Annotated in this window: 44 protein-coding genes and 1 pseudogene (1 of these 45 running past the window's edge); 26 read left to right on the top strand and 19 right to left on the bottom strand. The window is 71.9% G+C overall.

Annotated features, from left to right (window positions below; genetic code table 11):
- Positions 1-529: the 5' end (the start) of a glycoside hydrolase family 18 protein gene (locus tag ACYSUO_RS02960; RefSeq protein ID WP_461774416.1), read on the bottom strand. It extends 713 nt beyond the left edge of the window; only the first 529 of its 1,242 coding nucleotides appear in the window; its start codon is at positions 527-529; the stop codon falls past the left edge of the window.
- A gap of 308 nt (positions 530-837) precedes the next feature.
- Between ACYSUO_RS02960 and ACYSUO_RS02955 the strand changes: the two genes are divergently transcribed.
- Complete coding sequence (locus ACYSUO_RS02955; RefSeq protein ID WP_461774415.1) at positions 838-2,007, top strand: acyl-CoA dehydrogenase family protein; 1,170 nt, start codon at positions 838-840, stop codon at positions 2,005-2,007.
- 20 nt (positions 2,008-2,027) lie between these two features.
- Here the strand turns inward: ACYSUO_RS02955 and ACYSUO_RS02950 are convergent, their stop codons facing one another.
- Entirely contained in the window at positions 2,028-2,153 is a 126-nt protein-coding gene (locus tag ACYSUO_RS02950) for a hypothetical protein (protein ID WP_461774414.1), read from the bottom strand.
- A 631-nt stretch (positions 2,154-2,784) separates the two neighbouring features.
- On the opposite strand from ACYSUO_RS02950, the gene ACYSUO_RS02945 reads away from it, so the two are divergent.
- Together ACYSUO_RS02945 and ACYSUO_RS02940 are read left to right on the top strand one after the other, a co-directional pair.
- On the top strand, positions 2,785-3,858 hold the full coding sequence (locus ACYSUO_RS02945) for a hypothetical protein (RefSeq protein ID WP_461774754.1): 1,074 nt from the start codon (positions 2,785-2,787) through the stop codon (positions 3,856-3,858).
- Between the two features lie 45 nt (positions 3,859-3,903).
- Positions 3,904-5,022 carry a phosphotransferase family protein gene (locus tag ACYSUO_RS02940; protein ID WP_461774413.1) on the top strand — a complete coding sequence of 373 codons (1,119 nt, stop codon included), beginning with the start codon at positions 3,904-3,906 and terminating at the stop codon, positions 5,020-5,022.
- Between the two features lie 4 nt (positions 5,023-5,026).
- Here the strand turns inward: ACYSUO_RS02940 and ACYSUO_RS02935 are convergent, their stop codons facing one another.
- The gene (locus tag ACYSUO_RS02935) at positions 5,027-5,479 is read right to left on the bottom strand and encodes a hypothetical protein (protein WP_461774412.1); all 453 of its coding nucleotides are present in this window, start codon (positions 5,477-5,479) and stop codon (positions 5,027-5,029) included.
- 233 nt (positions 5,480-5,712) lie between these two features.
- Between ACYSUO_RS02935 and ACYSUO_RS02930 the strand changes: the two genes are divergently transcribed.
- From ACYSUO_RS02930 to fxsA, 4 genes are all read left to right on the top strand, one after another.
- Positions 5,713-6,153: an Lrp/AsnC family transcriptional regulator gene (locus tag ACYSUO_RS02930; protein WP_327664359.1), complete on the top strand. Its 441-nt coding sequence runs from the start codon at positions 5,713-5,715 to the stop codon at positions 6,151-6,153.
- Positions 6,154-7,125: 972 nt separating this feature from the next.
- A complete protein-coding gene (locus tag ACYSUO_RS02925) occupies positions 7,126-8,748 on the top strand; it encodes an amidohydrolase (protein WP_461774411.1) in 1,623 nt (540 codons plus the stop codon).
- Between the two features lie 532 nt (positions 8,749-9,280).
- Positions 9,281-10,054 carry a polyprenol monophosphomannose synthase gene (locus tag ACYSUO_RS02920; protein ID WP_461774410.1) on the top strand — a complete coding sequence of 258 codons (774 nt, stop codon included), beginning with the start codon at positions 9,281-9,283 and terminating at the stop codon, positions 10,052-10,054.
- Positions 10,055-10,112: 58 nt separating this feature from the next.
- On the top strand, positions 10,113-10,709 hold the full coding sequence (gene fxsA, locus ACYSUO_RS02915) for an FxsA family membrane protein (RefSeq protein ID WP_461774409.1): 597 nt from the start codon (positions 10,113-10,115) through the stop codon (positions 10,707-10,709).
- A 94-nt stretch (positions 10,710-10,803) separates the two neighbouring features.
- Here fxsA and ACYSUO_RS02910 read toward each other — a convergent pair whose 3' ends face one another.
- The 4 genes from ACYSUO_RS02910 to yczE form a co-directional block, all read right to left on the bottom strand.
- Positions 10,804-11,184: an RNA polymerase-binding protein RbpA gene (locus tag ACYSUO_RS02910; RefSeq protein WP_266721963.1), complete on the bottom strand. Its 381-nt coding sequence runs from the start codon at positions 11,182-11,184 to the stop codon at positions 10,804-10,806.
- Positions 11,185-11,440: 256 nt separating this feature from the next.
- Positions 11,441-12,790, bottom strand: a complete 1,350-nt coding sequence (locus tag ACYSUO_RS02905; protein ID WP_461774408.1) for an MFS transporter — start codon at positions 12,788-12,790, stop codon at positions 11,441-11,443.
- Positions 12,791-12,836: 46 nt separating this feature from the next.
- Positions 12,837-13,604, bottom strand: a complete 768-nt coding sequence (locus tag ACYSUO_RS02900; protein ID WP_461774407.1) for a glycerophosphodiester phosphodiesterase — start codon at positions 13,602-13,604, stop codon at positions 12,837-12,839.
- Positions 13,601-14,311, bottom strand: a complete 711-nt coding sequence (gene yczE, locus ACYSUO_RS02895; RefSeq protein WP_461774406.1) for a membrane protein YczE — start codon at positions 14,309-14,311, stop codon at positions 13,601-13,603. Before yczE ends, ACYSUO_RS02900 begins: the two co-directional genes overlap by 4 nt.
- A 64-nt stretch (positions 14,312-14,375) precedes the next feature.
- Here yczE and ACYSUO_RS02890 point away from each other — a divergent pair, with 64 nt between their 5' ends.
- Positions 14,376-15,887 (top strand): SCO1417 family PLP biosynthesis transcription factor, encoded by a 1,512-nt coding sequence (locus ACYSUO_RS02890; protein WP_461774405.1) that lies wholly within the window; start codon positions 14,376-14,378, stop codon positions 15,885-15,887.
- A gap of 42 nt (positions 15,888-15,929) precedes the next feature.
- On the opposite strand, the gene ACYSUO_RS02885 is transcribed toward ACYSUO_RS02890, so the two are convergent.
- Both ACYSUO_RS02885 and ACYSUO_RS02880 read right to left on the bottom strand, forming a co-directional pair.
- Positions 15,930-17,510 (bottom strand): hypothetical protein, encoded by a 1,581-nt coding sequence (locus ACYSUO_RS02885; protein WP_461774404.1) that lies wholly within the window; start codon positions 17,508-17,510, stop codon positions 15,930-15,932.
- 37 nt (positions 17,511-17,547) lie between these two features.
- A complete protein-coding gene (locus ACYSUO_RS02880) occupies positions 17,548-17,742 on the bottom strand; it encodes a hypothetical protein (protein ID WP_266598445.1) in 195 nt (64 codons plus the stop codon).
- 281 nt (positions 17,743-18,023) lie between these two features.
- Here ACYSUO_RS02880 and ACYSUO_RS02875 point away from each other — a divergent pair, with 281 nt between their 5' ends.
- The 10 genes from ACYSUO_RS02875 to ACYSUO_RS02830 all read left to right on the top strand — a co-directional run bounded on the left by ACYSUO_RS02875 (position 18,024) and on the right by ACYSUO_RS02830 (position 32,825).
- A complete protein-coding gene (locus tag ACYSUO_RS02875) occupies positions 18,024-18,416 on the top strand; it encodes an ankyrin repeat domain-containing protein (protein WP_461774403.1) in 393 nt (130 codons plus the stop codon).
- A gap of 279 nt (positions 18,417-18,695) precedes the next feature.
- Positions 18,696-20,108 carry a HEAT repeat domain-containing protein gene (locus ACYSUO_RS02870; protein ID WP_461774402.1) on the top strand — a complete coding sequence of 471 codons (1,413 nt, stop codon included), beginning with the start codon at positions 18,696-18,698 and terminating at the stop codon, positions 20,106-20,108.
- A gap of 152 nt (positions 20,109-20,260) precedes the next feature.
- Positions 20,261-21,397 (top strand): glycosyltransferase family 4 protein, encoded by a 1,137-nt coding sequence (locus ACYSUO_RS02865; protein ID WP_461774401.1) that lies wholly within the window; start codon positions 20,261-20,263, stop codon positions 21,395-21,397.
- Positions 21,394-22,545, top strand: coding sequence for a glycosyltransferase (locus ACYSUO_RS02860; protein WP_461774400.1), 1,152 nt, complete (start codon positions 21,394-21,396; stop codon positions 22,543-22,545). Before ACYSUO_RS02865 ends, ACYSUO_RS02860 begins: the two co-directional genes overlap by 4 nt.
- Complete coding sequence (locus tag ACYSUO_RS02855) at positions 22,542-23,486, top strand: SGNH/GDSL hydrolase family protein (protein ID WP_461774399.1); 945 nt, start codon at positions 22,542-22,544, stop codon at positions 23,484-23,486. Before ACYSUO_RS02860 ends, ACYSUO_RS02855 begins: the two co-directional genes overlap by 4 nt.
- Positions 23,487-23,530: 44 nt before the next feature.
- Complete coding sequence (locus ACYSUO_RS02850) at positions 23,531-24,733, top strand: cysteine desulfurase-like protein (RefSeq protein ID WP_461774398.1); 1,203 nt, start codon at positions 23,531-23,533, stop codon at positions 24,731-24,733.
- A gap of 103 nt (positions 24,734-24,836) precedes the next feature.
- The gene (locus tag ACYSUO_RS02845) at positions 24,837-25,529 is read left to right on the top strand and encodes a GntR family transcriptional regulator (protein ID WP_461774753.1); all 693 of its coding nucleotides are present in this window, start codon (positions 24,837-24,839) and stop codon (positions 25,527-25,529) included.
- Between the two features lie 92 nt (positions 25,530-25,621).
- A complete protein-coding gene (locus tag ACYSUO_RS02840; protein WP_461774397.1) occupies positions 25,622-27,148 on the top strand; it encodes a hypothetical protein in 1,527 nt (508 codons plus the stop codon).
- Between the two features lie 118 nt (positions 27,149-27,266).
- Positions 27,267-28,160, top strand: a complete 894-nt coding sequence (locus tag ACYSUO_RS02835; protein ID WP_461774396.1) for a hypothetical protein — start codon at positions 27,267-27,269, stop codon at positions 28,158-28,160.
- Between the two features lie 36 nt (positions 28,161-28,196).
- Positions 28,197-32,825: a coiled-coil domain-containing protein gene (locus ACYSUO_RS02830; RefSeq protein WP_461774395.1), complete on the top strand. Its 4,629-nt coding sequence runs from the start codon at positions 28,197-28,199 to the stop codon at positions 32,823-32,825.
- A gap of 27 nt (positions 32,826-32,852) precedes the next feature.
- Here ACYSUO_RS02830 and ACYSUO_RS02825 read toward each other — a convergent pair whose 3' ends face one another.
- A complete protein-coding gene (locus ACYSUO_RS02825) occupies positions 32,853-33,329 on the bottom strand; it encodes a hypothetical protein (protein ID WP_461774394.1) in 477 nt (158 codons plus the stop codon).
- Between the two features lie 365 nt (positions 33,330-33,694).
- Here ACYSUO_RS02825 and ACYSUO_RS02820 point away from each other — a divergent pair, with 365 nt between their 5' ends.
- The 5 genes and pseudogenes from ACYSUO_RS02820 (at position 33,695) to ACYSUO_RS02800 (ending at position 41,648) form a co-directional block, all read left to right on the top strand.
- The gene (locus ACYSUO_RS02820; protein ID WP_461774393.1) at positions 33,695-36,505 is read left to right on the top strand and encodes a nitrate- and nitrite sensing domain-containing protein; all 2,811 of its coding nucleotides are present in this window, start codon (positions 33,695-33,697) and stop codon (positions 36,503-36,505) included.
- Positions 36,502-36,939 carry a roadblock/LC7 domain-containing protein gene (locus ACYSUO_RS02815; protein WP_461774392.1) on the top strand — a complete coding sequence of 146 codons (438 nt, stop codon included), beginning with the start codon at positions 36,502-36,504 and terminating at the stop codon, positions 36,937-36,939. Before ACYSUO_RS02820 ends, ACYSUO_RS02815 begins: the two co-directional genes overlap by 4 nt.
- Before the next feature lie 9 nt (positions 36,940-36,948).
- A complete protein-coding gene (locus ACYSUO_RS02810) occupies positions 36,949-37,344 on the top strand; it encodes a DUF742 domain-containing protein (RefSeq protein ID WP_461774391.1) in 396 nt (131 codons plus the stop codon).
- A 54-nt stretch (positions 37,345-37,398) separates the two neighbouring features.
- Positions 37,399-41,065: pseudogene (locus tag ACYSUO_RS02805) on the top strand (hydantoinase B/oxoprolinase family protein).
- The gene (locus ACYSUO_RS02800) at positions 41,046-41,648 is read left to right on the top strand and encodes a GTP-binding protein (protein ID WP_461774390.1); all 603 of its coding nucleotides are present in this window, start codon (positions 41,046-41,048) and stop codon (positions 41,646-41,648) included. Before ACYSUO_RS02805 ends, ACYSUO_RS02800 begins: the two are co-directional and overlap by 20 nt.
- 100 nt (positions 41,649-41,748) lie before the next feature.
- Here ACYSUO_RS02800 and glpK read toward each other — a convergent pair whose 3' ends face one another.
- From glpK to ACYSUO_RS02770, 6 genes are all read right to left on the bottom strand, one after another.
- Complete coding sequence (gene glpK / locus ACYSUO_RS02795) at positions 41,749-43,272, bottom strand: glycerol kinase GlpK (protein ID WP_461774389.1); 1,524 nt, start codon at positions 43,270-43,272, stop codon at positions 41,749-41,751.
- A 60-nt stretch (positions 43,273-43,332) separates the two neighbouring features.
- Entirely contained in the window at positions 43,333-44,076 is a 744-nt protein-coding gene (locus tag ACYSUO_RS02790; RefSeq protein ID WP_461774388.1) for an MIP/aquaporin family protein, read from the bottom strand.
- A 314-nt stretch (positions 44,077-44,390) separates the two neighbouring features.
- Entirely contained in the window at positions 44,391-46,040 is a 1,650-nt protein-coding gene (locus tag ACYSUO_RS02785) for an EAL domain-containing protein (protein ID WP_461774387.1), read from the bottom strand.
- Between the two features lie 96 nt (positions 46,041-46,136).
- Complete coding sequence (locus ACYSUO_RS02780; RefSeq protein WP_461774752.1) at positions 46,137-47,327, bottom strand: lipid-transfer protein; 1,191 nt, start codon at positions 47,325-47,327, stop codon at positions 46,137-46,139.
- Positions 47,324-47,782, bottom strand: a complete 459-nt coding sequence (locus ACYSUO_RS02775; protein ID WP_461774386.1) for a Zn-ribbon domain-containing OB-fold protein — start codon at positions 47,780-47,782, stop codon at positions 47,324-47,326. The genes ACYSUO_RS02780 and ACYSUO_RS02775 overlap by 4 nt, the downstream gene beginning before the upstream one ends.
- Positions 47,783-47,959: 177 nt before the next feature.
- Positions 47,960-48,769 carry a M15 family metallopeptidase gene (locus ACYSUO_RS02770; protein ID WP_461774385.1) on the bottom strand — a complete coding sequence of 270 codons (810 nt, stop codon included), beginning with the start codon at positions 48,767-48,769 and terminating at the stop codon, positions 47,960-47,962.
- Between the two features lie 71 nt (positions 48,770-48,840).
- On the opposite strand from ACYSUO_RS02770, the gene ACYSUO_RS02765 reads away from it, so the two are divergent.
- Positions 48,841-49,377 carry an NUDIX domain-containing protein gene (locus tag ACYSUO_RS02765; RefSeq protein WP_461774384.1) on the top strand — a complete coding sequence of 179 codons (537 nt, stop codon included), beginning with the start codon at positions 48,841-48,843 and terminating at the stop codon, positions 49,375-49,377.
- 48 nt (positions 49,378-49,425) lie between these two features.
- On the opposite strand, the gene ACYSUO_RS02760 is transcribed toward ACYSUO_RS02765, so the two are convergent.
- On the bottom strand, positions 49,426-51,783 hold the full coding sequence (locus ACYSUO_RS02760) for a glycoside hydrolase family 31 protein (RefSeq protein WP_461774383.1): 2,358 nt from the start codon (positions 51,781-51,783) through the stop codon (positions 49,426-49,428).
- Positions 51,784-52,000: 217 nt separating this feature from the next.
- On the opposite strand from ACYSUO_RS02760, the gene ACYSUO_RS02755 reads away from it, so the two are divergent.
- Positions 52,001-53,974, top strand: coding sequence for an acetoacetate--CoA ligase (locus ACYSUO_RS02755; RefSeq protein WP_461774382.1), 1,974 nt, complete (start codon positions 52,001-52,003; stop codon positions 53,972-53,974).
- A 101-nt stretch (positions 53,975-54,075) separates the two neighbouring features.
- Positions 54,076-54,978: a hypothetical protein gene (locus ACYSUO_RS02750; protein ID WP_461774381.1), complete on the top strand. Its 903-nt coding sequence runs from the start codon at positions 54,076-54,078 to the stop codon at positions 54,976-54,978.
- Between the two features lie 100 nt (positions 54,979-55,078).
- Here ACYSUO_RS02750 and ptsP read toward each other — a convergent pair whose 3' ends face one another.
- Complete coding sequence (ptsP, locus tag ACYSUO_RS02745) at positions 55,079-56,749, bottom strand: phosphoenolpyruvate--protein phosphotransferase (protein ID WP_461774380.1); 1,671 nt, start codon at positions 56,747-56,749, stop codon at positions 55,079-55,081.
- A gap of 74 nt (positions 56,750-56,823) precedes the next feature.
- Positions 56,824-57,273: a PTS sugar transporter subunit IIA gene (locus tag ACYSUO_RS02740; RefSeq protein ID WP_461774379.1), complete on the bottom strand. Its 450-nt coding sequence runs from the start codon at positions 57,271-57,273 to the stop codon at positions 56,824-56,826.
- Positions 57,274-57,671: the final 398 nt, after the last annotated feature.

Here is a 57,671-nt window from a genome sequence, read left to right as displayed (position 1 = left end):
AGTTCTCGACCAGGTCGTAGCAGGACTGGGCGAACGCGGCCGGGTCCTTGGTCGCCTCGCCGAACCCGCCGGACCAGGTCCAACCGCCGAAGGACCACAGGATCTTGAGGTCCGGGTGCTTCTTCTTCAGCTTCAGGAGCTGGTTGAAGTTGCCGCGCAGCGGCTGGTCCCAGGTGTCGGCGACCCCGTCCACGGACTGATCGGCCGTGTACGCCTTGTCGGTCGCGGCGTAGGCGTCGCCCATCGCGCACTTGCCGCCCTGGACGTTGCCGAAGGAGTAGTTGATGTGCGTGAGCCTGTCGGCGGAGCCCGACGTCTCGATGTTCTTGACGTGGTAGTTCCGGTCGTAGACACCCCACTCGGTGAAGTATCCGACGACCTTCGAGACGGCCGCTTTCGGCTCGGTGTCGGTCTGCTGTTGCGCGGCGGCGCTGCCGGCTCCGGCGAGCAGCCCCGCGCCGAGGGCGACGCAACACGCGGCGGAGAGGAGGGCCTTGAGGCCCCTACGGGGGAGGTGCGGTCTGAGCATCGTGTCTCCTCGTGGGGGAGGGGAGCGTGGGGGATTGTGCTGTGGACCTGCGCGCCGCACCTTAGAAGGACTAGACCAGTGGGGTCAATGGTACGAACCAATTCCGGCGCCGCGGAAAAACTTGGAGTAAGCGCTCGTTAACTGGTGACGGGGCGCTCCGGATCGGGAATACTCAACACGCCGCGGCCGCTTGGTCTGCGCTTTCCGTGATCCGGAAGGGCAGCATCGGCCCGGCAGTGACCATCCGGCGACGCCCGCCCACCCGGCGGTCGTCGCCGCAGCGCCCGCCCAGGGAGGAGAGCGTCGCCATGCCGGAGCCAGGAGTCGAGCGTCAGCTGCCGACGGACGAAGCTCAGGATCTGCTGCGGCTGGTCCGCGACATCGCGCAGCGGGAGATCGCCCCGCGCGCGGCCGAGGACGAGGAGGCGGGCCGCTTCCCGCGCGAGATCTTCAAGCTCCTCTCCGAGTCGGGACTGCTCGGACTGCCGTACGACGCCGAGTTCGGCGGCGGCGAGCAGCCCTACGAGGTCTATCTCCAGGTCCTGGAGGAGCTCGCGGCCGCCCGCCTCACGGTCGGCCTCGGCGTCAGCGTGCACTCGCTGTCCTGCCACGCCCTCGCGAACTTCGGCACGAAGCAGCAGCGCACCGAGCACCTGCCCGACATGCTGGGCGGCGGCCTGCTCGGCGCCTACTGCCTCTCCGAGCCGTCCTCGGGTTCCGACGCGGCGTCCCTGCGCACCAAGGCGGTCCGCGAGGGCGACGACTGGGTGCTCACGGGGACGAAGGCCTGGATCACCCACGGCGGCGTGGCCGATTTCTACACGGTCCTGGCCCGCACCGGCGGCGAGGGCGCGCACGGCATCACGGCGTTCCTGGTGCCCGGGGACGCGGCGGGGCTGAGCGCGGCGGTGCCCGAGAAGAAGATGGGCATGAAGGGCTCGCCCACCGCCCAGATCCACCTGGACGGGGTGCGGGTGAGCGACGCGCGCCGCATCGGGGACGAAGGGCAGGGCTTCCAGATCGCCCTCTCGGCGCTCGACTCGGGTCGCCTCGGGATCGCGGCCTGCGCGGTCGGCGTCGCGCAGGCCGCTCTCGACGCGGCGGTGGAGTACGCGAAGGGGCGGGCCCAGTTCGGCCGGCCCATCGCGGACTTCCAGGGATTGCGCTTCATGCTCGCGGACATGGCCACGCAGATAGAGGCGGGCCGCGCCCTGTATCTGTCGGCGGCCCGACTGCGGGACGCGGGCAGGCCCTTCTCCAAGCAGGCCGCCATGGCGAAGCTGCTGTGCACGGACGCCGCGATGAAGGTCACCACGGACGCGGTGCAGGTCCTCGGGGGGTACGGCTACACGGCCGACTTCCCCGTGGAGCGCATGATGCGCGAGGCGAAGGTGCTCCAGATCGTCGAGGGCACCAATCAGATCCAGCGCATGGTCATCGCCCGTCACCTCGCCGGTCCTGAGAGGGGCCGGCAGTAGGTCCCGCGACGCCGCGGGACCTACTGCCGGGTGCTCTGCATCGCGCTGAACTGCCCGGTGCGCACGGTGGGCGCGATCAGCCGCGCCCACTCCGGGTCCTCGCAGCCCGGCAGCGTCCTGCCGCGCTCGGTCCAGGCCGTGACCATCGCCTGGTAGATCGGCGGGTTGTGCAGGCGCGGCTGGGGCGGCTGCGGGTGCGGCGGCCGGGCCTGCTGCGGCCGGGGGAGCGGCTGCGGTCCCGCGGGCTGGAGAGCGGGCGGCCCCGGGGGCCCTACGGCCGGGGGCGTCGAGGGCCGCGGGGACTGGGCGGCCCGGGGGGTGCGCTGAACCTGTGACGTTGGCTGGGACTGCTGTTCCTGTGGCACCTGCTGGCCTTGGGGGAGCGGGTGGGACGTAGGGGACGTGGGGGACTGGCGGCCCTGGTGAACCGATTCTGCGGTAACCGGCACGAGGATGCGCCTGCGTCGTCCCGTGGGCGCAGGTGCCGAGGTCTGCGTCGAGGTCATGCCGGGTCAACGAAAGAGGGATCCGCGAGGTCACTGGTTGACGAATTCGAGCGTCAGTTCACGACATACCCGTACGCGTGGCATCGGCCGGTCGAACGTCTGGCCAGCACTGCCGGGCTGACGTACCGTCAACTCCGCCGCCGGGCAGGCCGCACCCCTCCGGGCGACGTCAACCGCCGTGCTCCCAGGGAGGTTTGCCGTGTCCGCAAACGAGGCCGTTGACCGCCCCGTCGCCTTCGACGAGTGGCCCGTCCACCAGGTCCCGCTGTCGATGAAGCACGTCGCCACCAGCGACCGCAACGCCTACGACCGCTGCATCTTCCATGTCTTCGACCCCACAGGGCAGTTCCTGCTCATCCTCGGCCTCGGCGTCTACCCGAACCTCGGTGTGATCGACGCCTACGCCACCCTGCGCGTCGGCGACACCCTGCACGCGGTCCGCGCCTCCGACGCCCTGGGCGAGGACACGCGGATGAGTATGCGCGTCGGACCGCTGCACATCATGGTCGAGCGCCCGCTCAAGGACTTCATCCTGTCCTGCGCCGCCGACCCGGACGACCCCGACGGACTCTCGTACGAGATCAACTGGAGCGCCGACTTCCCGGCCCTGTGGGAGCCGCACCACACCCAGCGCAAGGGTGCGCGGCTCACTCTGGAGGGCAAGCGGTTCGTGCAGGCCGGGCAGTGCGACGGTTGGCTGCGGATCGACGGCCGGGAGATCCGGGTGGGTGGCTGGACCGGGACCCGGGACCGGAGTTGGGGCGTGCGGCCGGTGCCGGGGGAGGAGGGCGGCCGGCTCGCGCAGGAGTACCCCACCGAGGGCTTCCACTGGATCTGGGCGCCGATCCGCTTCGACGACCGCTTCCTCATGGTGATCACCCAGGAGGACGCCGACGGCTACCGCACCCTGAACGAGGCCATGGTCGTCCGCGAGGGCCACCGCGACCGCCAACTCGGCTGGCCCCAGACCGACATCACCTACCGCCCCGGCACCCGCCACCCCGAGCGCGCGGTCATCCACCTCATGGACCCGGTCGACCGCAAACCGCTCGACGTGGGCGTCGAGATCCTCGCCTCCTCCCCGCTCGCCGTCGGCGCGGGCTACCCGCCGGCCGACGCCTGGCAGCACGGGACCTGGCGCGGCCACGACTGGTGCGACCGGCGGACGTACGACCTGGCGGACCCGGCGGCCCACCCCCTGGCCGCGTACGGGGTCATCGACCACGCGGCCCGCTTCACCCTCGACGGGCAGGTCGGGCACGGCATCTTCGAGCACGGTTCCTTCGGGCGCCACGACCCGAGCGGCTTCACGGGCTTCGACTCGGTGGCCCCGGAGCGTTCGTGACCACTGCGCGTTCGTAACCACCCTTCACGGAGAGGGAGTTCGGCGATGGCGACAACACCCCGACAGCCCAGGCCCCGCACATCCACCCGTGAACCCGAGGAGGTGTCCCGGCGCCTCACCGCCTGGCTGGGGCGCCGGCTGCCGGGAGCGAAGGCGGTGAACGTCACCGTCCCCGAGTCCAACGGCATGTCGAGCGAGACCCTGCTCTTCGACATCGAGCACCCCGAACCACCCCTACGGGCCTGCGCGTTGCGGCTGGCCGCGGACCCGTCCGCGTACACGATCTTCCCGGTGTACGACATGCCGCGCCAGTACCGGACCATGCGGCTCGCGGCCGAACGCACCGGGCTTCCGGTGCCGCGCGTGCTGTGGCTGGAGGAGGACGAGGGGCCGCTCGGCGCCCCGTTCTTCGTCATGGAACGGGTGGCGGGCCGTGTGCCGCCCGACGTCATGCCCTATACGTACGAGGGGAATTGGCTGCACGAGGCGACCGACGACGAGCGGGAACGCCTGGAGGACGCGAGCGTCCAGGTGCTGGCGCGATTGCACGACTGCGCGCCGGCGGCCGAGGCGTCCTTCCTGGAACTGCCCGGCGAGGGAAGTCCGCTGCGCCGGCACGTGGACGCCCAACGCGCCTACTACGCCTGGGTGGTGGAGGGCCGCAGCCCCTCGCCCCTCATAGAGAGCGCCTTCGCACGCCTGGAGGAGATGTGGCCGCGGGAGCCGGGCCCCGCGGTCCTCAACTGGGGCGACGCCCGCATCGGCAACATCATCTACGAGCAGGACGGGTTCGCGCCCGCCGCCGTCCTCGACTGGGAGATGGCCTCGCTCGCCCCGCGCGAGGTCGACCTCGGCTGGACGGTGTATCTGCACCGCTTCTTCCAGGATCTGACCGAGGCCTTCGGGCAGCACGGCCTGCCGGACTTCCTGCGCCGCGACCGCGTCGAGGCGCGCTACGCCCGGCTCACTGGCCACACCCCGCGCGACATGGAGTTCTACACGCTGTACGCGGCCCTGCGGCACGCGTGCGTGATGCTCCGCGTCGCCTACCGGCAGATCCACTTCGGCGAGGCCACCGAGCCCGCCGACCCGGACACACTGATCCTGCACCACGACAGCTTGCGGGCCATGGTGCGGGGCAGTTACTGGGCCGACCGGGCGTAGCGGGTCAGGCGGCGGCTCGGCGGTAGGGCTGGTCGGGCACCCGGATGGGGCGCGAGCCGGGGCCACCGGCGTGCGAGAAGGGCTGTGTACGCCAGTCGAGTCCCTGAGGGAGCGTCAACAGAAGGGCGGCGTCCTGCTCTTGGGCGCCCACCAGGTCGTCCGTGGGCAGCGCCTCCGCGACGGTCCTGCCGCTGCCGACGCAGACGGTGAGCCCGAACGGGTCCCACGGCGACGTCACATGGGCGTGCTCCGGCAGTACGTCCTCCTCCGCGAGGAGGGCGATGGCCTTGCCACAGTCGGGGCAGGCCACCCGGTACATCTCGAACGTCTCGTACCCGTCCCCCTCGTCCCCTGCCGCGTCGAAGGCGTCGGGTTCGACGCCCTCCGGCTGGGGCTCGGCGATCGCCTGCTGGCGGCCGCGCGCGCCAGGACGTCCGGAACGCTTCACACTCTGCATGGGATTCTCCCCCTCGGGTGGGCCGGCCGCGGATGTCCATGAGTGGCGGCCTCGGCCACAGCAAGCATTTCCCGGCTGTTCGTCGAGGTAATCACTCCATGCCGGTGGACACGGCCCGAGTCCTGTGGTGTTCGTCACATGTCGAATGGACTTGCCCGCCCGGCGGTAGACGTATCGCCCATCTCGTTCTTTCAGGTATCCGTGAGGATCAAGGGACCGGTAGGTTCAGCGGCATGGAGGAGCTCGACCGACAGATTGTGCAGCTGCTCGTCAAGGACGGGCGGATGAGCTACACCGACCTGGGCAAGGCCACGGGCCTGTCCACGTCCGCGGTGCACCAGCGGGTGCGTCGCCTCGAACAGCGCGGCGTGATCCGGGGCTACGCCGCGGTCGTCGACCCGGAGTCGGTCGGCCTGCCGCTCACCGCGTTCATCTCGGTCAAACCGTTCGACCCGAGCGCCCCCGACGACATCGCGGAACGCCTCGCGGGTGTCCCCGAGATCGAGGCGTGCCACAGCGTGGCCGGCGACGAGAACTACATCCTCAAGGTCCGGGTCGAGACCCCCCACGAACTGGAAAACCTCCTGGCCCGAGTCCGCTCCCTGGCCGGCGTCTCCACCCGCACGACGGTGGTCCTCTCCACGCCGTACGAGGCGAGGCCGCCGAGGGTTTAGGGGGCGGGCCTGGGCGGTTTGGCGGGGCCGGATGGGCCACGCGTGGCCGGATGGGCTCGGCGGGGCCGGGCCCCGGGCGAAACGGGTCCGGTGGGGCCGGGCCGGTGGGGTGAGACGGGTCCGGTGGAGGGGGGGGTACCGGGGCTGTGCGGCACTGGACTGCCGTCGGCCCCCGTTCCAGCGTCTCCCCGCCCCTCTCCCACCCACCCGCCCCCTCCAGGGGCGTCGGCCCGACGGGGTGTGCTGTGCTGCCTGCGGCACGGTCATCCGCCCGGCCTGTTGCGGCCGATCGTCCCCCGCCACGGGGCTCTGCCCCGGACCCCGCTGCTCAATCGCCGCATGGGCTGAAAATGCCCACTCGCCACGAGACTCGAATTGTCCCACCCGCAGGCAATCGCCCGGCTCCCGCCCATCTCCCACCCACCCGCCCCCTCCGGGGGCGTCGGCGGACGGGGTGCTGTCTCCGGCACGGTCCTCCGTCCGGCCTCTTGCGTCCGGTCGCCCCACGCCACGGGGCTCTGCGGCCCCCGCGAGTCTCGTCCCAGAGCGGGGCTTGATTTGCCCGACTCGACCGCCACAGCACGGTGCGCCGCCCCCGCCTCGGGCAACCTCCGCCAACCCCGGCTCCCCACCCCAACGGTCGGCCGCCACCGCCTTGGGCAATCTGCCGCCTGGGGCGGCAGGGTGGGCAAGGCGGCCCCCGGTGCCGCGTGGCGATGGCGGAAGGCGTCACCCCGGTGAACCCCCTGGCCCCCATGCCGCGCGGCACGACGGAGGGCCCCAGCCCCGGCCCCGGCACAGGCCTGGCCCCGATGCCGCACAGCACGACGGAGAGCGTCACCCCCGGCGGCCCCCAGGCCCCCCGCCCCCGCGCAACGGTCACAGCCGGCCCCGACCCCGGCACGGGTAGAAAAGAAAGCCGTCGACCACCCCGCGGCACACCCCACCCCCCGGACACGGGAAACTGTCACCATGAGCACGCCCCCCACCCCCCGCACCGTCCTCCTGCGCCGAGGCGAGATCCACAGCCCGGCCGACCCCTTCGCCACCGCGATGGTCGTGGAGGCCGGCCACATCGCCTGGGTCGGCTCGGAGGGCGCGGCGGACGCGTTCACGGACGGCGTGGACGAGGTGATCGACCTCGACGGCGCCCTGGTGACCCCCGCGTTCACCGACGCCCACGTCCACACCACGTCGACCGGCCTCGCCCTGACCGGCCTCGACCTCACGGCCGCCCGCACCCGCACCGAAGCCCTGACCCTCGTACGGGAACACGCCGCGGCCAACCCCACCGACCGCGTCCTCCTCGGCCACGGTTGGGACGCCGCCCGCTGGCCCGACCGCACGCCCCTCACCCGCGCCGAACTCGACGAGGCCACGGCCGGCCGCCCCATCTACCTCTCCCGTATCGACGTGCACTCGGCCGCCGTCAGCACCGCCCTCCTTGACCTCGTACCCGGCATCGCGGACCGCCCCGGATTCGCCCCCGAGGGCCCCCTCACCCGCGACGCCCACCACGCCGTGCGCGCCGCCGCACTCGCCGCCGTGGGCCCCCAGCAACGTACGGAGGCCCAGCGCGCCGCGCTCCGGCACGCCGCGTCGCTCGGCATCGGCTCGGTCCACGAGTGCGCGGGCCCCGACATCTCCTCCGAGGACGACTTCACCGGCCTGCTCGACCTCGCCCGCTCCGAGCCGGGCCCGCGCGTCGCCGGCTACTGGGCGGACCGCGACATCCAGCGCGCCCGCGCACTCGGCGCGCTGGGCGCCGCGGGCGACCTGTTCGTCGACGGCTCCCTCGGCTCCCACACGGCATGCCTGCACGAGCCGTACGCCGACATCGCCGACGCGCCGCACAAGGGCGCCGCCTACATGTCGGCCGAAGAAATCGCCGCCCATGTAGTCGCCTGCACGGAGTCCGGCCTCCAGGCCGGCTTCCACGCCATCGGCGACGCCGCCCTCACCGCCGTGGTCGACGGCATGCGCGGCGCCGCCGAAAAGGTCGGCCTCGCGCGCGTACGCGCGGCCAGGCACCGCGTGGAGCACGCCGAGATGCTCACGCCCGAAACCGTCGCCGCCTTCGCGGAGTTCGGCCTCACCGCCTCCGTACAGCCCGCCTTCGACGCCCTGTGGGGCGGCGAGGACGGCATGTACGCCGACCGCCTCGGTGTCGAGCGGGCGCGCACCCTCAACCCGTACGCGGCCCTCCTGAAGGCCGGTGTCCCGCTCGCCTTCGGCTCCGACAGCCCGGTCACCCCGCTCGACCCGTGGGGCACGATCCGCGCCGCCGCCTTCCATAAGACGCCCGAACACCGCGTCTCCGTACGCGCCGCGTTCACCGCCCACACGCGCGGGGGCTGGCGCGCCGTCGGCCGCGACGACGCGGGCATCCTCGTCCCGGGCGCCCCCGCCGACTACGCCGTCTGGCGCACGGACGAGTTGGTCGTGCAGGCGCCGGACGACCGTGTGGCCCGCTGGTCGACCGATCCGCGCTCCGGAACACCCGGCCTGCCGGACCTCTCCCCGGGAGTCCAACTCCCGGTCTGCCTGCGGACGGTGGTGTTCGGTCAGACGGTCTTCGTAGGGCCGGACGAGTGATAACCGGGGCGCCACGACTTCGATCTTGCCGCGACACGGTCCCGTGCGACCTGCGAATCCTCCCCGCTGACCAGCGGAGTTCGCAGAGAGCCGCAGGTCGAACGCCTGTTGACAAGTCGCGGCGGTCGACGGGTAGGTTCGGCCGGGTCCACCACCTCCAGGTACGACCGGGGAAGTCCAGGCAGTCGTAGAACGCAGCTGGGTCAGGGGGTGGTGCGCCGCACCGGCGTACCACCACTGGGAGCCAGGCCCAGCGCCCGCGCCACGGGGCGCTGGAACGTTCCGGCCGGTCGGCCAGGTGCGACCCGGGTGGGGCCCGGGCGTTCAGTAGACAACGGCTTTAGGTCGACCCGCAGCCAGCGGGCCCCAGGTCGGCCCGAAGGACGCCCGGCCCCGATCCGCAGTTTTCGTAGACAAGTAGTGATGGGTTCCGTTTCCCGCCCTCCACAGCTCACCCAGGGCGCCTTATCGGCGTGAACTGGGGTGCTCGCTATGGTGGTCCCCTTGTGGACGGAAGTTTTAAGGGGAAGCTGTGAGCGACGGCGGCGGGCGGACATTCGGCCCTCTGGGCACGACCTTGGTGATCATCCCGACCTACAACGAGGCGGAGAACATCAAGCCCGTGGTGGGCCGTGTGCGGGAGTCCGTGCCCGCGGCGCACGTCCTGATCGCCGACGACAACAGCCCCGACGGCACCGGCAAACTCGCCGACGAGCTGGCCGCCGACGACGAGCAGGTGCACGTCCTGCACCGCACCGGCAAGGAGGGCCTGGGCGCCGCCTACCTCGCGGGCTTCTCCTGGGGCATGGAGCACGGCTACGGCGTCCTGGTCGAGATGGACGCCGACGGCTCCCACCAGCCGGAGGAGCTGCCCCGCCTGCTGACCGCGCTGAAGGGCGCCGACCTGGTCCTGGGCTCGCGCTGGGTGCCCGGCGGGCGGATCGTCAACTGGCCCAAGTCCCGACAGTTCATCTCCCGCGGCGGCTCCACGTACTCACGTCTCCTCCTGGACGTCCCGATCCGCGATGTCACCGGCGGCTACCGCGCCTTCCGCCGCGAGACCCTGGAGGGCCTCGGTCTCGACGAGGTCGCCTCGCAGGGCTACTGCTTCCAGGTCGACCTGGCCCGCCGCGCGGTGCGGGAGGGCTATCACGTGGTGGAGGTCCCCATCACCTTCGTGGAGCGCGAGCGCGGCGACTCCAAGATGAGCAAGGACATCGTCGTGGAGGCCCTGTGGCGGGTCACCACGTGGGGCGTGGGGGCGCGGGTGGACAAGGTCCTGGGCCGCAAGCCGGACGTCCGCTGAGAGCGATCTTGATCCCCCGCTTACGCCAATCGCATCCGGGCCCAGGCAAACTGGATGCATGACCACTGGCACTCCGCCTCGTAATCCGTCCACCGGGGCCCGGCGCTCCCGGCTCCGCAGGTATCTGCCGCTCGCCGTCGCGGCCTGGATGGTCCTGGAGATCTGGCTGCTGACGGTGGTGGCGGGCGCGATCGGCGGCTTCACGCTCGGCATCCTGCTGGTGGCCGGCATCGTGCTCGGATCCGTGGTGATGAAGTCCGCGGGGCGCCGCGCGTTCCAGAACCTCACGGAGACGCTGCAGCGCCAGCAGAGCGGCTCTCCCGAGGCCTCCAAGCCCCCTGAGCAGCGCTCGCAGGGCAATGGGCTGCTGATGCTCGCCGGGCTCCTCCTGATGATCCCTGGGCTGATCTCGGACGCTCTCGGTCTGCTGCTGCTCGTTCCGCCGCTGCGCACGGCACTGAGCCGGTACACGGAGCGCAAGGTCGAGCGGAAGATGGGTGCGGCGGCGGGCCCGGGGTCGTTCGGTGACGCGTTCCAGCAGGCCCGGATGCGGCAGTCCGGCGGCACCGTCATCCAGGGCGAGGTGATCAAGGACGGCGAGCGTCCGGGTCCGCGCGGGGACGATGCGGACCCGCGGCCGCCGCTCACCCCCTGACGGAGGCCACGACGGGGGGACCCACGACAAACGGCCGGGGCCGGACACACGGTGTGTGTCCGGCCCCGGCCGTTGTGCGGTGCGTTTCTGGGAGTCAGGCCGACTTGCGTCCGCTGTTGTCCCGCGGGTGCACCGCGATGTTCATCGCGCCCGAACGCAGAACTGCCAGACGCTCCTCGAGGACCTCTTCGAGCTCCTCACGGGTGCGCCGCTCCATCAGCATGTCCCAGTGCGTACGAGCCGGCTTCCCCTTCTTCTCCTCAGGGCCGTCGCCGTCCACGAGAAGTGCCTGGGCCCCGCAGACCTTGCACTCCCACTCCGGCGGAATTTCGGCCTCCACCGAGAAGGGCATCTCAAAGCGATGTCCCTTCTCGCATGCGTACTCCACGGCCTGGCGCGGAGCCAGGTCGATGCCGCGGTCCGTCTCGTAGCTGGTCACTACGAGGCGTGTACCGCGAAGAGCTCGCTCACTCATGAATCGTGCCTCCCGGGCTTGTCGCCCACAGGACAGGTGTCGCTGTCGTCGTCATCCGGTCAACGTCCGGTCGGCGGTAAAGATTCCCGGTTCCCGGGTCATGCGTCGCCGTCGTAGCCGCCCCTTGTTGTACCCACCGGTGACCGGTTTGTCACATCTCACGCAGGATGTCACCCAGCGTTTCGCGATCTAGACGTGCAGTAACGGTACGCCTGGCAGGCCAACCGCGTACACTACCGGGATTTGTCTTCAGGTGCTAAATCCGGGCGGGTACGGAATTGCCCGCGTCGCGCACCGCCCGATGGACCGGAACCCTCGCGAGCAGAACAAAACCGATCACGAAGAAGGCGACAAGGGACACGATCGCGTCGCGATAACTCCCGGTCAGCTGGTACGCGAGCCCGAACACCAGGGGTCCCACCCAGCTCATCCCGCGGTCGCTCATCTCGTACGCGGAGAAGTACTCGGCCTCCTTGCCTGCCGGTACGAGGTGCGAGAAAAGCGAACGGGACAGCGCCTGGGTGCCGCCCAGGACGAGCCCGATGCCGGCGGCGAGCACGAAGAACCACGCCGGCGCCCCGGCCGGCAGGAAGTAGCCGGCCCCGATCGTCACCGTCCACGCCACAAGAGAGCCGAGGATCGTGCGCTTGGCGCCGTACGTGCGGGCGAGGCGGCCCATCGCGAGCGCCCCGGCCACCGCCAGGAGCTGCACGAGCAGCACCGCCACGATGAGCGTCGACTGGTCGAGTCCGAGCTCCTCGGAGCCGTACACGGAGGCCTGTGAGATCACCGTCTGCACGCCGTCGTTGTAGACGAGGTAGGCGAGGAGGAACGAGAGCGTCAGCGGGTGGCGGCGCATGTCCTTCACCGTGGCGAGCAGCTGCCGCGGCCCGGAGGTCGTACCACCCGGCGCGGGCTGCGTGCGCCGGTCGCGCAGGCGGCGTAGCGGCACCACGGTGAACGCGCCCCACCAGACGCCCGCCGACGCCAGACAGATGCGTACCGCCGTCGACTCGGAGACACCGAAGGTGTCGTGGGCCGTGTACAGCACCAGGTTCGCCAGGAGGACGAGGGCGCCCGAGGCGTAACCGAAGGCCCAGCCGCGCGAGGAGACCGCGTCGCGTTCCTCCGGGGGCGCGATCTGCGGCAGGTACGAGTTGTAGAGCACCATCGAGACGGCGAGCGAGGAATTCGCGACTACAAGGAGAAGGCCGCCCAGCAGATAGCGGTCGCCGTCCAGGAAGAACATCCCGGCCGTCGCCGCCGCGCCTATGTAGGCGCAGAGCGCGAGCAGCGGCTTCTTGCGGCCCGTACGGTCCGCGGCCGCGCCCGCGAGGGGCATCACGAAGATCGACAGGATCACCGACAGGGAGACCGAGTACGCGAAGAACGAGCCCGCGCGGACCGGGATGCCCAAGGGGTGCACGAAGCCGTCCGGGTCCGCCGCTGCCTTCGCGACCGAGGTCAGATACGGCCCCAGGAACACCGTCAGGACGCTGGTCGAATAGACCGAGCACGCCCAGTCGTAGAAGTACCAGCCGCGTTGCTCGCGCCTGCGCTCGGCGGACGTCCCCTGCGCCGTCTCCCGCGCGATGTCGGTCCCCACCCGTGTCCCCTTGCCGTCCCCGCCGTCCGGCGCCGCGGGGTGGCGGTCAGACCCACGTCCCCCGGTCCTTGAGGACGTCCCGCAGCGTCTCGATGTGATCGGAAACTATGCCATCGACCCCGAGGTCGAGAAGTCGCCGCATCTCCTTCTCGTCGTTCACCGTCCACGCGTGGACCTGCAGCCCGCGCGCGTGGGCGGCCTGCACGAAGCGGTGGTCGACGACCCGGACCCGCCCGTGCGCCACCGGCACCTGGGCGCAGACCGCGGAGCGGCGCAGCGTCGCCGGAACCCCGTACGAACGAAGGCGCAGACCCAGCACACCCCTGGTGCCGTACGACGTGGCGAGGCGGGGACCCGCGAGCGCCTGCGCGCGGGCGACGCGCGCCTCGGAGAAGGAGCCGACACAGACGCGGTCCCACGCGCGCGTGCGGCGCAGCAGGTCGAGGAGGGGGACGAGCGCGGGCTCCGCTTTCACGTCCACGTTCCAGCGCGCGTCCGGGAACGACTCCAGCAGCTCCTCGAAGAGCGGCACCGGTTCGCTGCCCGCCACGCGCGCGTGGCGCACCGTGGACCACGGGAGGTCGGCGATCCGGCCGCCGTCGTCCGTGACCCGGTCGAGCGTCGTGTCGTGGAAGGCGACGAGCCGCCCGTCGGACGTCGCGTGCACATCGGTCTCGAGATAGCGGTAGCCGAGGTCCACGGCGCGGCGGAACGCGGCGGCGGTGTTCTCCAGGCCGTCCGCCGCCCCGCCCCGGTGGGCGAGCGCGAGCGGACCCGGGTGGTCGAGGTAGGGATGGCGTACGCGCGAGGTCACCGTCGCAGTATGGCCCGCCGGGGTGTGCCGCCGGCGACCGCGGTGGGGCCCGCGGGCGACGCGGGGACGGCGAAGACGCGCAGGAAGAACTGGGCCAGCGGGCCGATCGTCAGGGCGTACAGCACCGTGCCGACGCCGATCGTGCCGCCGAGCAGGAAGCCGCTCGCCACGACGGCGATCTCGACGACCGTGCGCATCAGGCGGATCGAGCGGCCGGTGCGCTGGTGGAGTCCGGTCATCAGGCCGTCGCGCGGGCCGGGGCCGAACTTCGCCGCAATGTAGAGACCGGTCGCGGCACCGTTGAGCACGATGCCCGCGAGCATCAACGGGATGCGCACTCCGTAGGAGTGCGGGTCCGGGACGACCGCGAGCGTGCCGTCGATCGCGAGGCCCACCACGAAGACGTTCGAGACGGTGCCGAGGCCGGGCCGCTGCCGCAGCGGGATCCACAGGAGCAGCACGATCGCGCCCGCGATGATCGACACGACGCCGATGGAGATGCCCGTCAGCTCGGCGAGCCCCTGATGCAGCACGCCCCAGGGCTCCAGGCCGAGTCCCGCCTCCACGAGAAGCGCCGAACTGGCGCCGTACAGCGCGAGACCTACGTAGAGCTGCACGAAGCGGCGGACGAGCGGGCCGCCGGGCGACGGAGCGGACGGTGACGCGGACAAGGTGAGCCCCTCAGTGGTGGTAGTGGCCTGACGCATGACACTGTGTGGCGTGGAATTGGATGCCAACCATGGCCAATTCGAGGAAGGTGGACTGGCTCGCATGGCTCAGTGGACTTCGGCGATCGGCTCGACCCAGCTCGCCCGGCTGCTCACCTCGCAGCAGCCGCGCCCCGCGGGCCCCGGCACCCGCCGCCCGCCCGCCTACCGCGCCCTCGCCGACGGCATCCGCCTGCTCGTCCTGGAGGGCCGCGTCCCGGTGGCCACGCGGCTTCCTGCCGAGCGCGAACTGGCCCAGGCACTCTCGGTGAGCCGCACCACGGTCGCGGCCGCCTACGAAGCGCTGCGCGGCGAGGGGTTCCTGGAATCCCGCAGGGGAGCGGGCAGCTGGACCGCCGTGCCTGCCGGGAACCCGCTTCCCGCGCGCGGCCTGGAACCCCTGCCGCCCGAGGCCCTCGGCTCCATGATCGACCTCGGCACGGCGGCCCTGCCCGCCCCCGAACCGTGGCTGACCCGCGCCGTACAGGGCGCCCTGGAAGAACTGCCGCCGTACGCCCACACCCACGGCGACTACCCGGCGGGGCTGCCCGCGCTGCGCACCATGATCGCCGAGCGGTACACCGCGCACGGCATCCCGACCATGCCCGAACAGATCATGGTCACGACCGGTGCGATGGGCGCCATCGACGCGATCTGCCACCTCTTCGCGGGCCGCGGCGAACGCGTGGCCGTGGAATCACCTTCGTACGCGAACATCCTTCAACTGATGCGCGAGGCGGGCCTCAGGCTCGTGCCCGTCGCCATGGCCGACGGGCTCCAGGGGTGGGACCTCGAGCGCTGGCGCCAGGTGCTGCGCGAGGCGGCGCCCCGGCTCGCTTACGTAGTCGCCGATTTCCACAATCCGACGGGCGCGCTCGCCGACGAGGAGCAGCGCCGCTCGCTGGTGGACTCCGCGCGCGCGGCGGGCACCGTCCTGGTGGTCGACGAGACCATGACGGAGCTGCACGTCGACGGGGAGGACAGCGCGAGTGCGGGGATGCCGCGCCGGGTCTGCGCGTTCGACCCCGCGGGCTCCACGGTGATCACGGTCGGCTCGGCCAGCAAGGCGTTCTGGGCGGGCATGCGGATCGGCTGGGTGCGGGCCGCGCCCGACGTCATCCGCAGCCTGGTCGCCGCCCGCGCGTACGCGGACCTCGGCACCCCGGTCCTGGAGCAGCTGGCGGTGAACTGGCTGCTGAACACCGGGGGTTGGGAGGAGGCCGTCGCGCTGCGGCGCGCACAGGCGCGCGGGAACCGTGACGCGCTGGTGGCCGCCGTGCGGCGGGAGCTGCCGGACTGGGAGTTCGAGGTGCCGAACGGAGGCCTCACTCTGTGGGTGAAGGCCGGCGGCTTGTCGGGCTCGCGCCTCGCCGAACTCGGCGAGCGGGTCGGGGTGCGCGTCCCCTCGGGGCCCCGCTTCGGCGTCGACGGCGCCTTCGAGGGGTACGTACGGCTGCCGTTCACCGTGGGCGGCGCCGTGGCCGACGAGGCGGCGGCGCGGCTCGCGGCGGCGGCGCAGCTCGTCCGGGACGGTCAGGGCACGGGCGGGGACGTGCCGCGCACCCTGATCGCGTAGCCGGGCGCCTCTCTCGCAGGTGGCTCATTCCCGCGCAGGCGTTCAGCGCTCGGCCAGCGCCTCGGCCTCGTCGGGCACCGATTCGACCGGGGCCTCCATGGCAGCGTCGGCGGGCGTGCTGCGCTCCGGGAGGAGCGCCGTGACCGCCTGCCGGTGGGCCTCGCTCGTCGCGTCGTCGTACGGGTCCGGGGTGGCGGGGACCTGGAGGCGGTGGACCTGCCCCGTGCCCAGGCGGGCGTAGCCGCGGCCCGCAGGGACGTCGGCGGTGGGCGTCGTCTGCGGCAGGGTGCCGAGCACGTCCTGAAGCTCCTCCGCAGAGGCCGGGCCGAGCGCCACGCGCGCGCGGGTGTGCTGCCTGACCGGGTCGATCAGGGCGTCGAGGCTGTCGAACTGCTCGGCCACTACGACCGTCACGCCGGCCGCGCGGCCGTGCCTGAGAGGCACCTGGAGCAGCGTCTGCGGGTCCTTGCGGCCGTCCGCGGCGGCGAGATGACCCAGGGCGCTCGGACGGTCCAGCAGGATCCACAGCGGGCGCTTGATGTCGTCCGGGGTGGGATGCCCGGCCTGTCGCGCCCGGTTCGCGGAGATCAGCCGCCGCTCCGTCTCGTGTGCCGCCCATTCGAGGCTGGTCAGCGCGCCGGCAAGCCCGCACTCCACGGCGAGCACCCCGGAGCGGCCGACCAGACACGCGTAGTCGCCCGTCCCGCTGCCCTCGACGATCAGCACGTCACCGTGGCGCAGGGCCTGCAACGCCACGGAACGCAGCAGGGACGTCGTGCCGCTGCCCGGCTGCCCCGCGACCAGCAGGTGGGGCTCGGTGGAGCGGACGCCGGTGCGCCACACGACGGGCGGCACGTCCCGCTCCTCCTCGCCCGCCATCACCGGCAGCGTGCGCTGGACGCCGGTCCCGTCGGTGAAGCCGAGCACGGTCTCGCCGGGCGAGGTCACGAAGGGCTGGGCGGCGATGTCCGTGGGCAGCGGGTCGAGCACGTTCACCGTCAGGTGGTTGCCCTCCTCGTCCCACGCGAAGTGGTACTCGCGGCCCCGGCCGAGCTTGGCGTGCAGCAGCTGCTCGATCCGGGCCCGCGAAGCCGCTTCCCCGTCCGTGAAGTACGCGGGGTAGCGGATGCCGATCCGGTCGACCCGGCCGTCGCCGTCGAAGTCGAACGTCTCGAAGGCCTTCTCCCAGTCGCCCCCGTGCGCGTACAGCGGGCTCGGGTCGTCGGCTACGGAGAAGTACGGTACAAGCGCCTCGTAGAGGGACGAGAGGCGCTGTACCTGCGAATCGTCGGGGCCGGTCTGCTCCGGCGGCTTCGGATCGCGCCCCTTCCATCCGGCCGCCGCCATCAGGGTGATGAGCGCCAGCAGCGGACCGTATGGAATGAACACCACGACCAGGACGACGGCGGCCACCATGAAGAGCAGCGGTCCGCGCCGCTCCTTTGGGGTGTCCGCCCACTTCTGCCGCCCGGCACCGGCCAGGCGGCGCAGCCCGCGGCTGACCGTGATGAGGGGATGGAGTACGTCGGTGGCACCGTCGGCGGCCGTCCGAGCCATGTCCCGGCTCCGGGCGATCGTGGCGCTGCCGTTGCTCAGAATGCGGGGGAGTGGGCGCCTGGCCACGTCGTTCTCCTGAAGGTGTGTGCGGGTGAGCGGTCCGTCAGAACTTGATCCCGCCGAGCAGGCTGGCGAGGCTCTGGCCGCCCGCCTTGATGCTCGGGGCGATGGCCGTGCCCGCCAAGTAGAAGCCGAAGAGGGCGCAGACCAGTGCGTGCGAGGCCTTCAGGCCGTCCTTGCGGAAGAACAAGAAGACGATGATGCCGAGCAGCACGACGCCCGAGATGGACAGGATCATGAGGGTTCTCCTGGTTGATGGGGACAGTCACCATGAGTTCTTCCAGGCTCACAGCATGTATCTATACGACAAAAGGTGCAAATGGGTGGAAATTCTTTGCTTTCACCCAATTGACCAGCTGCTGCTGAGCCGCTCGAGCGTGCTGCCGGACGGTCGTCCGCACTCTTCGTGATCTTTGCCTCGGTGGGTTCGGGTCATGTGCCGGACCGGGCAGTACCCTGTCGATTCACTCGTACGGCTGCACGGCCGTACCGGCACGTATGAGAAAGGCGGTCCGCCCGATGAGCGAAGCCCCCGACCCGGAGGTCGTGGAGCTGGCCACCAAGATCTTCGACCTCGCGCGACGCGGCGAGACGGAGGCTCTCGTGGGCTACGTGGACGCCGGGGTGCCGGCGAATCTCACGAACGACCGGGGCGACACGCTCGTCATGCTCGCGGCCTACCACGGGCACGCCGAGGCGGTGCGTGCCCTGCTGGAGCGCGGCGCCGAGGCCAACCGCGCCAACGACAAGGGCCAGACCCCGCTCGCGGGGGCCGTCTTCAAGGGCGCCGACGACGTGATCAGGGCGCTGCTCGACGGCGGCGCCGATCCGGCCGCTGGGACCCCTTCGGCGGTCGACACGGCCCGGATGTTCGGTAAGACGGAGCTCGTCGACCTCTTCGGCGCCTCCTGACACATCGGCTCTGACCAGGCAAAACGGGGGTACGGGAAATGTGGTCGCGGTGTGCTCCGCAGCTGGGTCATGATGACGACGTGATTTACGGACGCGAGGCCGGGGCAGGTGGTGCCCACGTGCAGAGCGGGCCGTGAACGGCCCGGTTCCGGGCCTTGGACGAGAGGCAGAGAAATGGGTAGCAGCAAGCAAGAGACGGCGGGCGCTCCGACGTGTTGTCGCGTGGCCAGGTAGGTGAGCATCCCGGTTGCGTCGACGCTTGATTTGAGGCTGTTTCCCATGTTCGAACCGGTCATAGCGCCCAGCGGTACGCTGCTCGGCCTGCTGCAGCGGGGCCGCGGCGACGGCACGCTGCACGCGCTGACGGCGCCGCGTGCCGAGGCGCTCGCGGCTCTCAATCACTGTGTGCTGAGCGACCCCCGCCACGACTGGCAGGTGGAGAACCGCTCGCTGTACTACGCCCGGCTCTACGTCGACCTCCATGGCGAGCTCGACGAGATCGAGCAGCACCTCTTCGACCCCGAGGATCTCCTCGACACCGAGGAGTCACGCACGGGCCTGGCGCTCGCGGTCCTCGGCCACCTCGCCTCCTACGGAAGGCGGGACGCCCTGGAGCTGCTGCGCAAGTACGCCGCCGTGGGCGGCAACTGGGCCTGGGCGCTCGACGAGCTGGCCCTGCGCGACGACGACGCGGGCCTGCGCGCGCTCGCCGAGCCGGTCCTCGCCCGCTTCCCGGCCGACGCCGAGGCCGAGCTCGCCGCCGTCGTGCGCGACGCCTTCGAGCCGCGACCCTGGCGCCTGTGGGCCGACGATCCGCGGCCGCATGTGGGGGCACGCGTGCGTGCCGCGCAGGAAACCGGCTCCTTCGACCGCTGGCAGCGGCAGATGCGTCCTGCGGGGCCGCGCCCCGAGTGGAGCGTGCAGGCCGTCTTCGACTGGGCCCAGGAGGGCTTCGAACGGGGCGCCGTCCTGTACGTGCCCGCCGCCCGCTGCCTGACCGCCGTGGCGGGTCCCGAGGACCACGCCGAGATCGTGCGGGCCGCGCAGGACGGGACCGACGGGGCGCGCTGCACCGCCCTTCGCTACCTCGCCGACATGCACGACCCGGGCGTACTCGATCTCATCGAGGCCGCCGTGGAGGCGCCGTCCCGCGTGGTCGTGGACGCCGCCCTCGACGCCTTCGAGCGAATGCGCAGCGCCGCCGTCGTGCAGCGGGCCCGGCAGTGGGCCCCCCGACCGGACGCTCTCGGCGCCGCCGCGGGCCGCATGCTCGCCTGCAGGGGCGGCGCACAGGACGGCGAGCTCGTCCTCGCCTCCCTTCGGGAGGCAGTACGCGGCGACGGCCCCGACGCCCCCACCCTCTGGCCGCTCGTCGACGGGGCGGGACGGCTCGGCATCGCCTGCGCCGCCCCCGTACTGCGGCACATCTACCGCGAGACGGCGTCCTCGCATCTGCGCGGGCGCGCCGCCCGCGCCCTCGCCGCCACCGATCCCTCCTTCGCCGCCGGGTTCGCCGTCGAGTGCCTGTGGGACTGCGAGGAGAGCACCCGGGAGGTCGCCGCGCGGCACGCCGAGACGGGCGACGCCCGCGTCGTCGATCAACTGCGCCGCCTCGCCGCCGATCCGGCCGAGGAGGACGAGGTGCAGACCGCGGTCCGCAGCAGGATCGGTCCCGACGCCCCGGCGTTGTGACGCGCTGATTTCCGGGAGGTGGCCCTTCGGTGAGGGGCCACCTCCCGGTCGTTCACCTGCGGTTTTCACCGGTGGCCAACGCTCACGGACCGTTCCTCACCAGGAAAGATCCACTTTGACGTGAGCACGTCCGGCGGGGCGACAAACCCCGTATGCGTGTCGTCATCGTGACCGAGTCCTTCCCTCCCGACATCAACGGTGTGGCGCACTGCGCCCTGCAGACCGCGCGCCACCTGGCCGCCCGCGGCCACGACCCCCTCGTCGTCGCCCCCGCCACCCCCGCCGGGCCGGAGGCGGACGCGGCGGCGCCCTGCCCCGTCGTCCGGGTGCCGTCCCTGCCGCTGCCCGGCTATCCGCAGGTCCGGGTCGCGCTGCCGGGGCGCCGCCTCGCGCAGACCGTGGCCGCGCACCGGGCCGAACTCGTCCATCTGGCCAGCCCGTTCGTGCTCGGCATGCGCGGCATGGCGGTCGCGACCAGACTGCGCGTGCCCGCCGTGGCCGTCTACCAGACCGACCTGGCGGGCTATGCGCGTACGTACGTGGGGGCGGGTGAGGGCGCGGCGTGGCGGCGGATCCGCACCGTGCACGTCGCCGCGGACCGCACCCTCGCGCCCTCCACCGCCGCGCAGCGCGACCTGGAGGCGCACGGGGTGCCACGGGTGCGGCTGTGGCCGCGTGGGGTCGACGCCCTGCGGTTCCGGCCCGAGCGGCGCTGCGAGCTCCTCCGCGCCGACCTGGCGCCGCGTGGGGAGCTGCTCGTCGGGTACGTGGGGCGGCTCGCGCCGGAAAAGCACGTGGAGCTCCTGGCGCGGGTCTGCGGCCTCGACGGTGTGCGGGTCGTCGTGGTGGGCGACGGGCCCAGCGAGGCGTCCCTGCGCGGCGCGCTGCCCGGCGCGCTCTTCCTGGGGCGGCGCACCGGGGACGAACTCGCCCGGATCTTCGCCTCGTTGGACGTGTTCGTGCACACAGGGCCCTACGAAACGTTCTGCCAGACCGTGCAGGAGGCCATGGCGAGCGGGGTGCCGGTGATCGGCCCGGCGGCCGGTGGGCCCCTCGACCTCGTCGCGCATGGCAGGACCGGGATGCTCGTACCGCCCGGCGACCCGGAGGCGTTGCGCGACGCCGTGTGGGCGCTCTCCGCGGACCCCGGGCTGCGTGCCGCATACGGAAGCGCCGGGCGGGCCGCGGTGGCCGGGCGCAGTTGGGAGGCCGTGGGCGACCTCCTGGTCGAGCACTACGTAGAAGTGCTGCATGCGCGGCAGGCCGGGACGGGGGTGGTGGCGGCATGAGCGGGCGCCTGCGGATCGTACGGCTCGCGAACTTCGTCGCCCCCGCGTCAGGCGGGCTGCGGACCGCGCTGCGCGAGCTGGGCGCGGGGTATCTGGCGGCGGGGCACGAGCCGGTGCTGATCGTGCCGGGGGAGCGGCTCTCGGACACGGAGACGTCTCAAGGCCGCGTCATTACGTTGCCGGGGGCGCCGCTCCTCGCGAGCGGCGGCTACCGCGTCCTGACCGACAGGCAGCGCGTGGCACGGCTGTTGGAGCGGCTGCGCCCGGACCGGCTGGAGGTGTCGGACCGGACGACGCTGCGCTGGACCGGTGAGTGGGCGCGCCGCGCGCGGGTGCCCGCCGTGATGGTGTCCCACGAGACCGCCCATGGAGTGCTGCGCACCTGGGGCCTGCCCGAGCGCGCCGCGCGGCGTGCCGCCGACGTGCTCAACGTCCGTACGGCACACGCCTACACGCGCGTGGTGTGCACCACGGAGTGGGCCGAGCGCGAGTTCGTACGGATCGGGGCGCGCAACGTGGTCCGGGCGCCGCTCGGCGTCGATCTCGTGCGGTGCCGGCCGGGGGAGCGGAGCGCGGAGGTACGTGCGCGGTACGCGCGCGTGGACGAGGTGCTGCTCTTCATGTGCACACGACTCTCCGTGGAGAAGCGTCCGGGCATCGGCCTCGACACGGTGGCGCGCTTGCGCCGGTCCGGTGTGCCCGCCCGACTCGTCGTGGCGGGCGACGGGCCGCTGCGGTCGCGGCTCGAACAACGCGCGCGGGCCCGGCGGTTGCCGGTCGACTTCCTCGGGCACGTCGCCGACCCGGCCACGCTGGCGGCCCTGCAGGCCACGGCCGACGTATGTCTGGCGCCGGGGCCCGCGGAGACGTTCGGGCTCGCCGCCCTGGAGGCGCTGGCCTGCGGAACACCGGTCGTCGTCAGCGCGTCCTCGGCGCTGCCGGAGGTGATCGGCGGGGCGGGGGCCGTGGCCGAGGACAGCGGTGCGGCGTTCGCGGCAGCCGTCCGGGACATGCTGGGGCGGCCCGCACGGCAACGTAGGGAAAGGGCACGCGCGCGTGCCGAGTGCTTCGGGTGGGACGTCGCCGTGGACGCCTTCCTGGCGGCGCACGACGCACCCGTGCACGTTCCGGCTCGGGGCGCGGTATGAAGGCGCTCAGGTTCGCCGCGCTCGGGGACTCGCTCACCGAGGGCGTCGGCGACCGGGTCGGCGGCGGATGGCGGGGCTGGGCCGCACTGCTCGCCGAGGGCCTGGCGCCCGCCGAAGTGCCCGTGGAATTCCGCAACTTCGCGGTCGGCGGGGCGCAGACCTCCGATGTGCTCCTGCGGCAACTGCCACGCGCGCTGGCGTTCACCCCCGATGTCGCGTCCGTCGTGATCGGCGTCAACGACACCCTGCGCGCCGCCTTCGACATCCACGCCGTGGCCGCCCACCTGGACGCCGTGTACGGGGCGTTCGCCGCACGGGGCACCGTCCTGCTCACCGCGTGCCTGCCCGACCCCGGCGCGCTGCTGGGCCTGCCCGGCGCCCTGGCGCGCCCTCTCGCGCGTCGCCAGGGCGCGGTCAACTCCGTGGTCCACGCCCTGTCCGAACGCCACGGAGCCGTCCATCTGCACGCCGCCGACGCCCACTGGGCGGCCGACCGTGCCCTGTGGAGCGCGGACCGGCTGCATCCCGGCGAGCGGGGACACCGCCAGTTCGCCGCCCGCTTCCACGCCGTGCTCACCGCCGCCGGGGAGGCGCACGGCCCGGCGCCCGACGTCGAGCCGGAACGGCCCGCGCCGACCCGCGCCGCCGGCCTGTGGTGGCTCGCCACGGCGGGCACCGGCTGGGTCGCGCGGCGCTGCGCCGACCTGCTGCCCGGGCTCCTGGCGCTCGCCGCGGACGAGGTGCGGCACGACATGCGCGGCACCGGCGCCCGTCTCGACCTGCGGGCCTCCGCAGGGGTCGCGGCGGCGCTCGCCTCGGTCCCGGGTCCGGAGGTGCCAGTGGTCCCGGGGCTGGAGCTGCCGCCGCGGGCTTGCGATCATGTGACGGGAGTCGCGGGAGCGGCTCCGGGTACGAGCCAGCCGTGCGAGGTCTGCCCCTGACCGGGAACGGGCCCGCATCGCCTACGCACCATAGGAGTTGAGCCATGGCCCTCGACATCGCCGCCGTCCGCGCACAGATACCCGCCCTGAAGTCCGGCACGGCCCGCTTCGACGCGCCGGGCGGCACCCAGATGCCCGCGCCGGTCATCGACGCCGTCACCGCCGCGCTGACCGGGCCGCTGGCGAACCGGGGGCAGACGACGGAGGGGGAGCGCCGTGCCGACGGGATCGTCGTCGAGGCCCGTGCGGCGCTGGCCGATCTGCTCGGCACCACCCCCGGGACCGTCGTGTTCGGGCGCAGCGCCACGCAGCTCGTCTACGACCTGTCCCGGACGCTCGCCAAGACCTGGGGGCCGGGCGACGAAGTGGTCGTCACCCGGCTCGACCACGATTCCAACATCCGCCCCTGGATCCAGGCGGCCGAGGCGGTGGGCGCCACCGTGCGGTGGGCCGACTTCGACCCGGAGTCGGGGGAGCTGCGGCCCGAGCACCTCACGGCGGTGCTCTCGGAACGTACCCGCCTGGTGGCCGTGACCGCCGCGTCCAACCTGATCGGCACGCGTCCCGACCTGCCGGCCCTGGCCGCCCTCACCCACGAAGTGGGCGGGCTGTTCCACGTGGACGCGGTGCACTACGCCTCGCATGCCGCGGTCGACCTGGCGGGGCTCGGCGCGGACACGCTGGTCTGCTCGCCCTACAAGTTCCTCGGCCCGCACCTGGGCGTGCTCACCGGCCGCGCCGAGCTGCTCGAGTCGCTGCGCCCCGACAAGCTGCTGCCGTCCAGCGACGCCGTACCGGAACGCTTCGAACTCGGCACACTTCCTTACGAGTTGCTGGCCGGTGCGAGCGCCGCCGTGGACTTCCTCGCGGACCTGTCCGTGGGTGCGCGCGGCAGCCGCAGGGAGCGTCTCATCGCCTCCTTCGCGGCCCTGGAGGAGCACGAGGACGCGTTGCGGCAGCGCATGGAGCGAGGACTCGCGGACCTCGGCGGCATCACCCTGTACTCGCGTGCGGAGCGGCGCACCCCGACCCTCCTGTTCACCGTCGAGGGCCGGAGCCCGGCCGAGATCTCCCGGGACCTGGCCGATCACGGCATCGACGCCCCCGCCGGCTCCTTCTACGCGCTGGAGGCCTCGCGGCGGCTCGGCCTCGGGGATACGGGCGGCGTCCGTGTGGGACTCGCCCCCTACAGCAGCGCGGAGGACGTGGAGCGGCTGCTCACGGCTCTGAAGTCGGTCGTGTCCTGACGTTCGAGGCGGTCGAATCCCGAGACGTTCGAGGCGTCGTTGAACCATCCATCGATCCCACGTTGTCTCGTTCCTGGAACTGCGCTTGAATTCGGCCGTGGCCATGGACGAACTCAACGCCCTCGCGGACGACCGCGCGCTGCTGGGACGCACCAGCACCGCGGAGCGCGTCGCGGACATCCTGCGGAACCGGATCGCGGAAGGCTACTTCCCGCCCGGCACGCGCCTGTCGGAGGACAGCATCGGAGGCGCCCTCGGGGTGTCGCGCAATACGCTCCGTGAGTCGTTCCGGCTGCTCACGCACGAGCGGCTGCTCGAACACCGGCTGAACCGCGGGGTCTTCGTGCGCGTCCTGAGTGTCGACGACGTCGAGGACATCTACCGGACCCGGCGCATGGTCGAGTGCGCCGTCGTACGGTCCCTGGGCGACCCGCCGTACGCGCTCGACCGGGTCGCCGAAGTCGTCGCCGACGGACATCGGGCGGCCGAGCGGCGCGAGTGGAAGAGCGTCTCGACCGCCAACATCCACTTCCACCGCGAACTCGTCGCCCTGGCACGCAGCGAGCGCACCGACGAACTGATGCGCAGTGTCCTGGCCGAACTGCGGCTGGCTTTCCACGTCGTGGACGACCCGCAGCGTCTCCACGAGCCGTACCTGGCGCGCAATCTGGAACTCGTGGAGATGCTGCGCGAGGGGCGCAGCGACACGGCTGAGACACTGCTCGGCGAGTACCTCGACGACTCCCGCGACGGGCTCGTCGAGGCGTACCGGCAGCGGCTGCCGAAGGACGGGTAGCGGCCTTTCGAGGCTCGCCGCGGGCAGGCCTGAAAGCCGTCGCATCTGCGCCGTTTCGACCGTTGTCAGACCCAGCGCATACCCTGTGCTCCGTGACTTCGCCTGCCAGCACGGAATCCGTTCCGCCCCAGCTCAGTGCGGGGCCGCGCCCCGCACCGGGCCCGGCCGCCGACGAAGGGCTCGCGCGCCGCCTTCGCGCGCTCGCGTGCACCGCGCCGCTGCACGATCTGGACGTGCGCAAGGCCAATCTCGCGGGCGAGTACTCGACGTACGGGATGGCGGAGGTGGCGCTGTCCGCCATCGACCTCGTCACGCTGAACATGGACTTCGACACGGGCGCCGACCACGAGCAGATAGTGGCCAGGCTCGTTCCCCGCATCGCGGCACAGGCCCCGCAGCGGCCCGCCGCCGAGCACGAGCGGGTGGCCCGCTGGGTCCTGGAGAACCTGATCAACGTCGGCAGCGTGGACCGCGGCTTCCGCGCCGTGTACGGCACGTTCGCGCAGGACGGCTCCTACGTACGGCGTGACTACGACTTCAAGCTGATCGAGGAGGTCCCCGGCTACGGGGGCAGCGTCTACCTGCGCACGACGGACGAGGCGGTGAACGTCCTGGTGGGCGCCCTCGACACGGACGTCACCAGCGCGCAGATCGCCGCCGAGGTCAAGCTGGAGGTGCTGATCAGCCGCGGCCGGCTCGCGGATGCGCAGCTCGCCGCCGAGCAGGCCAGGTACCGGACCGTGCAGTACTCGGAGACGCTCCGCAAGGCGCTGGACGCGACGCGCCGCAATGTGCGCGCCGTCGACTGGCTGCAGGCGGTGCCCGACATGATCGCCGAGGCGCTCGACCACGTCGCGGACCGCTACCGGCACGAGAACGCGATCCTGACGAACATCCGCAAGGCCCGTGACGAGTCGGAGGAGCCGGAGCAGAAGCGCCGCGCCGCCGAGCTCGTCGACATCGTCAAGGACTGCATCCGCCGTCACACACAGCTGCAGTCGCGCCTCCTGGAGGCCGGTCCGCTGTTCCGCGCCGAGCAGGACCGGCAGGCCTTCACGGCGCCCTCCGCGCGCGCGGGCCTCGACCTGTACGGGCAGCTCCTCGCGCCGCTGCTGCCGCTGCCGGTGGAGAGCGCGAAGAAGGCGACCGACGCGTTCTTCGCGCGCGGCACCGGGCTTCGTACGCCCGTGTCCGTACGCGTCGGCGACCTTGTCGACATACTGCTCACGCCGCCCATGGAGCGCGAGCACCTCGGCGCGGAGATGCCCGAGCCTGACCTCATCGCCACGCCGGACGACAGCCGGTTCAGCGAGGAGCAGCTCGCGGGCGCCATGGAGCTGCTCGACCTGCCGTCGGACGCGCCGCGTCGGCTGTCCGGGCTGCTCGCGGACGCCCGCAAGCGCGACGCCGAACTGCCTTATCTGGTGGCCCTGTTGGCGGTCCACGCCGCGAGCCCGCCGGTCGGCACCGCCTACCGCCAGGGCGAGGAGAAGCTGCTGTTCGCCGTGGACGACGGCACCGAACTCGACGACCCGGAGTTCGGCGGCGCCGACCTCATCGTGGGCACGGCCCTGCTCGACGCGGTCGGGATGGCCGCCGGCCGGACGGAGGCCGCGTGATGCCGACCCACCTCTACGTAGCGCGCATGAACTACGTGGCCCGCATGAACTACGCAGCCGGTGTGAACCACGTAGCACGCATGAACTTTTACGCAGCACCCATGAAGGAGCACCACCCGTGACCGAGTACGCCGAAGAGCACGCCGAATGGGGCGAGCCCGACGCTCCGGGCTCGGCCAAGGCCCAGGCGCCCGTCACCCCGGCCGACGCCGCCGACGCGGCGCGTCTGGTCTCCTTCGGCCTCCAGCCGAAGCTGCAGCCCTCCCGTGACCAGGAGTACGGGGAGCTGCTGCGCCGCTATCGCGAGGACCCGCCCTTCGCCCGGCTCGCCGACGCCGTGGCCACCGGGCTCGGCCTCGTCGTCCTGGAGGTGTCCCCGCGCGCGGGGATGGCCGTGACCGCCGCCGATGACTCCGTGTTCGCGGTCCGCATGGGCGACTACGCGCGTCGGACGACCGCGGACTCCACCGACCGCTTCCTGCACGGCCTCGCCCATCTCGCGGTCGCCGCGCTCGCCTTCCCGCGCCCCGAGGACCTCGCCGACGACGGCTACATCGGCCGCGTGAGTGTCAACGGGGTGGATGCCTTCGTCCGGCAGGCCTGCCGCAAGCTGGAGGAGCGGGCCGAGGAGACCGGCGAGAACACCGACCCGGCGACCGAGGCCCCCGGGCTCGAAGCCGCCTGGCGGATCTGGGCGCGGCGCAGCTCCACGGGAGCCACCAAGGACACGCGCCGCCTCGCCAGTTCGACCACCGGAATCGTCGGCAAGGCCGTCGCCTTCCTCACCGACTCCGGCTTCCTGCAGAGAACCGGCGACGACTCGGGCGGCACGTACCGCACCACCGCCCGCTACCAGCTCCAGGTCCGCGACATGGCCGGCACGGCCGCCATGGCCGAACTTCTCGAGCTGGGTGTCGTTCCCGTCACCGACGGGTCCGCGAGCCTGGTGCCACCGATGGACGAGGAAGCGACCGCGCTCGCCGCCGACGCGGGCCTGCCGTTCCACTCCTGACCTTCTGAACTTCCGTACCTACCACGAGAGTCCGCCATGTACGAGCTGTCCCGGGTTCGCCTCTACTCCATCGGGCCCGCCGGTGCACGCTACGCCGACACCGTGCTTGATCTGCGGGGCGTCGGCGAGCCCGTGCCCGACCCCGCACCCACCCAGGCGGAGTTCTTCGAGGACGAGCCCGTCGGCCCGCCGCGCCGCCCCGCGCCGGCCGGAGTGCTCTTCCTGGAGAACGGCGGCGGCAAGTCGGTCCTGCTCAAGCTGATCTTCTCGGTCATGCTGCCCGGCCACCGGAACACGCTGGGCGGAGCCAGCTCCGGTGTGCTGCGCAAGTTCCTCCTCGCCGACGACTGCGGACACGTCGCCCTGGAGTGGCAGCACACGCTCACCGGCGAGTGCGTCGTCGTCGGCAAGGTCAGCGAGTGGCGTGGGCGGCAGGTCTCCAACGACCCGCGGAAGTTCGCCGAGGCCTGGTACTCGTTCCGGCCGGGCCCCGGTCTGAGCCTCGACTCGCTGCCGGTCGCCGAGGCCAGCGCCGTACGTCCCGTCGCCGAGGGCGCCTCGGGTGCGCAGGGGCGGCGCCGCACCATGAAGGGCTTCCGCGACGCCCTCATGGACGCCGTGAAGGTGTACCCGCACCTGGAGGTGCACTGGGAGGAGATCCACGACCGGTGGAACGAACACCTCGGTGACCTGGGCCTCGACCCCGAACTCTTCCGCTACCAGCGGGAGATGAACGCGGACGAGGGCGAGGCCGCGGGCCTCTTCGCCGTCAAGAAGGACTCCGACTTCACGGACCTGCTGCTGCGCGCCGTGACCGACACGCGGGACACGGACGGCCTCGCCGATCTGGTGAGCGGGTTCGGGAACAAGCTGGGACGGCGCTCCGAGCTGATCGCCGAGCGCGATTTCACCGCGGGCTCCGTCGATCTGCTCACCCGCATCGTGGAGGCCGCCGACACGCGGGCACGCGCGCGGGACATCCACACGGCCGCCGAGCGCCGCACGCGCACGCTCGCCCGCCGTCTGTCCGCCCGCGCCGCCGTCGAGCGCGGCCGTACCGGGGAGCTGGCCCAGCAGGTCACCGCGGCCTCCGGCACCGTCACCGAAGCGGAGTCGGCGCGCGAGCGCAGCTCCCTGATCGCCGCCGAACTCGCCTACCGGCACGCCTCCTTGGCGCTCGCCGGAGCCGAGAAGGCCGCCGCCGCGCAGAAGCGCGAGCTGGCCGACGCGCGGGGCCTCCACTCCGCCTGGCAGGCCGCCGAGGCCGTCCTGCGCCACCGTGCCGCCGCGGACCGCTCCGCGCGCGTGGCCGTCGCCATCCGCGAGGCCGAGCGCGACGCCGCTCCCGCGCTCGCGGCCCGCGCGAAGGCCGCGTCCGAACTCGTCCGGGCGCTGCACGGCGCCGCCGAGCAGGCCGAAACGCATGCGAACGAGGAGGAGGAGCGCTCCGCCGTCCTCCAGGAGGCGGGCGAGACCGCGCACCGCGACGCGACGGCCGCGGCCACCGAGGCCCAGCGCGCCCGCAGTGAACTCGGGCACCTGCGCCAGCGGTTGACCGAGGTCGAGCAGGAGACCACCGAGGCCGTGCGCGCCGGGTGGATCGACGACAGCGCGCCCGACGCCGACCCGGCCCGCGCCGCGCTCGCCGCGGCCGACGCGGAGAAGACCACCGTCGCCGCGTGGGACACCGCGCGCGAGGCCGCACGCCGGGCCTCCGAACACGCGCGCGAGGCCGCCGCCGTCGAGTCGCGCGCCGAGCTGACGGCGGCCCGCGCCGCCGACGCCGCGAGCGCCGCGGAACAGGCCCACCAGGCGGAGGAGCGGGCGGCCGGCTCCCTCGCGGGGGAGGAGCGGCTGGCCGAACTGCTCGGTGTGGGTGGGAAGTCCGCCTCCGCCACGGTCGGGGAGGACGGGTTCGCCGTTGATGAGGCATTCGGAACCTCCGATGCCACCCTCACCGCCGAAGACCTGGACCGCGCCGCCGACGACCTGAAGGCGCTGCTCGACGACACCGTGGCCACCGCCGAGCGGCAGTTGTTCGAGCTGCGTACGGCCGCCGCGGACGACTCCCGGATCCTGGGAGCCCTGGGTGACGGCGGCCTGCTCCCGCCTGGCCCCGACGTGCTGGCCACCGTCGAATTCCTCGGTGAGCACGGCATCCCGGCCCTGCCGGGCTGGCGCTACCTCGCCCAGTCCGTCGATCCGACCGACCACGCGCGCGTGCTCGCCGCCCGGCCCGAGCTGGTCGACGGTGTCGTGATCACCGATCCGGCGGCGCACGAGCGGGCCCGGGAGGCGCTCGCCGGTGCGGCCCTGCTGCCCCGCTCCGCCGTCGCCGTCGGCACCGCCGCCGCGCTGCTCGCCCCGACCCCGTCCGAGGACGCGTCCTCCTCCAGGGACGCGGCCGTCTTCCTCGTCCCGCCGAACCCGGCCATGCACGACGAGCACGCCGCCGACGAGGAGCGGCAGGCGCTGCGCGAGCGCGCGGCCCGACGCGACGAGGAGATCCGGACGCTTGCCGGGCGCCTCGCCAAGGACCGCGAGCTGGCGGCGCGCCTCACTTCCTGGCGCTCCGGCTGTCCCACGGGCCGCCTCGCCGAACTCGCCGCCGCGGCCCGCGAGGCCCGTACGTTCGCCGAGGAGTCCGAGGCCGAGCTCGCCGAGGCCCGCACCCTGCGCGCCGAGGCCGACGAGTCGGCTGCCGAGGCGACCCGCGTGCGTGACGAGCGACAGGAGGCGGCGCAGAAGGCCCGCCGCGCCGCCGACGCGCTCGCCGGACTCGCGTTCCGCCTGCGCGAGCGCGCCGGCTGGCAGGCCAAGGTCCGTGAACTCGCCGACGAGGCCGTCGAGTCGGAGGCCCGCGCCCAGTCCTGCCTGGAGCACGCGCGTTCGGCCGACGAGGACCGCCGAGCCGCCCAGCGCTCCGCCGACGATGCCCGCCGCACCGCCCGCACCCTGCGCGCCGAGCGGGCCGAGATCGCCGGCGCCCCCGACGACGTACCGGAGGGAGAGGCGCCCCAGGCATCGCTGCCCGCGCTGCGCGAGGCGTACCGGGCCGCGTCGCAGGTCTACGAAAAGGTGGGTGTCGGCGCCGACCTGCGGGCCGAGCAGGCTCGCGCCGAGTCGGACGAGTCCGCGGCGCTCGCCGAGCTGGACCGCCTCAGCAACAAGGTGCGCACCCGCGCCGCCGCCCTGCTGGAAACCTCCGAAGGCGCCGACGGCCCCTCCCGGCAGGCGGCCGCCTCCCGGGCCGAGGAGCTCGTCCAGCTTCTGGAGACCCGCGCCTCCACCGCGAGCGAGCAGCTCGGCCGGCTGCGCGGCGAGGCCGAGCGGCACGCGCCCGAGGACGGCGACGCGCACACGGAGCTGCCCGAGGACCTCGTCCCGTCCGACACCGAGCACGCGCAGACCCTGCTGCGCACGGCCACCACCGAACTCGCCGTCCGCACCGACGCGTTGAGCACCGCCCGCGCCGCCCACGCCGAGCTGCTGGACGCGCACCGTGCCGCCGAGGACGGGGCCGGGGGCTTCGACGAGACCGCGGCGCTCCTGCGCGACCTGCTGCGTGACCACGCGGACCCGGCCGAGGAGCAGGACGAGCCGGAGCCCTACCCCGGCACTCTGGAGGAGGCCCGCCAGTCGGCGGCCGAGACCCGGCGCTCGCTGCGCGGCTGCGCCGCCGACCTGTCCGCGGCCGAGGCTGCGGTCCGCGAGGCGAGCGACATCCTCGTACGGCACGCGAACTCGACGCGGTACGAGCAGGTGCGTACGCCCGCCCGCCAGCAGATCCGCGAACTGCCCGCGTCCTCCCTCCCCGAGCACGCGCAGAAGTGGGCCGACGCGTTCGCCCCCCGACTGCGCGTCCTCACCGACGAGTTGGTCCAGCTGGAGCGCAACCGCGACTCGATCGTGGACCGGCTGCGCGGCCTCGTGGAGTCCTCGCTCGCCACTCTCCGCTCCGCCCAGCGCCTGTCCCGGCTGCCCGAGGGGCTCGGCGAGTGGTCCGGGCAGGAGTTCCTGCGGATCCGCTTCGAGGAGCCCGACCAGGCCACGCTGATCGAGCGGCTCGGCGAGGTCATCGACGAGGCGACCAGCGCGGCCGTGAAGAAGAACTCCGACCTACGCCGTGACGGCATGTCACTGCTGCTGCGCGGCGTCAGTGCGGCACTTCAGCCCAAGGGCATCGCCGTCGAGATCCTGAAGCCGGACGCGGTGCTGCGCGCCGAGCGCGTCCCCGTCGGACAGATGGGCGACGTCTTCTCCGGCGGTCAGCTGCTCACCGCGGCCATCGCCCTGTACTGCACGATGGCCGCGCTGCGCTCCAACGACCGGGGCCGCGACAAGCACCGCCACGCCGGCACGCTGTTCCTCGACAACCCGATCGGCCGCGCCAACGCCACGTATCTGCTCGAACTGCAGCGTGCGGTGTCCAACGCGCTCGGTGTGCAACTCCTGTACACCACCGGCCTGTTCGACACGACGGCGCTCGCCGAGTTCCCCCTGGTGATCCGGATGCGCAATGACGCCGACCTTCGGGCCGGTCTGAAGTACATCAGCGTGGAGGAGCACCTGCGTCCGGGCCTGCCGCAGCAGGACCCCGAGGGCGAGACGGTGCACGGCGAGATCACGGCCACGCGGATGTACAAGCGACCTGTCGACGACTGACGCCCCCGACCGTGCGGCGGGGGCGGCTCAGGAGTGGGTCAGCTGCCCGGCCCTGCCGCGCCTGCGTATGTTGACCGAGTCGGGCCGCGCGACGCCGCGCCGCGACCTCGCGGCACGGCGGGCCTGGCGGCGCTCCTTGCGCAACTGCCGGGCCGTGCTGGCCGGGACCGAGATGACGCCGTGCCGCTGGTTCCACACCTGACGCGTCACCCAGACGTCCAGGACGCCCCACGTCGCCACCACCGTGCTGCCCACGCTGCTGAGCACCATGGGGAAGGCGAGCCAGGAGTCGGCCAGCGTGCACAGCACGGCGATCATGGCCTGGATCATGGTGAGCGAGACTATGAGGACGGCCCGCACCGCGGACGTCCGTACGGGATCGGGCATCCGGCGTCGACGCGCCGGCTCCTCGACCCACAGTCCGTTCTGCTCCGCCGTGCCCATTGCCACGTCACTCCCCACCGCTCGTGGGCCCTCAATGACCCTCAAGCCGATGCCTCGCATCGGCACTGCACAGTGACTGCCCGAATTGCCGTGCTTTACGCCGTCGGGTTGCCCCTCCCTCAATGAAGACGAACGGCGGGCCGGGGAGATTCCCGGTTCGGGGAACTCGCCTGTTCCGGGAGGGCGGTGCGCCGGATTCCGGCCAACTCTCCCACAGGATGGTCCCGTTGTGATCCTTGCCGAGGAGGGGTCCGAGCGGAGGGAATCTCCCGCAATGCCGGACAACTCGTGATGTCGGCATCACAGTTCACTCGGACATCATCCGGACAGGTCTTCGAGTTGCTCCTGTCTCAGTAGTAGGCTCGCGCCGTTTGTTGACGCACATGTGTGCCCCTGAAGGCAGAGGGGTCGATCTGGGGGAGGCCATGCGCTTTCGCGGGAAGTCCATCCGCCGGAAGATCGTGGCGTTGTTGCTGGTGCCGTTGCTGTCCCTGACGGCCATCTGGGCCTTCGCCACGGTGATCACGGGGCGCGCCGCCGTCCAGCTGATCTCCGCGGGCCAGGCGATCGACTCGGTCGCCTACCCGCTGGTCGCCACGAGCCGCACACTGCAGGCGGAACGCCGCGAGACGCTCGTCTATCTCGCCGACCCCCGTGCCTCCGACGCCCAGTCGGCGCTGCGGGCCAAGCGGACCACGGCCGACGAGTCGATCACCCGGATCAAGGAGAGGGTGCGCGACGGCAACATCCGCGACAGCCTGGACAGCGACGCCCGGGCCTCCCTCGACACCGCCGTCGAGGGCCTGGAAGGGATCGCTTCGCTTCGTCGGAACGTCGACGAAGGCACCGTGACCCGCGCCCAGGCCCTCGAGTTCTACAACCGCCTCATCGCGCCGACGTACGACTTCCTGCTCGACCTCACCGCCCTCGACAACGCGAAGGTGGAACGCCAGGCGCGCGCCCTCGTCGGCGTACTCAAGGCACGCGAACTCCTGTCCCAGGAGGACGCGCTGGTCGGCTCGGGTCTCGTCGCCCGCCGGTTCAACCAGCAGGAACTGCGGCAGGTCTCCGACCTCCTCGCCCAGCGGACCCTCCTCTACGAGAGCAATCTCGCGCTCCTGCCCGACTCGGAGCGCTCCCGCTATCAGCGGTACTGGAAGAGCCCGGACACCAACCCGCTGCGCACCGCCGAGGAAGCGGTCGTGAACGGCTCCCCCGGCACACCGAAGGGCGTCACCGCACGGAGCTGGGACAGGGCCTCGCAGCCCGTGCTCGATGAACTCGTCGACCGGGACACCGCCGCGACCGAGCGCTACCAGGACCGCGCCCGCCCGGAGGCCGTCGGCGTCCTGCTGCGGGCAGGCGTCGCCGGAGTGCTCGGTCTGTTCGCCCTCCTCGTCTCCCTGTACCTCTCCGTACGCATCGGCCGCGGCCTCGTCCGCGACCTGCGCCGGCTCCGTCTCGAGGCGCACGAGGCCTCCGGTGTGCGGCTCCCCGGCGTGATGCGCCGCCTCGCCGCGGGGGACGAGGTCGACGTGGAGACCGAGGCGCCGCGTCTCGAATACGACCGGGACGAGATAGGTCAGGTCGGCCAGGCGCTCAACACCCTGCAGCGATCCGCCGTCGAAGCAGCCGTCAAGCAGTCCGAGTTGCGCCGCGGCGTCTCCGAGGTGTTCGTCAACCTCGCCCGGCGCAGCCAGGTCCTGCTGCACAAGCAGCTGACCCTGCTCGACACGATGGAGCGCAGGACCGAGGACACCGACGAGCTCGCCGACCTGTTCCGCCTCGACCACCTCACCACCCGGATGCGCCGCCACGCGGAGGGCCTGGTGATCCTTTCCGGCGCCGCTCCGTCCCGGCAGTGGCGCAGACCCGTCCAGCTCATGGACATCGTGCGGGCCGCCGTCGCCGAGGTGGAGGACTACGAGCGCATCGAGGTACGGCGGCTGCCGCGGATCGCCGTGACGGGACCGGCCGTCGCCGACCTCACCCACCTCGTCGCCGAACTCCTGGAGAACGCCACGGTGTTCTCGCCCCCGCACACCGCCGTGCAGGTGGTCGGCGAGCGCGTCGCGAACGGCTTCACCCTGGAGATCCACGACCGCGGCCTCGGCATGGCCCCCGACGCGCTGCTCGACGCCAACCTGCGCCTCGCAGAGACACCGGAGTTCGAACTCTCCGACACCGACCGCCTCGGCCTGTTCGTGGTCAGTCGCCTCGCCCAGCGGCAGCACATCCGCGTCTCCCTCCAGCCCTCGCCCTACGGCGGCACCACCGCGGTGGTCTTCATCCCGGACTCCCTGCTCACGGACGCCCCCGACACCGAGGGCGCCGGCTTCCGTCTCGACCGGCCCAACGCGCCGCGCCGCACGGCCCCTTCGGTGACCCCATCGAAGCCGGGCTCCGTGGCCGGGCTGCCCGGTCTGCCGGCCTCCGTGCTCAACGGTCCGGTCGAGCTGGAGGCCCCGCTGACGACCTCCGACATGACCCGGTTCCCCGGCGCCCTGGGCGACGACGACAGCGAGCGCGGCGGCCTGTTCCGCCCCCGCCGCGCCGTGGCCGGGCCTCCCGGTGAACAGCACCAGCAGGCCGAGGACGACGGCGCCGCGACCGACGGCACGGCCGTCTCCCGCCACATGGGCGGCCCGCGCCGCTCCGGGGACCGCGACGCGCAGGACCCGGCCGCCGGTCCGGAGGGGACGCTGCCGCGCCGCCGCGTGCCCAAGCTCGTCAGCTCGCACGGCAGGCCCGTGCCCCACAGCCGGCCCGGTGCGGACGACCGCGCCGCGCCCGAACCGGGCGAGCGGCACGACCGGGGCAACGGCAACGGCGATAGCGAGCGCGACGGACAGTGGGACACCCCGGTCGGCCTCCCCAGGCGCCGCACCCGTGCGGTGGAGGAGACCGAGGCCCCGCGCGCGACCCCCGAGCCCGCAGCGGACGCCCAGCAGCCCGCCGCGCCAAGCACCACCCCCGGCGGACTGCCTCGCCGCGTCCGACAGGCCAACCTGGCCCCGCAGTTGAAGGACGGCCCGGACCTGCGCGGCGACAGCGCGGCACCGGCCGAAGACAGGACTCCCTCCGCACAGCCCGCCGACCGGGACGCCGACGAGGTGCGCAGCCGTATGGCCTCGCTCCAACGCGGCTGGCAGCGTGGACGCGCGGAGAACACCGCGGGCGATGAGCGCGCCGACGGTACAGCACGAGGAACGAACTCTGAGGGGGACGGTCGATGACCGCGCCGAAGGCCAATGCGGGGACCACCAACGGGGTTGTCGGCGAGCTGAACTGGCTCCTGGACGACCTGGTCGAGCGCGTCGCCGGTATCCGCAAGGCGATGGTGCTCTCCGGCGACGGGCTGCCGACGGGCGTCTCCGAGGGGCTCAGCCGCGAGGACAGCGAACACCTCGCCGCCGTGGCCTCCGGATTCCACAGCCTCGCCAAGGGGGTGGGCCGGCACTTCGAAGCAGGCGGCGTCCGGCAGACGGTCGTCGAACTCGACGAGGCCTTCCTGTTCGTCACCGCGGCGGGCGACGGCAGCTGCCTCGCCGTGCTGTCCGACGCGGACTCCGACGTCGGCCTCGTCGCCTACGAGATGACTCTGCTGGTCAAGCGCGTCGGAGCGCATCTGGGGACGGCCAGGCGCACGGACCTGCCCGCCGGAGGGTAGTGGGTTGGCATGAGACCAGACGGTCAGGAGACGCATCACTGGTTCGACGACGACGCGGGTCCCGTCGTGCGCCCGTACGCCATGACGCGCGGCCGCACCAGCAGCGCGACCCAGCACCGGCTCGACCTGATCGCGGTCGTCGTCGCCGAACAGCATCGAGGCGACGCGACGACCGACCAGACGCTGTCGCCGGAACACGTCGACATCGTCGAGCTCTGCCAGGACGCCCCGCAGTCCGTGGCCGAGCTGGCCGCGGAGCTCGACCTCCCGGTAGGGGTGGTGCGCGTCCTCATAGGGGATCTCGTCGACGACGAACTGGTCCACGTGACGCGGCCGGTTCCACCGGCCGAGCTGCCCGACGCGAGTATTCTCCGCGACGTGATCGACGGCCTCAGAGCGCTCTGATCCGACAGCGGAGCCTGCGGGGCACAGGAACGGGGCGGACGGCGGGAGACACACATGGCAGGCTGGCAGTTCTGGATCGACCGAGGCGGCACCTTCACGGATGTCGTGGCCCGGCGGCCCGACGGCCGCCTGCTCACGCACAAGCTGCTCTCCGACCATCCGGCGCGCTACCGGGACCCGGCCGTCTTCGCGATCCGTGAGCTCCTCGGGGAGGGCACGGAGCCGGCGTCCGGCGGCGGGCCCGGCGACCTCGTCGACTCCGTCCGCATGGGCACCACGGTCGCCACCAACGCCCTCCTGGAGCGCCGCGGCGAGCCGACCGCCCTCGTCATCACGCGCGGCTTCCGCGACGCCCTGCGGATCGCCTACCAGAACCGGCCCCGCATCTTCGCCCGCCGTATCGAGCTGCCCGAACTGCTCCACGAGCGCGTCATCGAGGTGGACGAACGGGTCGACGCCCAGGGCGAGGTGCTCACCCCGCTTGACCTGGGCTCCCTCGAAGCCTCGCTGCGCCAGGCCTACGAAGACGGCATTCGGGCGGTGGCCGTCGTCTGCCTGCACAGCCACCTCCACCCGGCTCACGAGCGCGAGATCGGCGCCCTCGCCGAGCGCATCGGCTTCCCGCAGATCTCGCTGTCCAGCGAGGTCAGCCCGCTCATGAAGGTGGTGCCACGGGGCGACACGGCCGTCGTCGACGCCTACCTGTCGCCCGTCCTGCGCCGCTACGTGCGCCAGGTCGCCGAGCAACTCCCCGACGTGCGGCTGATGTTCATGCAGTCCAACGGAGGGCTCGCCGAGGCCGGGCAGTTCCGCGGCAAGGACGCCATCCTGTCCGGGCCCGCAGGCGGCATCGTGGGCATGGCCCGGATGTCGCAGCGCGCGGGCTTCGACCGCGTCATCGGCTTCGACATGGGCGGCACCTCCACGGACGTCTCGCACTTCGCGGGCGAGTACGAGCGGGTCCTCACCACGCAGATCGCCGGGGTGCGGCTGCGCGCGCCCATGCTCGACATCCACACCGTCGCGGCGGGCGGCGGCTCCGTGCTGCACTTCGACGGCAGCCGCTACCGGGTCGGACCCGACTCGGCCGGCGCGGTGCCGGGACCGGCCTGCTACCGGGGCGGCGGCCCGCTCACGGTCACCGACGCCAACGTCGCCCTCGGTCGCGTCCAACCCGCCCACTTTCCCCACGTGTTCGGCCCCGAGGGGGACCAGCCGCTCGACGAAGACCTCGTACGCGAGCGCTTCGCCGCCCTCGCCGCAGAGATCCGCGAACAGACCGGTGACGCGCGCACCCCGGAGCAGGTGGCCGAGGGCTACCTCCAGGTCGCCGTGGCCAACATCGCCAACGCGGTGAAGCGCATCTCGGTGCAGAAGGGCCACGACGTCACCCGCTACGCCCTCACCACCTTCGGTGGTGCCGGTGGCCAGCACGCGTGCAAGGTCGCCGCCGAACTCGGCATCCGCACGGTCCTCGTACCGCCCATGGCAGGCGTCCTCTCGGCGCTCGGCATCGGGCTCGCCGACACCACCGCCATGCGGGAACAGTCCGTCGAGGCCACCGTGGACCCCTCCTCGATGCCGCACATCCTCAAGACCGCCGACGACCTGGAGAGCGCCGCACGCGAGGAGCTGCGCGCCGAGGACGTCCCGGAGAAGCGCATTCGGGTCGTGCGCAGGGCCCAGCTCCGCTATGACGGCACGGACACCGCGCTCACCGTGGAACTCACCGAACCCGACGCCATGACCCGCGCCTTCGAAGAACGCCATCGTGCTCACTACTCCTTCACCCTGGACCGACCGCTCGTCGTCGAATCACTCTCCGTAGAAGCCACTGGCCTGACCGATCCCCCCGATCTCTCCCACCTCGCACCCCGCACCACCGCCCCGACCAGCGCCACGACCGTCCGCCTGCACACCGGCGGAACCTGGCGCGACGTACCCCTCCACCACCGGGACCAGCTCCCGCCCGGCGAGCCCGTCCGGGGGCCGGCGATCATCGCCGAGGACGGCTCGACGACCGTCGTCGACGACGGATGGCGGGCGGCCCTCGCGGACGACGGCCACCTGATCATGCAACGGACGGCGATTACAGAGAGTTCCGATCTCGGCACGGAAATCGATCCGGTTCGGCTCGAGGTCTTCAACAACCTCTTCATGTCGATCGCGGAGCAGATGGGCGCCCGCCTCGAGTCGACCTCGCAGTCCGTCAACATCAAGGAACGTCTGGACTTCTCCTGCGCGCTCTTCGACCCCGACGGCAGCCTGGTCGCCAACGCCCCGCACATTCCTGTGCACTTGGGCTCGATGGGTACCAGCGTCAAGGAGGTCATCCGCCGCCGCGGCTCGACCATGCGGCCCGGCGACACCTACGCCGTCAACGACCCGTACCACGGCGGCACGCACCTGCCCGACGTCACCGTGATCACCCCGGTCTTCGACACGGACGGTGACCGGATCCTGTTCTACGTCGCCTCGCGCGGACACCATGCCGAGATCGGCGGCATCGCCCCCGGCTCCATGCCCGCGAACAGCCGCACCATCGACGAAGAGGGCGTGCTCTTCGACAACTGGCTGCTCGTGGAGGCCGGCCGGTTCCGTGAGGAGGAGACGCTGCGCCTTCTGACCGAGGCGCCCCACCCCTCCCGCAACCCGCGGACGAACCTCGCCGACCTGCGTGCCCAGATCGCGGCCAACCAGAAGGGCGTCGATGAAGTCGCCCGCATGATCGAGAACTTCGGCCTGGACGTCGTGCTCGCCTACATGAAGCACGTACAGGACAACGCCGAGGAATCCGTGCGACGCGTCATCGACGCCCTGGAGGACGGCGAGTTCAGCTACGAGACCGACTCGGGCGCGGTCATCCGTGTGCGCGTGAGCGTGGACCGCGCGCAGCGCTGCGCCACCGTCGACTTCACCGGCACCTCCGACCAGCTCCCCACGAACTTCAACGCCCCGTTCGCCGTCGTCAACGCCGCCGTCCTGTACGTCTTCCGGACGCTCGTGGGCGACGACATCCCGCTCAACGACGGCTGCCTGCGCCCCCTGAACATCGTCGTGCCGCCCGGATCCTTCCTCTCGCCCCAGCCGCCCGCCGCGGTCGTCGCGGGCAACGTGGAGACGTCACAGGCCATCACCGGAGCCCTCTACGGGGCCTTGGGCGTGCAGGCCGAGGGTTCCGGCACGATGAACAACATCACCTTCGGGAACGCGCGCCATCAGTACTACGAGACGGTGGCCTCCGGCTCCGGCGCAGGCGACGGCTTCCCCGGCGCCCCCGTCGTCCAGACCCACATGACCAACTCGCGGCTCACCGACCCCGAGGTCCTCGAGTGGCGGCTGCCCGTCCTCCTGGAGGAGTTCGCGGTACGGCGCGGCAGCGGGGGAGCGGGCCGTTGGCCGGGCGGCGACGGAGCCGTGCGACGCATCCGCTTCCGCGAGCCGATGACCGTCTCCACGCTGACCCAGCACCGCAGGGTGCCGCCCTACGGGATGGCGGGTGGCGCCCCCGGAGCGCTCGGCGCCAACTCCGTGGAGCGCGTGGACGGCACCGTCACCCGCCTCGACGGCAGCGACACGGCCGATGTGGACCCCGGCGACGTACTCGTCGTCGAAACGCCCGGAGGCGGCGGCTACGGGCCGCCCGGGGCGAGCAGCAGTACCCGAGACAGCGACACCAGTGAGGCAGGAGAGACACAGCCATGATCTTCGGGCGTTCTGAGCGCCGAAAGGCCCCCGTCGAGCCCGTGACGCTCAAGATCCTGGTGGCCGGCGGCTTCGGCGTGGGCAAGACGACGCTGGTCGGCGCGGTCAGCGAGATCCGGCCGCTGCGCACGGAGGAACTCCTGACGGAGGCGGGCCGCCCCGTGGACAACATCGACGGGGTCGAGCGCAAGAGCACCACCACGGTCGCGATGGACTTCGGCCGGATCACGCTCCGCGACGACCTCGTGCTCTACCTCTTCGGCACACCGGGCCAGGACCGCTTCTGGTTCCTGTGGGACGAGTTGTCGACCGGCGCGCTGGGCGCGGTCGTCCTCGCGGACACCCGTCGCCTGGAGGACTGCTTCGCCGCGGTCGACTACTTCGAGCGGCGCTCCATACCGTTCATCGTCGGCGTCAACTGCTTCGACGGCGCCGCACGCCACCCGGCCGACGCGGTCCGCCAGGCGCTCGACCTCGACCCGGACGTCCCCGTGGTCCTGTGCGACGCGCGCGACAAGGAGTCGGTGAAGGACGTGCTGATCGGCGTCGTCGGTCATGCCGCGGAAGCCGCCGAGCGCAGGCAGCCCGCGGCGACCTGAGCACGCACAGCGGCGGCCCGTACCCCCGCCGACCGGGGTCCGAACCGCCGCGTACGCGCGCGTGGATGGTTGTACGTCACCACGCGCGCAGGGACATGGCCTATGCGTCGTCTCCGTCCGCGTGCCAGCCGAAGCTCTTCTCCACGGCCTTGCGCCAGTTCTGGTACTCGCGGTCCCGGACGCCCGCGTCCATCGCGGGAGTCCACTCGGCGTCCCGCTGCCAGTGCGCCTTGAGCTCGTCCAGGTCGTTCCACACGCCCGTCGCGAGCCCGGCGGCGTACGCGGCGCCCAGACACGTCGTCTCGGAGACCCTGGGCCGGATCACGGGCACACCCAGGACGTCCGCCTGATGCTGCATCAGCAGGTTGTTCTTGGTCATGCCGCCGTCGACCTTCAGGGTCGTGATCTGCACCCCGGAGTCCTGGTACATCGCGTCGACGACCTCGCGGGTCTGCCAGCTCGTCGCCTCCAGGACGGCACGCGCCAGGTGCGCCTTGGTGACATACCTGGTGAGACCGGTGACGACACCGCGCGCGTCGGAGCGCCAGTAGGGCGCGAACAGACCGGAGAACGCGGGCACGATGTAGGCACCGCCGTTGTCGTCCACGCTCGCCGCGAGTGTCTCGATCTCGTCGGCGGTCTTGATGATGCCGAGCTGGTCGCGGAACCACTGCACCAGGGCACCCGTGATCGCGATCGACCCTTCGAGGCAGTACACGGGCGCCTCGGAGCCGATCTTGTACCCCATGGTGGTGAGCAGGCCGTTCTTCGAAGGCACCGGCCGGTTACCGGTGTTGAGCAGCAGGAAGCTGCCCGTCCCGTAGGTGTTCTTCGCGGTGCCGGTGTCGTAGCAGGCCTGCCCGAACACGGCCGCCTGCTGGTCGCCGAGCGCGGAGGCCACCGGTACGCCGGCCAGCTGGCCGACGGCCGTGCCGTACACCTCGGCGGACGAACGGATCTCCGGAAGCAGCGACTCCGGGACATTCATCGCCGCCAGGATCGACTGGTCCCACTGGAGGGTCTCCAGGCTCATCAGCATGGTGCGCCCGGCGTTCGTGACGTCGGTGACGTGCACGCCGCCGTCGGTGCCGCCGGTGAGATTCCAGATCAGCCACGAGTCCATCGTGCCGAAGGCGAGTTCCCCGCGCTCGGCCCTGGCCCGCAGCCCCGGCACGTTGTCGAGCAGCCAGGCCGCCTTGGGCCCGGAGAAGTAGCTCGCCAGGGGCAGCCCAGTCGTCTCGCGGAAACGGTCCTGTCCGTCGGCGCCGCCCAGCTCGTTGCAGAGCGCCGAGGTCCGCGTGTCCTGCCACACGATCGCGTTGTGCACGGGCTTGCCGGTCGCCCGGTCCCAAAGGACCGTCGTCTCCCGCTGGTTGGTGATGCCGAGGGCGCTGAGCTGGTCCGCGCGCAGTCCAGCCTTGGCGATCGCCCCCGCGACCACGGCCTGGACCTTGGACCAGATCTCGGTGGCATCGTGCTCCACCCAGCCCGGCTTCGGGAAGATCTGACGATGTTCGCGCTGGTCGACGGCGACGATCTCGCCGTCCTGGTTGAAGATGATGCAGCGGCTCGAGGTGGTGCCCTGGTCGATGGCGGCGACGTACTTCACGGAAGTGTCGGGCATGGCTACCCCTTCGTAAGAAGACGTACGAGAGTGTTCTGCGCTTCAGAACGCTGCGTTGCTTCAGAACGCCGCGTTGTAGATGACCCCCGCCAGCGCGCCGCCGATGAGCGGCCCGACGACCGGGACGAGAGCGTAACCCCAGTCGGACGTCCCCTTGTTGGGGATCGGCAGGAAGTGGTGCACGATGCGCGGGCCCAGGTCGCGGGCGGGGTTGATCGCGTAACCCGTCGGCCCGCCGAGCGACAGACCGATGCCGACGACCAGGAGCGCCACGATCAGCACCTGGGTGCCGGACTCGCCGAGTCCCTTCGTGAGGCCGAACGCGAGGATGGGCAGGACCAGGCCGATCGTCGCGATGATCTCGGTGATCAGGTTCGCGACCATGTTCCGGATCTCGGGGATCGTCGAGAAGATGCCGAGCGTCGGGGTCGGACCGTCCTCCGCGGAGTCCTCGTCCGAACTGACGTTGGCGTTGAACTGCGCGAGATACACCAGGTACGCGAGGACGGCGCCGAGCATCGCGCCGACCATCTGGCCGAGCAGATAGACCCAGACCTTGTCCCACTTCCCGGTGTCGACCGCGATGCCGATGGTGACCGCGGGGTTGAGGTGACCGCCCGACAGCGGGGCGGCCGTATAGGCGCCGGCCAGCACGCCGAAGCCCCAGCCGAACGCGATGACGACCCACCCGGAGGCCTTCGCCTTGGAGTGTCTCAGGGTGACGGCGGCGCAGACGCCCGCGCCGAAAAGGATCAGAATCGCGGTGCCGATGACCTCACCGATGAAGATGTCTCCGTTGCTCATGGCGGCTCCTAGGCCCTCGCCCGGGGGCAGTGCTCCCCGGTCCTCCGTGCAGGGTGCGTTCCCATGGCTGGTTCTGAACCACGGCTGCCGTAGGCAGGGAAGTCCCGCGCCCCGCCCGGCGTCCGTGACGAGCGTGCCCGAACAGTCGGAACCACACGTGGGGGAGCGGCCCTGACCTGCCGCAACCCGACAGGAAAGCGAACCTGGGGCAGGCAGGGCCCCGAGCAGCGGTGGGCCGATTTGCGCCGATGCCGACTGACACCCGGAAGTGTTCACCGGCCGTACTGGAGCGTCAAGGTCGTGGACGGCAACGGTTAACCGGCGGTCGATGCTCCCCTCCGGTCGCACGCGCCGACCGCGGCGCGTGCGCCGCGGCGCACGTCGAAACCTTCGCGCCCCGCCTGACCGCAGACCCAACTCGCCCCGGAGAGCGCCTTAGCGGCCTTCTTGAGCGGGGCGAGCAGCGCGGCGGCCTGCCGGTGGTCGGGCACGCTGCCGGGCGGGCACACCACCGTGGCCAGCGACAGCGTCACCGCCCTGCCGCCCGCCGACCAGGGAGCGTCGAGCACGGCGGCCGCGAGCGGACCGAGCCGCTCCGGATCGGCCAGGACCAGGAAGTCGTCACCCCCGATGTGCCCCACTCGCACGCCGTCCGACTCCGTACGCGCGAGGGCGCGCCCCACCGAACGGATCAGCTCGTCGCCCGCCGCGAACCCCGCACCGTCGTTGACCTGCTTGAACCCGTCGATGTCCAGCCAGCTCAGGGCGAAGCCGCGGCCCTGCGCCACCCAGCGGTCCAGCTCGCCCGTCACGGCGTCCGAACCCGGCAGCCGCGTCAGCGGGTTGAGCCCGGCGGCCTCCTCGACCCGGCTCTCGGCGAGCGCCCGTACGAGATCGGTGAGGCGTACGACGCCGACGCAGCGCCCGCCGTTGTCCACCACGGCGACGTCGTCGGCGGTGCGGGCGTGCTCGCCGTCCGCGACCACGTCGAGCACCTCCCAGGCGGTCGCGGTGACGCCCACCGTGCGCGGCCGGTCGCCGAGCCGCGCGGCGGGCCGGTCGGCGTACAGCGCGTGCCCGTAGCGCGTCGACAGCGACAGCAGGAAGCGGTCCCGCTGCACCGACCGCACCGGCACCCCGGCGGCATCGACGAGCAGCACCCCGGACACCTCGGCCGCACCGGTGAGCCGGCGCCGCACCTGCTCCGCGGACGCCGAATCGGGCAGCAGCGCCGCGGGCCGCACGAAATCCCGTACCGGCGGCCCGGCCGGCCGCGACGAGCCGACGGCCAAGGGCAGTTCGGGCACGTACACCTCGGAGATCGGCAGCCGGGCCGCCGGCGCGAACAGATTGCCCTGCGCGAGCTGCGCCCCGGCATCCCGGGCCGCCATGCACTGGGTCTCGGTCTCCACGCCCTCGACCGCGAGCAGCGCGCCGATCTCCTCGCACAGCGTCCGCATGGCCCGCACCGTCGCCCCGCGCGACAGCAGCGAGGCGTCGAGCTTGATCAGGTCCGGCGCGAGATCGTCGAGCAGCCGCAGCGGTACGTCGCCGTCGCCCACACCGTCGGCACAGACCCGGAAGCCCTCCTTGCGCAGCACCGCGACGCCCTCCAGGAGCGCGCGGTGCGGCACGTGCGTGAACGGCGGCCCCACATCGACGGTCACCTCCCACGGCAGGCGTCCCGCATCCTGCACCGCGCGCCGCAGCGCATCAAGACCGCCCAGGTCGGCGAGCGTGCCCGCGAACACGTTCACGTGCAGCGGCAGCAGCGTCTCCCGGCGTGCGGCGTCGCGGATCGCCAACGCGGCGAGGTCGCCGTCGAGCTCGGGATCGCGATGCGCCCGCGCGAGCACATCTCCCGACTCGGGGCGGGCGAGTATCTCCAGAGCCGCGGCCGACCCCGTGGCCAGATTGACCACGGGCTGGAAGGCGAAGCGGAGGCTGTCCGGCCAGGTGTGCACGGCAGCATAATGGCGTCACACGGACACCACGAGGGCCGGTTCACGCGCTGTTCACGCAGCATTCCCGCACGGCCACGCAGCGTACGCACGCCGCGGTCAGCGCACCGCCACGACCGACGAACCGTGGCCGAACAGGCCCTGGTTGGCCGTGATCCCGGCCCGGGCCCCGGCCACCTGCCTGTCGCCCGCCGCACCCCGCAACTGCCACGTCAGCTCACAGACCTGGGCGATCGCCTGCGCCGGAACCGCCTCCCCGAAGGACGCGAGTCCACCGCTGCTGTTCACGGGTATTCGCCCTCCGGGAGCGGTCGCGCCGTCCCTGAGCAGCTTCGCGCCCTCACCCTCGCCGCACAGCCCGAGGTCCTCGTACCACTGCAACTCCAAGGCCGTGGACAGGTCGTAGACCTCCGCAAGCGACAGGTCCTCGGGGCCGATCCCGGCCTCTTCGTAGGCGGCGCGGGCGATCGAGGCACGGAACGTGGGGCCTTCGGACGCGACCCCGGCGGCCGAGTCCGTGGCGATGTCCGGGAGGTCGAGCACGGTGTTCGGGTACGTCGGAGTCACCGTCGACACGGCCCGTATGCGGACGGGATCCGCGGCTCCGTGCCGGCGTGCGAACTCCATGCTGGACAGCACGAGCGCCGCGCCGCCGTCCGACGTGGCGCAGATGTCGAGCAGCCGCAGCGGATCGGCGACCACGGCGGAGGCGGCCACCTCCTCGGGCGTCACCGTCTTGCGATAGCGCGCGTTCGGGTTCAGCGCGCCGGAGGCGGCGTTCTTCACCTTGACCTGGGCGAAGTCCTCGAGCGTGTCCCCGTGCACGGCCATGCGCCGGCGCGCGTACAGGCCGAAGTACGTCGGGTTGGTCGCCCCCAGTGCACGGAAGCGCAACCAGTCGGGGTCGTCGGGCCGATCGCCGCCGGCGGGCTTGAAGAACCCCTTGGGCGCGGCGTCGGCCCCCACCACCAGCACGACGTCCGCGAGCCCCGCAAGGATCTGTGCCCGCGCCGTGTTGACCGCCTGGGCCCCCGAGGCGCAGGCCGCGTAGACGCTGGCCACGCGCGCGCCCTGCCAGCCGAGGGCCTTCGCGAACGTCGCTCCCGCCACATAGCCGGGATAGCCGCCGCGCACCGTGTCCGCGCCGACGATCGAGCCCACGTCGCGCCAGTCGACCCCGGCGTCGGCGAGCGCGGCCCGCGCCGCTGCCACCCCGTACTCGACGAAGCTGCGCCCCCACTTCCCCCAGGGGTGCATGCCCGCGCCGAGAACCGCCACGTCCCCCGTCATGCCGCCACCCCCGTCGGCCGCCAGTGCCACGTCGTCCATGTCGTCCCGGTCTCGTCGTCCCCCTCCTCGTTGAGCACGCCTGGTACGACCTCCACCTCCATGCCGACCGCGAGATCGGCCACGGAGACGCCAGGAGCCCCCTGGCCGAGCACGACCAGTCGCTCCGTCTCCAGCTCCACAGCGATCAACGCGTAGGGCTGCCAGGGAAGTTCCCGATCCGACACGTACGGTTCCGGTGGCCGGTACCTCGCGTCCGTGTACGACCAGACGCGTCCGCGCCGCGACAGGGGCACTTCCGCAAGCTCGCCGCCCGCGCATGCGGGGTTGCGGCACGCCCCGTCCTCACGCGGAAAGAACACCGACGCGCACGCGGAGCAGCGCGTGCCCAGCAGGCGGAAGTCGTCCCCCTCTCCGCTGAACCAGTCGGCCACGACAGGTGTACGCGTACGCGCCACAGTTCCTCCCCGGCGATGAATCTGACGGAACGTCAGAAGTGTGCCATGGGGAGCCGAATGACGTCAGGGGGCCCGCAGAACCGCCCGCGTCCTACCGGCGTCTGTGACGGGTGAGGGGCGCGACGGGTGAGGGCGCGACCGGAATCCACGGGGGTGCTTCCGGTCGCGCCCGCCGCGTCATCGCCCCGTCAGCGAACGCCTGGAGACCGGGAAGTCGAAGTACGTGTCCGGGTAGAGCTCGGGCTTGTACGTGTAGTGCCACCACTCCTCAGGAAGATTGACGAACCCCTGCGCGCCGAGCGCGTTCCGCAACAGGTCCCGGTTGGCCCGTTGCACGCCCTGGACGCGCGGATCGTCCGTGTGGGCGAGCGTGTCGAAGCAGTCGAACCCGGTCCCCATGTCCAGCGAGTTGTCCGGGAAGCGCTCCGCCTTCGGCCCGTAGCAGGGCGTGAGCTTCTCTCCGGGAACGTACGGACGCGTGGGCAGTGCGGGCAGCTTCACGACGGTCAGATCCAGGGTGGAGCCACGGCTGTGGCCCGACTTCTCCGCGATGTAGCCGTCCGCGAACAGGCGCGTCTTGTCGACACGCGGATAGAACTCCGCCTTCATCTTCTGGTCGTCGAGATCCTTCGCCCAGCGGACGAAATGATCGACCGCGCGCTGCGGGCGGTAACAGTCGTACACCTTCAGGGAGTAGCCCTTCTTCAGGAGGCCGATCTGCGCCTTGTGGAGCGCCTGCGCGGCAGGTCTCGTCAGGAGGCACATCGGCTTCTTGTAGCCGTCGACCGGCTCACCCATGAAGTCGTGCTCCGTGTAGTAGCGCATTTCCTGGATGATCGTGGGGTCCACGTCATGGAGCGCCACGAAGTCCTTGGGTGCCTTCGGGTCGGGCGTCGCATGGGCAGCCGAAGGGGCGGCGGCCACGCCGAGCAGCGCGGCGGCGGCCAGGGCGGCGAGTTTCCGCAGGGCGGTGGAGGCTCGAGTCATGGATCAGCGTCTATCAGGAGCCGGGCCCACCGGGGAAGACCGCGGCCGAGTGATCGGATACAGTCCGCGCCGTGCCCGCATCAACCCACTCCACGCTCAACCCCGTTCCGGATTCCCACTGTTCGAGCTGTGGGACCGCCTACGGGGCCGAGGTGCACGGCTGGCCCCGCACCTGCCGGGCCTGTGACTCCGTCGCCTACCGCAACCCGCTCCCCGTGGCCGTCGCCCTGCAACCGGTGTACGACACGGTGGGCACCGCCCTCGTCGCGATCACGCGCACCATCACCCCCGCGCGCGGGGAGCCCGCTCTGCCCGGCGGCTTCATCGACGACCGGGAGGACTGGCGGCGAGCCGTCGTCCGCGAACTCCAGGAGGAGACGGGCATCGACGCCGCGGCGCGCGACGTACGCCTCGTGGACGCCATGAGCGCCCCGGACGGCCACCTCCTGCTCTTCGGCCTCCTGCCCGAACGCCCGGCGGGATTCCTGCCCACCAGCGCGCCCACGGACGAGACGGACGGCTGGCACCTCCTGCGCCGCCCGACCGAACTGGCGTTTCCGCTCCACACGTTGGCGGTGAAAGCCTGGTTCGAGGGCCGCTACCTGTAGGAGTCGGTTCCCTGTGAGCGTCCGGCGCCACCCCGCGCCGTAGGGCGCTCACAGGCCGCGCACACGCACCGGATACCGCGGTTCGACCTCGCCGTCCTCCCCGTCCCTCTCGACGACCACGCGCCCCTCGCCCCAGCGCACCCGGAACCGCTCGATCTCCGGCTCCTCCCAGCCGTCCCCGGTGTCCCGCGCCGCGTAACCGCCGCCCGTACGACCCGGCGCCGGCGCCCACGCCTCCAGGGCGACACCCCCGCCCGGATCGCTCACAGGAAGTACCGACCCGCCACGCGCGAGCACCGGAATACGCGACAAGGGGGCGTCCACCGTGACCTGCCCGGGCCCCTCGAAGACTCCGCCGGTCACCGTGTCGTACCAGCGCCCAGGCGGCAGCTGAACGGTGCGGCGGACGGCTCCCTGCTCCAGGACGGGCGCGACCAACAGGGAGTCACCCAACAAGAAGGCGTCCTCACAGTCACGCAAAGCGCGATCCTCCGGAGCACCCCACCACAGAGGCCGCACATACGGGGCGCCGGTGCGCCGGGCGAGATGCGCGAGGGTCATGAAGTACGGAAAGAGGCGACGCCGCTCCTCCAGCGCCACGTGCGCGTGCGCGAGCACCTCCTCGCCGAACATCCAGGGCTCGCGCCGCCCCGCCCGCAGCGCCGAATGCGTACGGAACAGCGGCATATGGGCGCCCAACTGGAACCAGCGCAGGAACAGTTCCGGTGACGGCTTCCCGTCGAACCCGCCCACATCAGGTCCGGAATACGGCACCCCGCACAAGCCCAGCCCCATGACCAACGAGAGCGAGGAGCGAAGGCCGGCCCACCCTGTGGCGATGTCACCGGACCACGTCCCTCCGTAGCGCTGCAGACCCACCCAGCCGGACCGCGAGAACAGGAAGGGTCGTTCCTGCGGCTGCAGTTCGCGCAGCCCCTCGTAGCCGGCCCGCGCCATGCACAGCGCGTACACGTTGTGCGCCTCCCGATGGTCGCCGCCCCGCCCCTCGACCGCGTGCCGGGACGAACGGGGGAGCGTGGGCTCACCGAAGGCGGCGAAGGACACCGGCTCGTTCAGGTCGTGCCAGAACCCCGAGAAACCCTGCTCGAGACGCTCCTCGTACAGGCCGCCCCACCACTTGCGCACCCGCTCCGCGGTGAAGTCCGGATACATCGACTCACCCGGCCACACGACCCCGCGCACGGGCCGGCCCGCCGCGTCCCGCACGAAGGCGTCGATCGCCTGCCCGCCGTCGTACAGGGCGTTGCCGCTCTGGGCCTTGACCGCAGGGTCGACGATCGACACCAGCCGGACACCCTCGCCGCGCAACTGTTCGGCCAGCCGGGGCAAGGACGGAAACCGCTCGCGATCGACGGTGAAGGCCTGTCCCGCCGTGAAGTGATCGATGTCCAGATGGACGGCCTCCAGGGGCAGATCGCGCTCCCTGTAGCCCGCGACGACCCGACGCACCTCCTGCTCGCTCCCGAACCCCCGACGCGCGTGCTGGTGGCCCAGCGCCCAACCCGGAGGCACGGCAGGAGCGCCGGTCAGCTGGGACCAGACGTGGAGCACGCGCGCGGGTGTACCCACCACCACCCAACAGCGCAACGGGCCGCCCTCCATGCGCAATTCGGACGTCCCGGCGTAGTCGTGCCCGGAGCCCGCGCCCTCGCTGCCCTCACGGAGACGGACGGTGCCGTCCCACGTGTTGTCGTGGAAGACCAGATGCGTGCCGGCATCCGCGACCACCACCTGCACCGGCATCGTGAGCGACAACGGATCGTCCTGCCGACCGAACGAACCGCCGGGATCCGTGTTCCACAACCGGTACGTCGCGTCACGCAGCCGCGGGCCCGACGCACGGCCTCCGAGGCCGAAGAAGCGCGCGTCGGCCGAGACCTCGCTCCGCTGCGCCCAGCGCGCCTCACCGCCACCCTCGGGCTCCCACCACCGGGGCGGCAGATCGCGGCGCAGCAACACCCCGCCCGGCGTACGCACCTCCACCGCGCCGTGCCGCGAGACCACCGCGGTCACCCGCTCGGAGACCACCCGCCAGCCGCCGTCCTTGTCCGGCTCGAGCACCGCCCGCGGGTCCGCCTCCGGGCAGTGCCCGGCCAACGCGTACGAAGGCTCGGGTTCGGCCCCGTCCCAGCCCCAGAAGAGGGCACCGCTCACGGTGACGACGATGCGCAACCGGGACCGCGTGAACCGCACCAGGCCACCACCCGGCTCGGGCGTCACACCCACCACCGAGCCCGGGACCCGGGCCCGCTCGCTTCCCCGCCGGGGCAGGCCGACGGAGTCCGCGCGACGGTGCCGCCACGACGCCCGAACGGAGCGCAGCCCATGGGCCGACCCCACGGAAGAAACCGCCTTCGCCAAGCGCACCAGGTCACGACCATCCATGCTGCTCACCCTGCCACCGAGGCGCACGCGCGCGTGCCGCGTTCAACTGTCGTTCATCCGTGGTGCCAGCACATCTTCACCGGGCCGACTATGTGGGATACACCCTGGTGTCGAAGTCGATCACGTGGCATCGTCCAGTGAGCCGCGTCAGGCGCACACACTCCGCGGAGCGCGCCGAGGACGCACACGCCGCGCACGCAATTCCTGGAGCCGCATCATGTCCACCGTGAACCCGTCACCGCTCTGGCAGCCCGATCGGCAGCAGATCGCCGACGCGCAGATCACACGGTTCCAGGCCTGGGCGGCCGCACACCACGGCGCTCCCGCCGACGGTGGCTACGAGGCGCTGCACCGCTGGTCGGTCACCGAACTCGAAACCTTCTGGAAGGCCGTCACCGAGTGGTTCGACGTGCGCTTCACGCACCCGTACACGCGCGTGCTCGGCAACCGCGACATGCCCGGCGCCGAGTGGTTCCCCGGTGCCACCGTCAACTACGCCGCGCACGCCCTGCGCACGGCGGACGACCCCACGCGCGCGGACACCCCCGCGATCCTCCACGTCGACGAGACACACGAACCCCGTCCCGTCACCTGGTCCGAGCTGCGCGGCCAGGTCGGCTCCCTGGCCGCGGAACTGCGCGCCCTCGGAGTACGCCCCGGCGACCGCGTCAGCGGCTATCTGCCGAACATCCCCGAGGCCGTCGCCGCCCTCCTCGCCACGGCGGCCGTCGGAGCCGTGTGGACGTCCTGCGCCCCCGACTTCGGCGCACGCAGCGTCCTGGACCGCTTCCAGCAGGTGGAGCCCGTCGTCCTGTTCACGGTCGACGGCTACCGCTACGGCGGCAAGGAGCACGACCGCCGCGACACCGTGCAGGAACTCCGCGACGAACTGCCGTCCCTGCGCGCGGTGGTGCACATCCCGCTCCTCGGGACCGAGGCACCCGAAGGCGCCCTGGAATGGTCGGCCCTCACCTCCGCGGACGTCACACCCGTCTACGAAGAAGTTCCCTTCGACCATCCCCTGTGGGTGCTCTACTCCTCCGGCACCACAGGCCTGCCCAAGGCCATCGTGCAGTCGCAGGGCGGCATCCTCGTCGAGCACCTCAAGCAGATCGGCCTGCACTGCGACCTCGGCCCCGACGACCGCTTCTTCTGGTACACGTCCACCGGCTGGATGATGTGGAACTTCCTCGTCGGCGGCCTGCTCACCGGCACCACGATCGTCACCTACGACGGCAGCCCCGGATACCCCGAGACCGGCGCCCAGTGGGCGATCGCCGAACGCACGGGCGCGACCCTCTTCGGCACCTCCGCCGCATACGTCATGGCCTGCCGCAAGGCCGACGTGCACCCCGCGCGCGACCACGACCTCTCCCGCGTCAAGTGCGTGGCCACCACAGGCTCCCCGCTCCCGCCGGACGGCTTCCGCTGGCTCCACGACGAGGTGCGGGACGACCTGTGGATTGCCTCCGTCAGCGGCGGCACCGACGTCTGCTCCTGCTTCGCCGGAGCCGTGCCGACGCTCCCCGTCCACATCGGCGAGCTCCAGGCGCCCAGCCTCGGCACGGACCTCCAGGCATGGGACCCGGCCGGCGAACCCCTGACCGACGAGGTCGGCGAACTGGTCGTCACCAACCCGATGCCGTCCATGCCGATCCGCTTCTGGAACGACCCCGACGGCACCAGGTACCACGACAGCTACTTCGACACCTACCCCGGAGTCTGGCGCCACGGCGACTGGATCACGCTGACCTCGCGCGGCTCCGTCGTCATCCACGGCCGCTCCGACTCCACCCTCAACCGCCAGGGCGTACGGATGGGATCGGCGGACATCTACGAGGCCGTGGAGCGCCTCCCCGAGATTCGCGAATCGCTCGTCATCGGCCTGGAACAGCCCGATGGCGGCTACTGGATGCCCCTCTTCGTCCACCTCGCGCCGGGTGCCGCCCTCGACGACGCGCTCCGCTCCCGCATCAAGCAGGTCATCCGCGAACAGCTCTCGCCGCGCCACGTGCCCGACGAGATCATCGAAGCCCCCGGCGTCCCGCACACCCTCACCGGCAAGCGCATCGAGGTGCCCGTCAAGCGCCTGCTCTCGGGCACGCCGCTGGAGAAGGCGGTCAACCCCGGCTCCATCGACAACCTCGAACTCCTCAAGTTCTACGAGGAGATCGCCCGCAAGCGAGCCTGACCGACCGCCCGAAACCGCAGGTGCGCCGTCACCGAACGTGGCGTTGTCAGTGCCCCCGATTACTCTGAGTGAGCATCGTTCAAGCGCACTCAGGGGGAATCATGGGGCACACTCAACACAGCCGGACGGCCGGCGCCCGGCGCGGCCTGCGCCGTGAAGTGGCGGGAACCATCGGCCTGTTGGCCGACGAGCAGGACTTCGAGGCGATGCGGCTCTACCGCAGCTTCACCTTCGACGACCACACGACGTACCTGCGCCAAGTGGAAGGACTGCTCAAATCCCAGGCCGCGGCCGGCGGGTACACCACGGTCACGCTCTTCGACCCGGCCGAGTTCACGGAATTCTGCCGGGCGGAGGGCCTCGACCCGGACAGCGCCACCAGCCGTACCCGATTCACCGCGGAACTCGCCGCGTCGGGCCCCGGGGTCCCCTACCAGGGACAGCCCATGGCCGACCTCGTCCCCGAACTCGTGGAAGAGGCCGTCCGCCAAGCGACCTGGGAGTTCGCGACATCCGTCCTGTCCCGGACAGGGGCCTGCGCGGTGTGCGGGCAGGACGTCGGACGCATGGCCTTCGCCAGGGCCTCCTACCTGGTCTCCCGAGTGATCGACGCGCTCGGCGAGGGAGCCCACCACTGGGTGTGCAGCGTGCTCACCGACAAGGAGTCCCTGCACGCCGTCCTGCACGTGGACGCCACGGAACCCGACACGGTCAAGGTCGATGAGTCGGCGGCCATGGAGGTCACGGCCGTACTGGCGCTGGCGATCGTCAGCCGGCGCGCCTGCGCGGTCATCGTGCGCAGCTCGGTCCCCGGCGAGGAAGACCGCGTCTGCGGCTGGCACCTGAAGGACGAGGGATTCCAACCGATCCCCGGGGGACGGGTCTTCGACGCCTACTGCACCGACGCGGACTCCGGAGACCTGTCCGCTCCCGAACCCGGAGTGAACTACTGCACCGCACCAGAAGTGGACGACGCGAAACCGGAAGGCAGGCACCTGCACTGATCGCTGCGAACCGCTGATCCCTGCGGACAAGCGCGAAGGGCGCCCCGCCAAAGGCGGAGCGCCCTCCCAAAGGCACCGATACGGCGCCGGTCGTGCTCGGTTACTCGCCGGACAGCACGGCCTGCGCGGCGTTGCGCGCTTCCTCCGCCGACTCCGCGGCACGAGCGGCAGCGGCCGCGCGCTCGCACTGGGCCAGCGTGTACTTGCCGAGCGTCGCCCGCACGTACGGAATCGAAGCGGCACCCATGGAGAGGGAGGTGACACCCAGACCGGTCAGGACGCACGCGAGCAGCGGGTCGGACGCGGCCTCACCGCAGACGCCGCAGCTCTTGCCCTCGGCCTTCGCCGCCTCGGCGGACAGCGAGACCAGGTCGAGCAGCGCGGGCTGCCACGGGTCCTGCAGACGCGACACGGCGCCGACCTGACGGTCCGCGGCGAACGTGTACTGGGCCAGGTCGTTGGTGCCGAGCGACAGGAACTCGACCTCCTGCAACACCGACCGGGCACGCAGCGCGGCGGACGGAATCTCCACCATCGCACCGAACTTCGCCTGCAGACCGGCCTCACGGCAGGCATCGGCGAACGCCTTGGCGTCGGCGCGGTCGGCCACCATCGGCGCCATGACCTCGAGGTAGACCGGGAGGCCCTCGGAAGCCTTCGCCAGCGCGGTCAGCTGCGTGCGCAGCACCTCCGGGTGGTCGAGCAGCGTCCGCAGACCGCGCACGCCCAGAGCCGGGTTGGGCTCGTCGCCGGGCGTCAGGAAGTCCAGGGGCTTGTCGGCACCGGCGTCCAGCACCCGCACCACGACACGGCCCTCGGGGAACGCCTCGAGCACCTGCCGGTACGCCTCGACCTGCTTCTCCTCGGACGGAGCGTTCTTGCTGTCGTCCAGGAAGAGGAACTCGGTACGGAAGAGACCGACACCCTCGGCACCCGCCTCGACCGCCGCGGGCACGTCCGCCGGGCCACCGATGTTGGCGAGCAGCGGCACCTTGTGCCCGTCCGAGGTGGCACCGGGACCGGTCGACGCGGCCAGCGCCGCCTTGCGCTCGGCGGCAGCGGCCTCCATCGCGGCCCGCTTCTCCGCGCTCGGGTCCACGAAGATCTCACCGGTGCTGCCGTCGACGGCGACCACGCTGCCCTCGGCGAGCTCACCCGCACCGGGAAGCGCCACCACGGCGGGCACGCCCAGGGCGCGGGCCAGGATCGCGCTGTGGCTGGTCGGTCCGCCCTCCTCGGTGACGAAACCGAGCACGAGCGCGGGGTCAAGCAGCGCGGTGTCCGCGGGCGCAAGGTCACGGGCGATGAGCACGTAGGGCTTGTCGCTGTCCGGAACACCGGGCATCGGCACGCCGAGGAGCCGGGCCACGATGCGGTTCCGTACGTCGTCGAGGTCCGCGACGCGGCCCGCCATGTACTCACCGGCACCGGCGAGGAGCTCGCGATAGTGCGAGAACGCGTCGTAGATGCCGCGCTCGGCCGTGCTCCCGACGGCGACACGACGGTCGACGTCGGCCATCAGCTCGGGGTCCTGGGCGATCATGGCCTGAGCCTCGAGCACCGCCTGGGCCTCGCCACCGGCCAGATTGCCGCGCGCCATCAGATCGGCAGCGACAGCTTCGACGGCCTGGCGGGCGCGCCCCTGTTCGCGCTCGGCATCCTCAGCCGGAATCTGCTTGGCCGGCGGCTCCAGCACCGCCGTCCCCATGTGCCGAACCTCGCCGATCGCCACACCGTGGCTCACGCCGACGCCTCGCAGCGTTGTCTCCATCTCACCCGTCTCCGATAGTGCGGCGAGCGCAGCCGCCGCGTTGATTTCTTGCCGACCGTCAGCGACGGAGTGCGTCACTTCCAGCCGAACAGCGCGTCGCCGGCCTTGATGTCCCCGTCCTCGACGACACCGGAAAGGGACTCGGCCGTGGCCTCGAGGGCGACGACCGGGCAGATCGGCGACTTGCCGGCGGCCTCGACGGCAGCCGGGTCCCAGCGGACCACGGACTGCCCGCGCCGCACAGTGTCGCCCTTGTTGACGAGCAGCTCGAAGCCCTCGCCATTGAGCTGGACGGTGTCGATGCCCAGGTGCGTCAGCACACCATGGCCTTCCTCATCCACGACGACGAAGGCGTGCGGGTGAAGGGACACCACGATGCCGTCCACCGGGGCCACGGCGTCGGAGGCCTCGCGCACGGGGTCAATGGCGGAGCCGGGGCCGACCATCGCACCGGAGAACACCGGGTCAGGAACGGCGGAGAGCCCGATGGCGCGTCCGGTGAGCGGGGACGTCACACTGGTCATGGCAAGCCTCCCAAGGGGGCGGAGATTCAGGGTCGCCGTCACTGCCTGTCCTGGACGGCGTGCTGTTCAGAAGCGTAAGTCATAAAAAGTCCCGGTTCCCTACGAGAGGTACCGGTTGGCGGACGTAGAGGCCGCGGGCAAACGATTTGCGTCGAAGCTCGGGCCCGTTGTACTGTCGTACACCTGCCAGGGAGGCAAGCGACGCCATCGAGCGTCCAACACCTCGGCAGCATCTATCAAGTCCTAAGTCGCAATGCGAACTGTATTTCTGCATGTCTGCAGATGCATGGCAAGCGGGTCGAAAAAAGACTGATAGTGTTTGACCTCGCCGAAAGGGCCGCGAAAGGGGAGCTCCTATAAGGCGGACGTCAATCCGAGGAAATCGGCCGGTGAAACGG

The sequence above is a fragment of the Streptomyces sp. UC4497 genome, assembly GCF_054871485.1.
The sequence above is the reverse complement of the archived record's forward strand: the minus strand, read 5'-3'. Positions and strand labels throughout refer to the sequence as shown.

Coding starts and splice junctions, on each gene's coding strand:
- yczE (WP_461774406.1), bottom strand. CDS start 14,311: ATGCGTCAGGCCACTACCACCACTGAGGGGCTCACCTTGTCCGCGTCA.
- ACYSUO_RS02770 (WP_461774385.1), bottom strand. CDS start 48,769: ATGACTCGAGCCTCCACCGCCCTGCGGAAACTCGCCGCCCTGGCCGCC.
- ACYSUO_RS02940 (WP_461774413.1), top strand. CDS start 3,904: ATGGCGACAACACCCCGACAGCCCAGGCCCCGCACATCCACCCGTGAA.
- ACYSUO_RS02890 (WP_461774405.1), top strand. CDS start 14,376: ATGGCTCAGTGGACTTCGGCGATCGGCTCGACCCAGCTCGCCCGGCTG.
- ACYSUO_RS02865 (WP_461774401.1), top strand. CDS start 20,261: ATGCGTGTCGTCATCGTGACCGAGTCCTTCCCTCCCGACATCAACGGT.
- ACYSUO_RS02860 (WP_461774400.1), top strand. CDS start 21,394: ATGAGCGGGCGCCTGCGGATCGTACGGCTCGCGAACTTCGTCGCCCCC.
- ACYSUO_RS02850 (WP_461774398.1), top strand. CDS start 23,531: ATGGCCCTCGACATCGCCGCCGTCCGCGCACAGATACCCGCCCTGAAG.
- ACYSUO_RS02880 (WP_266598445.1), bottom strand. CDS start 17,742: ATGATCCTGTCCATCTCGGGCGTCGTGCTGCTCGGCATCATCGTCTTC.
- ACYSUO_RS02750 (WP_461774381.1), top strand. CDS start 54,076: ATGGGGCACACTCAACACAGCCGGACGGCCGGCGCCCGGCGCGGCCTG.
- ACYSUO_RS02870 (WP_461774402.1), top strand. CDS start 18,696: ATGTTCGAACCGGTCATAGCGCCCAGCGGTACGCTGCTCGGCCTGCTG.
- ACYSUO_RS02935 (WP_461774412.1), bottom strand. CDS start 5,479: ATGCAGAGTGTGAAGCGTTCCGGACGTCCTGGCGCGCGCGGCCGCCAG.
- ACYSUO_RS02755 (WP_461774382.1), top strand. CDS start 52,001: ATGTCCACCGTGAACCCGTCACCGCTCTGGCAGCCCGATCGGCAGCAG.
- ACYSUO_RS02925 (WP_461774411.1), top strand. CDS start 7,126: ATGAGCACGCCCCCCACCCCCCGCACCGTCCTCCTGCGCCGAGGCGAG.
- ACYSUO_RS02815 (WP_461774392.1), top strand. CDS start 36,502: ATGACCGCGCCGAAGGCCAATGCGGGGACCACCAACGGGGTTGTCGGC.
- ACYSUO_RS02845 (WP_461774753.1), top strand. CDS start 24,837: ATGGACGAACTCAACGCCCTCGCGGACGACCGCGCGCTGCTGGGACGC.
- ACYSUO_RS02790 (WP_461774388.1), bottom strand. CDS start 44,076: ATGAGCAACGGAGACATCTTCATCGGTGAGGTCATCGGCACCGCGATT.
- ACYSUO_RS02825 (WP_461774394.1), bottom strand. CDS start 33,329: ATGCGAGGCATCGGCTTGAGGGTCATTGAGGGCCCACGAGCGGTGGGG.
- ACYSUO_RS02780 (WP_461774752.1), bottom strand. CDS start 47,327: ATGACGGGGGACGTGGCGGTTCTCGGCGCGGGCATGCACCCCTGGGGG.
- ACYSUO_RS02820 (WP_461774393.1), top strand. CDS start 33,695: ATGCGCTTTCGCGGGAAGTCCATCCGCCGGAAGATCGTGGCGTTGTTG.
- ACYSUO_RS02830 (WP_461774395.1), top strand. CDS start 28,197: ATGTACGAGCTGTCCCGGGTTCGCCTCTACTCCATCGGGCCCGCCGGT.
- ACYSUO_RS02950 (WP_461774414.1), bottom strand. CDS start 2,153: ATGGTCACGGCCTGGACCGAGCGCGGCAGGACGCTGCCGGGCTGCGAG.
- ACYSUO_RS02945 (WP_461774754.1), top strand. CDS start 2,785: ATGAAGCACGTCGCCACCAGCGACCGCAACGCCTACGACCGCTGCATC.
- ACYSUO_RS02910 (WP_266721963.1), bottom strand. CDS start 11,184: ATGAGTGAGCGAGCTCTTCGCGGTACACGCCTCGTAGTGACCAGCTAC.
- ACYSUO_RS02810 (WP_461774391.1), top strand. CDS start 36,949: ATGAGACCAGACGGTCAGGAGACGCATCACTGGTTCGACGACGACGCG.
- fxsA (WP_461774409.1), top strand. CDS start 10,113: ATGACCACTGGCACTCCGCCTCGTAATCCGTCCACCGGGGCCCGGCGC.
- ACYSUO_RS02740 (WP_461774379.1), bottom strand. CDS start 57,273: ATGACCAGTGTGACGTCCCCGCTCACCGGACGCGCCATCGGGCTCTCC.
- ACYSUO_RS02800 (WP_461774390.1), top strand. CDS start 41,046: ATGATCTTCGGGCGTTCTGAGCGCCGAAAGGCCCCCGTCGAGCCCGTG.
- ptsP (WP_461774380.1), bottom strand. CDS start 56,749: ATGGAGACAACGCTGCGAGGCGTCGGCGTGAGCCACGGTGTGGCGATC.
- glpK (WP_461774389.1), bottom strand. CDS start 43,272: ATGCCCGACACTTCCGTGAAGTACGTCGCCGCCATCGACCAGGGCACC.
- ACYSUO_RS02875 (WP_461774403.1), top strand. CDS start 18,024: ATGAGCGAAGCCCCCGACCCGGAGGTCGTGGAGCTGGCCACCAAGATC.
- ACYSUO_RS02760 (WP_461774383.1), bottom strand. CDS start 51,783: ATGGATGGTCGTGACCTGGTGCGCTTGGCGAAGGCGGTTTCTTCCGTG.
- ACYSUO_RS02955 (WP_461774415.1), top strand. CDS start 838: ATGCCGGAGCCAGGAGTCGAGCGTCAGCTGCCGACGGACGAAGCTCAG.
- ACYSUO_RS02855 (WP_461774399.1), top strand. CDS start 22,542: ATGAAGGCGCTCAGGTTCGCCGCGCTCGGGGACTCGCTCACCGAGGGC.
- ACYSUO_RS02930 (WP_327664359.1), top strand. CDS start 5,713: ATGGAGGAGCTCGACCGACAGATTGTGCAGCTGCTCGTCAAGGACGGG.